The sequence below is a fragment of the Klebsiella sp. genome (genome assembly GCF_027492335.1).
Lineage (GTDB): Bacteria > Pseudomonadota > Gammaproteobacteria > Enterobacterales > Enterobacteriaceae > Klebsiella > Klebsiella huaxiensis.
Genome location: NZ_JAPUEW010000064.1, coordinates 1 through 53505, shown reverse-complemented (window position 1 = coordinate 53505; position 53505 = coordinate 1). Strand labels below are relative to the sequence as shown.

The 53505-nt window shown below is 53.9% G+C and carries 44 protein-coding genes, 2 pseudogenes and 1 other annotated feature; of the genes and pseudogenes, 37 read left to right on the top strand and 9 right to left on the bottom strand.

What is annotated here, in order from left to right; translation table 11 throughout:
* Positions 1-321: 321 nt before the first annotated feature.
* The 4 genes from dnaA to gyrB all read left to right on the top strand — a co-directional run bounded on the left by dnaA (position 322) and on the right by gyrB (position 6490).
* The gene (dnaA, locus tag QVF11_RS19180) at positions 322-1722 is read left to right on the top strand and encodes a chromosomal replication initiator protein DnaA (RefSeq protein WP_110276012.1); all 1401 of its coding nucleotides are present in this window, start codon (positions 322-324) and stop codon (positions 1720-1722) included.
* A gap of 4 nt (positions 1723-1726) precedes the next feature.
* The gene (dnaN, locus tag QVF11_RS19175) at positions 1727-2827 is read left to right on the top strand and encodes a DNA polymerase III subunit beta (RefSeq protein WP_112215620.1); all 1101 of its coding nucleotides are present in this window, start codon (positions 1727-1729) and stop codon (positions 2825-2827) included.
* A gap of 146 nt (positions 2828-2973) precedes the next feature.
* Positions 2974-4047, top strand: coding sequence for a DNA replication/repair protein RecF (gene recF, locus QVF11_RS19170; RefSeq protein WP_112215621.1), 1074 nt, complete (start codon positions 2974-2976; stop codon positions 4045-4047).
* Between the two features lie 28 nt (positions 4048-4075).
* Positions 4076-6490, top strand: a complete 2415-nt coding sequence (gyrB, locus tag QVF11_RS19165) for a DNA topoisomerase (ATP-hydrolyzing) subunit B (RefSeq protein ID WP_287858733.1) — start codon at positions 4076-4078, stop codon at positions 6488-6490.
* Positions 6491-6523: 33 nt separating this feature from the next.
* Here gyrB and QVF11_RS19160 read toward each other — a convergent pair whose 3' ends face one another.
* Positions 6524-7459 (bottom strand): LysR family transcriptional regulator, encoded by a 936-nt coding sequence (locus QVF11_RS19160; protein ID WP_287858732.1) that lies wholly within the window; start codon positions 7457-7459, stop codon positions 6524-6526.
* A gap of 109 nt (positions 7460-7568) precedes the next feature.
* Between QVF11_RS19160 and QVF11_RS19155 the strand changes: the two genes are divergently transcribed.
* From QVF11_RS19155 to QVF11_RS19115, 9 genes are all read left to right on the top strand, one after another.
* Entirely contained in the window at positions 7569-8594 is a 1026-nt protein-coding gene (locus tag QVF11_RS19155) for a zinc-dependent alcohol dehydrogenase family protein (protein WP_287858731.1), read from the top strand.
* A gap of 115 nt (positions 8595-8709) precedes the next feature.
* Positions 8710-9522 carry a sugar-phosphatase gene (gene yidA, locus QVF11_RS19150; RefSeq protein WP_287858730.1) on the top strand — a complete coding sequence of 271 codons (813 nt, stop codon included), beginning with the start codon at positions 8710-8712 and terminating at the stop codon, positions 9520-9522.
* Between the two features lie 245 nt (positions 9523-9767).
* Positions 9768-10457: a D-galactonate utilization transcriptional regulator DgoR gene (dgoR, locus tag QVF11_RS19145; RefSeq protein ID WP_112215626.1), complete on the top strand. Its 690-nt coding sequence runs from the start codon at positions 9768-9770 to the stop codon at positions 10455-10457.
* Positions 10454-11329: a 2-dehydro-3-deoxygalactonokinase gene (locus QVF11_RS19140; RefSeq protein ID WP_287858729.1), complete on the top strand. Its 876-nt coding sequence runs from the start codon at positions 10454-10456 to the stop codon at positions 11327-11329. The genes dgoR and QVF11_RS19140 overlap by 4 nt, the downstream gene beginning before the upstream one ends.
* Positions 11313-11930 carry a 2-dehydro-3-deoxy-6-phosphogalactonate aldolase gene (locus QVF11_RS19135; RefSeq protein WP_287858727.1) on the top strand — a complete coding sequence of 206 codons (618 nt, stop codon included), beginning with the start codon at positions 11313-11315 and terminating at the stop codon, positions 11928-11930. The genes QVF11_RS19140 and QVF11_RS19135 overlap by 17 nt, the downstream gene beginning before the upstream one ends.
* A complete protein-coding gene (gene dgoD, locus QVF11_RS19130) occupies positions 11927-13075 on the top strand; it encodes a galactonate dehydratase (protein ID WP_287858726.1) in 1149 nt (382 codons plus the stop codon). The genes QVF11_RS19135 and dgoD overlap by 4 nt, the downstream gene beginning before the upstream one ends.
* A 66-nt stretch (positions 13076-13141) precedes the next feature.
* Positions 13142-16249, top strand: a complete 3108-nt coding sequence (locus tag QVF11_RS19125) for a beta-galactosidase (protein WP_185930207.1) — start codon at positions 13142-13144, stop codon at positions 16247-16249.
* 23 nt (positions 16250-16272) lie between these two features.
* Complete coding sequence (locus QVF11_RS19120) at positions 16273-17544, top strand: MFS transporter (RefSeq protein ID WP_287858723.1); 1272 nt, start codon at positions 16273-16275, stop codon at positions 17542-17544.
* Between the two features lie 92 nt (positions 17545-17636).
* Positions 17637-18863, top strand: coding sequence for a DUF3748 domain-containing protein (locus tag QVF11_RS19115; protein ID WP_287858721.1), 1227 nt, complete (start codon positions 17637-17639; stop codon positions 18861-18863).
* A gap of 1 nt (position 18864) precedes the next feature.
* On the opposite strand, the gene QVF11_RS19110 is transcribed toward QVF11_RS19115, so the two are convergent.
* Positions 18865-19194: a YceK/YidQ family lipoprotein gene (locus QVF11_RS19110; protein ID WP_167492843.1), complete on the bottom strand. Its 330-nt coding sequence runs from the start codon at positions 19192-19194 to the stop codon at positions 18865-18867.
* 251 nt (positions 19195-19445) lie between these two features.
* Positions 19446-19521 (top strand) — a sequence feature (ROSE (Repression Of Heat Shock gene Expression) occurs in the 5'-region of heat shock genes and acts as an RNA thermometer to modulate expression.).
* Here QVF11_RS19110 and ibpA point away from each other — a divergent pair.
* From ibpA to QVF11_RS19090, 4 genes and pseudogenes are all read left to right on the top strand, one after another.
* The gene (gene ibpA, locus QVF11_RS19105) at positions 19515-19928 is read left to right on the top strand and encodes a small heat shock chaperone IbpA (RefSeq protein WP_004126917.1); all 414 of its coding nucleotides are present in this window, start codon (positions 19515-19517) and stop codon (positions 19926-19928) included. Its footprint overlaps the feature before it by 7 nt.
* Positions 19929-20046: 118 nt before the next feature.
* Positions 20047-20475, top strand: a complete 429-nt coding sequence (gene ibpB / locus QVF11_RS19100) for a small heat shock chaperone IbpB (RefSeq protein WP_112215634.1) — start codon at positions 20047-20049, stop codon at positions 20473-20475.
* Positions 20476-20727: 252 nt separating this feature from the next.
* A pseudogene (locus QVF11_RS19095) lies at positions 20728-20886 on the top strand (DNA damage-inducible protein D); the annotation flags it as partial.
* Positions 20887-20984: 98 nt separating this feature from the next.
* Entirely contained in the window at positions 20985-22646 is a 1662-nt protein-coding gene (locus QVF11_RS19090) for a putative transporter (protein ID WP_287858719.1), read from the top strand.
* On the opposite strand, the gene QVF11_RS19085 is transcribed toward QVF11_RS19090, so the two are convergent.
* A complete protein-coding gene (locus QVF11_RS19085) occupies positions 22614-23360 on the bottom strand; it encodes a GntR family transcriptional regulator (protein WP_112215636.1) in 747 nt (248 codons plus the stop codon). The two genes, QVF11_RS19090 and QVF11_RS19085, sit on opposite strands and share 33 nt — an antisense overlap.
* A gap of 341 nt (positions 23361-23701) precedes the next feature.
* On the opposite strand from QVF11_RS19085, the gene QVF11_RS19080 reads away from it, so the two are divergent.
* Positions 23702-25324 (top strand): alpha-glucoside-specific PTS transporter subunit IIBC, encoded by a 1623-nt coding sequence (locus tag QVF11_RS19080; protein WP_112215637.1) that lies wholly within the window; start codon positions 23702-23704, stop codon positions 25322-25324.
* Complete coding sequence (locus QVF11_RS19075) at positions 25321-26643, top strand: 6-phospho-alpha-glucosidase (RefSeq protein ID WP_112215638.1); 1323 nt, start codon at positions 25321-25323, stop codon at positions 26641-26643. The genes QVF11_RS19080 and QVF11_RS19075 overlap by 4 nt, the downstream gene beginning before the upstream one ends.
* On the opposite strand, the gene QVF11_RS19070 is transcribed toward QVF11_RS19075, so the two are convergent.
* Positions 26640-27533, bottom strand: coding sequence for a helix-turn-helix transcriptional regulator (locus tag QVF11_RS19070; protein WP_287858717.1), 894 nt, complete (start codon positions 27531-27533; stop codon positions 26640-26642). The genes QVF11_RS19075 and QVF11_RS19070 overlap by 4 nt on opposite strands.
* Positions 27534-27709: 176 nt before the next feature.
* Here QVF11_RS19070 and QVF11_RS19065 point away from each other — a divergent pair, with 176 nt between their 5' ends.
* The 5 genes from QVF11_RS19065 (at position 27710) to QVF11_RS19045 (ending at position 32303) form a co-directional block, all read left to right on the top strand.
* Entirely contained in the window at positions 27710-29425 is a 1716-nt protein-coding gene (locus QVF11_RS19065; protein ID WP_112215640.1) for a solute:sodium symporter family transporter, read from the top strand.
* Positions 29422-30915, top strand: coding sequence for a sulfatase-like hydrolase/transferase (locus QVF11_RS19060; protein ID WP_112215641.1), 1494 nt, complete (start codon positions 29422-29424; stop codon positions 30913-30915). Before QVF11_RS19065 ends, QVF11_RS19060 begins: the two co-directional genes overlap by 4 nt.
* 161 nt (positions 30916-31076) lie before the next feature.
* On the top strand, positions 31077-31424 hold the full coding sequence (locus QVF11_RS19055; protein WP_110275989.1) for a YidH family protein: 348 nt from the start codon (positions 31077-31079) through the stop codon (positions 31422-31424).
* A complete protein-coding gene (locus QVF11_RS19050; RefSeq protein WP_110275988.1) occupies positions 31414-31776 on the top strand; it encodes a DUF202 domain-containing protein in 363 nt (120 codons plus the stop codon). Before QVF11_RS19055 ends, QVF11_RS19050 begins: the two co-directional genes overlap by 11 nt.
* Positions 31773-32303 carry a radical SAM protein gene (locus QVF11_RS19045; RefSeq protein ID WP_287858715.1) on the top strand — a complete coding sequence of 177 codons (531 nt, stop codon included), beginning with the start codon at positions 31773-31775 and terminating at the stop codon, positions 32301-32303. Before QVF11_RS19050 ends, QVF11_RS19045 begins: the two co-directional genes overlap by 4 nt.
* 40 nt (positions 32304-32343) lie before the next feature.
* Here QVF11_RS19045 and dsdA read toward each other — a convergent pair whose 3' ends face one another.
* Both dsdA and dsdX read right to left on the bottom strand, forming a co-directional pair.
* On the bottom strand, positions 32344-33672 hold the full coding sequence (dsdA, locus tag QVF11_RS19040; protein WP_287858713.1) for a D-serine ammonia-lyase: 1329 nt from the start codon (positions 33670-33672) through the stop codon (positions 32344-32346).
* A 16-nt stretch (positions 33673-33688) separates the two neighbouring features.
* Positions 33689-35026, bottom strand: coding sequence for a D-serine transporter DsdX (dsdX, locus tag QVF11_RS19035; protein WP_287858711.1), 1338 nt, complete (start codon positions 35024-35026; stop codon positions 33689-33691).
* A 223-nt stretch (positions 35027-35249) separates the two neighbouring features.
* Here dsdX and dsdC point away from each other — a divergent pair, with 223 nt between their 5' ends.
* Positions 35250-36179, top strand: a complete 930-nt coding sequence (gene dsdC / locus QVF11_RS19030; protein ID WP_112215645.1) for a DNA-binding transcriptional regulator DsdC — start codon at positions 35250-35252, stop codon at positions 36177-36179.
* A gap of 113 nt (positions 36180-36292) precedes the next feature.
* On the opposite strand, the gene QVF11_RS19025 is transcribed toward dsdC, so the two are convergent.
* Positions 36293-36709, bottom strand: a complete 417-nt coding sequence (locus QVF11_RS19025; protein ID WP_112215646.1) for a GNAT family N-acetyltransferase — start codon at positions 36707-36709, stop codon at positions 36293-36295.
* Positions 36710-37163: 454 nt separating this feature from the next.
* On the opposite strand from QVF11_RS19025, the gene QVF11_RS19020 reads away from it, so the two are divergent.
* The 7 genes from QVF11_RS19020 to QVF11_RS18990 all read left to right on the top strand — a co-directional run bounded on the left by QVF11_RS19020 (position 37164) and on the right by QVF11_RS18990 (position 47663).
* Positions 37164-38288: an efflux RND transporter periplasmic adaptor subunit gene (locus QVF11_RS19020; RefSeq protein WP_112215647.1), complete on the top strand. Its 1125-nt coding sequence runs from the start codon at positions 37164-37166 to the stop codon at positions 38286-38288.
* The gene (eefB, locus tag QVF11_RS19015; protein WP_287858708.1) at positions 38288-41395 is read left to right on the top strand and encodes a multidrug efflux RND transporter permease subunit EefB; all 3108 of its coding nucleotides are present in this window, start codon (positions 38288-38290) and stop codon (positions 41393-41395) included. The genes QVF11_RS19020 and eefB overlap by 1 nt, the downstream gene beginning before the upstream one ends.
* 3 nt (positions 41396-41398) lie before the next feature.
* Positions 41399-42763 carry an efflux transporter outer membrane subunit gene (locus QVF11_RS19010; protein WP_287858706.1) on the top strand — a complete coding sequence of 455 codons (1365 nt, stop codon included), beginning with the start codon at positions 41399-41401 and terminating at the stop codon, positions 42761-42763.
* A gap of 50 nt (positions 42764-42813) precedes the next feature.
* A complete protein-coding gene (locus QVF11_RS19005) occupies positions 42814-43980 on the top strand; it encodes a multidrug effflux MFS transporter (protein ID WP_287858705.1) in 1167 nt (388 codons plus the stop codon).
* A 161-nt stretch (positions 43981-44141) separates the two neighbouring features.
* On the top strand, positions 44142-45044 hold the full coding sequence (murQ, locus tag QVF11_RS19000; RefSeq protein WP_287858703.1) for an N-acetylmuramic acid 6-phosphate etherase: 903 nt from the start codon (positions 44142-44144) through the stop codon (positions 45042-45044).
* A gap of 25 nt (positions 45045-45069) precedes the next feature.
* The gene (gene murP, locus QVF11_RS18995) at positions 45070-46503 is read left to right on the top strand and encodes a PTS N-acetylmuramic acid transporter subunit IIBC (RefSeq protein ID WP_142513477.1); all 1434 of its coding nucleotides are present in this window, start codon (positions 45070-45072) and stop codon (positions 46501-46503) included.
* A 257-nt stretch (positions 46504-46760) separates the two neighbouring features.
* Positions 46761-47663 carry a carboxylate/amino acid/amine transporter gene (locus QVF11_RS18990; RefSeq protein ID WP_180349548.1) on the top strand — a complete coding sequence of 301 codons (903 nt, stop codon included), beginning with the start codon at positions 46761-46763 and terminating at the stop codon, positions 47661-47663.
* 3 nt (positions 47664-47666) lie between these two features.
* Here the strand turns inward: QVF11_RS18990 and QVF11_RS18985 are convergent.
* Positions 47667-48154 (bottom strand): annotated as a pseudogene (locus tag QVF11_RS18985) (Rpn family recombination-promoting nuclease/putative transposase); the annotation flags it as partial.
* 150 nt (positions 48155-48304) lie between these two features.
* Between QVF11_RS18985 and QVF11_RS18980 the strand changes: the two are divergent.
* Positions 48305-48601: a YicS family protein gene (locus tag QVF11_RS18980; protein WP_227015972.1), complete on the top strand. Its 297-nt coding sequence runs from the start codon at positions 48305-48307 to the stop codon at positions 48599-48601.
* A 26-nt stretch (positions 48602-48627) separates the two neighbouring features.
* Here the strand turns inward: QVF11_RS18980 and QVF11_RS18975 are convergent, their stop codons facing one another.
* Positions 48628-49569: a LacI family DNA-binding transcriptional regulator gene (locus QVF11_RS18975; RefSeq protein WP_112215654.1), complete on the bottom strand. Its 942-nt coding sequence runs from the start codon at positions 49567-49569 to the stop codon at positions 48628-48630.
* Positions 49570-49863: 294 nt separating this feature from the next.
* Here QVF11_RS18975 and QVF11_RS18970 point away from each other — a divergent pair, with 294 nt between their 5' ends.
* The 4 genes from QVF11_RS18970 (at position 49864) to QVF11_RS18955 (ending at position 53399) form a co-directional block, all read left to right on the top strand.
* Positions 49864-50178: a PTS sugar transporter subunit IIB gene (locus QVF11_RS18970; RefSeq protein ID WP_287858700.1), complete on the top strand. Its 315-nt coding sequence runs from the start codon at positions 49864-49866 to the stop codon at positions 50176-50178.
* 11 nt (positions 50179-50189) lie between these two features.
* On the top strand, positions 50190-51512 hold the full coding sequence (locus tag QVF11_RS18965) for a PTS sugar transporter subunit IIC (RefSeq protein ID WP_112215655.1): 1323 nt from the start codon (positions 50190-50192) through the stop codon (positions 51510-51512).
* 102 nt (positions 51513-51614) lie between these two features.
* Positions 51615-51917, top strand: coding sequence for a PTS lactose/cellobiose transporter subunit IIA (locus tag QVF11_RS18960; RefSeq protein ID WP_112215656.1), 303 nt, complete (start codon positions 51615-51617; stop codon positions 51915-51917).
* A 96-nt stretch (positions 51918-52013) separates the two neighbouring features.
* Positions 52014-53399, top strand: coding sequence for a carbohydrate porin (locus QVF11_RS18955; protein WP_287858699.1), 1386 nt, complete (start codon positions 52014-52016; stop codon positions 53397-53399).
* Positions 53400-53505 lie beyond the last annotated feature (106 nt).

Sequence of the window (53505 nt, the reverse complement as noted above, 5' to 3'; positions counted from 1 at the left end):
AATTTTTCCAATATGCGGCTGAAATCGTGCTTCACTCTCCCCGGGATCGTTTACACTTACCCGGCTTCGATCCTTCCTGTGGATAAATCGGGAAGAATCTGTTGAGAAACACAAGATCTCTTTCTCACTTTAGGCTATGATCCGCGGTCCCGATCGTGATCCAATGATCCACATCGGGTAATAACCGCAGATAGCGGTTCGCACGTCACCCCTTTTGTGCAGGGGCTTTTCGGCTAATGCAGGGTCTTGTCGACGTGTGCCAACAATCACGATTGTTTCAGTTTCTCTTTTATATCGATTTTTGTTCGAGTGGAGTCCGCCGTGTCACTTTCGCTTTGGCAGCAGTGTCTTGCCCGATTGCAGGATGAGTTACCAGCCACAGAATTCAGTATGTGGATACGCCCTTTGCAGGCGGAATTGAGCGATAACACGCTGGCACTGTATGCGCCAAACCGTTTTGTGCTCGATTGGGTAAGGGATAAATACCTCAATAATATCAATGGCCTCCTCAATGAATTTTGCGGTGTTGATGCCCCACAGCTGCGTTTTGAAGTTGGCACTAAGCCTGCGGTTCAGCCGCACAGAAGCACAGTAAGCGTTGCGGCCACCGCGCCTGCGGCTCAGGTTCAGACGGCGCGCGTTGCGCCGACAATTGTGCGTCCGGGCTGGGACAACGTTCCCGCACCCGCAGAGCCGACTTATCGCTCCAACGTTAACATTAAGCATACGTTTGATAACTTCGTTGAAGGTAAATCTAACCAGCTGGCTCGCGCGGCGGCGCGCCAGGTTGCTGATAACCCTGGTGGAGCCTACAACCCGCTGTTCCTTTATGGCGGCACCGGTCTGGGTAAAACCCACCTTTTACATGCGGTCGGTAACGGCATCGTGGCGCGTAAACCCAATGCAAAAGTGGTTTACATGCACTCCGAGCGTTTTGTGCAGGACATGGTAAAAGCTCTGCAAAACAACGCCATTGAAGAGTTTAAACGCTACTACCGTTCCGTTGATGCCCTGCTGATCGATGATATTCAGTTCTTTGCGAATAAAGAGCGCTCGCAGGAGGAGTTTTTCCACACCTTCAATGCCCTGCTGGAAGGCAATCAGCAGATCATTCTGACGTCGGATCGCTATCCGAAAGAGATCAACGGGGTTGAGGATCGTCTGAAATCACGCTTCGGTTGGGGCCTGACGGTAGCGATCGAACCGCCAGAGCTGGAAACTCGCGTGGCGATCCTGATGAAAAAAGCCGATGAAAACGATATTCGCCTGCCGGGTGAAGTGGCGTTCTTTATCGCTAAGCGCCTGCGTTCCAACGTACGTGAGCTGGAAGGCGCACTGAACCGCGTTATCGCCAATGCCAACTTTACTGGCCGAGCGATCACTATCGATTTCGTGCGCGAAGCGCTGCGCGATCTGTTGGCGCTACAGGAAAAACTGGTCACCATCGACAACATTCAGAAGACGGTGGCGGAGTATTACAAGATTAAGGTAGCGGACCTGCTGTCTAAACGCCGCTCCCGTTCGGTGGCGCGCCCTCGTCAAATGGCGATGGCGTTGGCAAAAGAGCTGACCAACCACAGTCTGCCGGAAATCGGCGATGCGTTTGGCGGTCGTGACCATACCACCGTCCTGCACGCCTGCCGTAAAATTGAGCAGCTGCGTGAAGAAAGCCACGACATCAAAGAAGATTTTTCCAATTTAATCAGAACATTATCCTCGTGACGCTATGAAATTTACCGTAGAACGTGAACATTTATTAAAACCGCTGCAACAGGTGAGCGGTCCGTTAGGTGGTCGTCCGACGCTGCCGATTCTCGGCAACCTGCTCCTTCAGGTTTCCGATGGCGCGCTGTCGCTGACCGGTACCGATCTGGAAATGGAAATGGTCGCGCGCGTGGCGCTGATTCAACCGCACGAAGCGGGAGCAACGACCGTTCCAGCGCGTAAATTTTTTGATATCTGCCGCGGCCTACCTGAAGGTGCGGAGATCGTGGTACAGCTGGAAGGCGACCGCATGCTGGTACGCTCCGGGCGCAGCCGCTTCTCGCTGTCGACCCTGCCCGCCGCTGATTTCCCGAACCTCGATGACTGGCAGAGTGAAGTCGAATTCACCCTGCCGCAGGCGACGATGAAGCGCCTGATCGAAGCCACTCAGTTTTCGATGGCTCACCAGGATGTTCGCTACTACTTAAACGGTATGCTGTTTGAAACCGAAGGTTGCGAACTGCGTACAGTAGCGACCGACGGCCACCGCCTGGCGGTTTGCTCTATGCCGCTGGAAGAATCGTTGCCGAACCATTCGGTGATCGTGCCGCGTAAAGGGGTGATTGAGCTGATGCGTATGCTCGACGGCGGCGAGACGCCGCTGCGCGTGCAGATCGGCAGCAACAACATCCGAGCCCACGTTGGTGACTTTATCTTCACATCGAAGCTTGTTGATGGACGTTTCCCTGATTATCGTCGCGTATTGCCGAAAAATCCGGATAAACACCTGGATGCCGGCTGCGATATTCTCAAGCAGGCATTTGCCCGCGCAGCGATTCTCTCGAACGAGAAATTCCGCGGCGTGCGCCTGTACGTCAGTGAAAATCAGCTGAAAATCACCGCTAATAACCCGGAGCAGGAAGAAGCAGAAGAAATTCTGGATGTCACCTATGCCGGGACCGAGATGGAAATCGGCTTTAACGTTAGCTACGTGCTGGATGTGCTTAATGCGCTGAAGTGCGAGAACGTGCGTATTTTGCTGACCGATTCCGTATCGAGCGTGCAGATTGAGGATGCGGCCTCGCAAAGCGCAGCTTACGTTGTTATGCCAATGAGACTGTAGTGGAAAATATCGGGCTATCTTACTTGCCATTTTCAACCTGGGCTGTGCTCGCCCCTGTCACGTACTTCGTGTACGCTCCAGGGTCTGCGCGCAGTCCGCGTTGAAACTGGCTGCGCCGATAACGCCCTGGCCCAAAGAACGCTGATATGTCACTGACGCGCTTGCTCATCAAAGACTTCCGCAATATTGAAAATGCGGATCTCGCTTTATCCCCCGGCTTTAACTTCCTGGTTGGCGCAAACGGCAGCGGTAAAACCAGCGTGCTGGAAGCTATCTATACGCTCGGCCACGGTCGGGCGTTTCGCAGTTTGCAGATTGGCCGTGTGATTCGTCACGAGCAAGAGTCGTTTGTTCTGCACGGCCGCTTGCAGGGTGAAGAACGTGAAGTTTCCATCGGCCTGACCAAAGATAAACAGGGCGACAGTAAGGTCCGTATCGACGGTACCGACGGCCATAAAGTGGCAGAACTGGCGCACCTGATGCCGATGCAGCTGATTACGCCCGAGGGCTTTACTTTACTCAACGGCGGCCCCAAATACAGAAGAGCATTCCTTGACTGGGGATGCTTCCACAACGAAGCTGGATTCTTTACCGCCTGGAGCAACCTGAAGCGTCTGGTGAAGCAGCGTAACGCCGCGCTGCGTCAGGTCAGCCGCTATGCCCAACTGCGGCCCTGGGACCTGGAATTGATTCCGCTGGCGGAACAAATCAGCCGTTGGCGCGCCGAATATAGCGCCGCTATTGTCGAAGACATGGCGGATACCTGTCGGCAGTTTTTACCGGAGTTTGCCCTCACCTTTTCTTTCCAGCGCGGCTGGGAGAAAGAAACGGATTATGCCGAGGTGCTGGAGAGAAATTTCGAGCGCGATCGCATGTTAACCTACACCGCCCATGGCCCGCACAAAGCGGATTTCCGCATTCGTGCCGACGGTGCGCCGGTGGAAGATACATTGTCACGCGGGCAGCTTAAGCTGCTGATGTGCGCCCTAAGACTGGCGCAAGGCGAGTTCCTGACCCGTGAGAGCGGGCGGCGCTGCCTGTACCTGATAGATGATTTTGCCTCGGAACTCGACGACGCGCGGCGTGGGCTGCTTGCCAGCCGTTTAAAAGCCACGCAGTCGCAGGTTTTCGTCAGCGCCATTAGCGCTGAACACGTTATAGACATGTCGGACGAAAATTCGAAGATGTTTACCGTGGAAAAGGGTAAAATAGCGGATTAACCTAAGATTAAATGAGCGAGAAACGTTGATGTCGAATTCTTATGACTCCTCCAGTATCAAAGTCCTGAAAGGGCTGGATGCGGTGCGTAAGCGCCCGGGTATGTATATCGGCGACACGGATGACGGCACCGGTCTGCACCACATGGTATTCGAGGTTGTGGATAACGCTATCGACGAAGCGCTCGCAGGTTACTGTAAAGATATCGTTGTCACCATCCACAGCGACAACTCCGTCTCCGTACAGGATGACGGCCGCGGTATTCCGACCGGTATTCACCCGGAAGAGGGCGTGTCGGCGGCGGAAGTGATCATGACCGTGCTGCATGCGGGCGGTAAATTCGATGATAACTCCTATAAAGTCTCTGGCGGTCTGCACGGTGTTGGCGTTTCTGTCGTAAACGCCCTGTCGCAGAAGCTGGAGCTGGTTATTCAGCGCGACAATAAAATTCACCGTCAGATTTATGCCCACGGCGTGCCGCAGGCCCCGCTGGCTGTGACCGGCGAGACCGAAAAAACCGGTACTATGGTACGTTTCTGGCCGAGTTATGAAACCTTCACTAACGTTGTTGAATTTGAATATGAAATTCTGGCAAAACGTCTGCGTGAGCTGTCGTTCCTGAACTCCGGGGTGTCTATTCGCCTGCGCGATAAGCGCGACGGTAAAGAAGATCATTTCCACTACGAAGGCGGTATCAAAGCGTTCGTGGAATATCTGAACAAAAATAAAACGCCGATCCATCCGAATATTTTCTATTTCTCCACCGAAAAAGACGGTATCGGCGTTGAAGTGGCGCTGCAGTGGAACGATGGTTTCCAGGAAAATATCTACTGCTTTACCAACAACATTCCGCAGCGCGATGGCGGTACCCACCTTGCGGGCTTCCGTGCGGCGATGACTCGTACCCTGAACGCCTACATGGATAAAGAAGGCTACAGCAAAAAAGCGAAAGTCAGCGCCACCGGTGACGATGCGCGTGAAGGTCTGATTGCCGTGGTTTCCGTGAAGGTGCCGGATCCGAAATTCTCCTCACAGACTAAAGACAAGCTGGTCTCCTCTGAGGTGAAATCGGCGGTAGAACAGCAAATGAACGAACTGCTGAACGAATACCTGCTGGAAAACCCGTCTGATGCCAAAATCGTGGTTGGCAAAATTATCGACGCGGCGCGCGCGCGCGAAGCAGCTCGTCGCGCACGTGAAATGACCCGCCGTAAAGGCGCGCTGGATCTGGCTGGTCTGCCGGGCAAACTGGCGGATTGCCAGGAACGCGATCCTGCTCACTCTGAACTGTACTTAGTGGAAGGGGACTCTGCGGGCGGCTCTGCAAAACAGGGGCGTAACCGTAAGAACCAGGCGATCCTGCCGCTGAAAGGTAAAATCCTCAACGTTGAAAAAGCGCGCTTTGACAAAATGCTCGCCTCTCAGGAAGTGGCTACGCTGATTACCGCTCTGGGCTGCGGCATTGGTCGCGACGAATACAACCCGGACAAACTGCGTTATCACAGCATTATTATCATGACCGATGCGGACGTCGACGGCTCGCACATTCGTACGCTGCTGTTGACCTTCTTCTATCGTCAGATGCCGGAAATCGTTGAGCGCGGCCACGTCTACATTGCACAGCCGCCGCTGTACAAAGTGAAGAAAGGCAAGCAGGAACAGTACATTAAAGACGATGAAGCGATGGATCAGTATCAAATCTCTATCGCTCTGGATGGCGCAACCCTGCACACCAACGCCAACGCTCCGGCCTTAGCCGGTGAGCCGCTGGAAAGGCTGGTTGCTGAGTATAACGCTACGCAGAAAATGATCGGCCGCATGGAGCGCCGCTTCCCGAAAGCGCTGCTGAAAGAGCTTATCTATCAGCCGACGCTGGCAGAGGCCGACTTGAGCAACGAACAGACGGTGACCCGCTGGATTAACACTCTGGTGAGCGAGCTGAATGAGAAAGAGCAGCACGGTAGCCAGTGGAAATTTGATATCCGCGAGAACGCCGAGTTGCAGCAGTTTGAGCCGATCGTTCGCGTTCGTACCCACGGTGTGGATACCGACTATCCGCTGGATCACGAGTTTGTCACTGGGCCTGAATACCACCGTATCTGCGCGCTGGGTGAGAAACTGCGCGGCCTGATTGAAGACGATGCCTTCATCGAACGCGGCGAGCGCCGCCAGCCGGTTGCCAGCTTCGAACAGGCGCTGGACTGGTTGGTGAAAGAGTCCCGCCGTGGTCTCTCTATCCAGCGTTATAAAGGTCTTGGCGAGATGAACCCGGATCAGCTGTGGGAAACCACGATGGACCCGGATAGCCGCCGTATGCTGCGCGTGACCGTGAAGGATGCGATTGCCGCTGACCAGCTGTTCACCACCCTGATGGGCGATGCCGTTGAACCGCGCCGCGCCTTTATCGAAGAGAACGCCCTGAAAGCGGCGAACATCGATATTTAATTGTAGTAACACCTCCAAACTCAGGCCGCGCGTTTAGCGCGGCTTTTTTATGGGCGCAGGCAAATCCAGCGACATCATTTCTGGTAAACGGCTCACCAACATGTCTATGGCAATTCTCACCCTCAGCGGTAGATGCGGCGTCTGTTGCCAGACCGCGTGAACGTCGAAGCGCACATCCTGTGCCTGCTTTAAAAGCGGGACGAGTTTTCCTTGATGAATTTCTTTGCTGACCATCCAGCAGGGCAACCATGCAATGCCGTGTCCGGCCAGAGCAGCGTCGCAGATTGCCTGCAAATCATCCATATTGAGCGATGAACGGGGAGTAAAGGTGTGCGAGGCACCTTCGTTATCCATGAGTTGCCAGGGTAAAACTCTACCTGCGCGCAGATAGTTAATGGCAGTATGCTGACGTAAATCAGCAACTGTTTCTGGCCGGTCTTTATTCATCAGGTAATCCGGCGCGGCGCACAGCACCATTCGGTGTTCTCCCAGCTTTCTCGCGACCAGAACGCTGCTGTCCTGAAGCGTGCCGTTGCGCACCGCCATATCAAACCCTTCCTCGACGAGATCCACCACGCGGTCGCTGAATGACATCTCCAGCTCAAGGTCAGGATGTTGCTGTGTGAGCTCAATCAGCAACGGAGAGACGCACTGGCGACCAAACAGCATCGGCATGGCAACGCGCAGGCGGCCACTGACCTGCTGTTTTCCTGTTTCCAGCAGCGATTCTGCCCCACGAATTTCCTCCAGTGCGCGCTGGCAACGTTCATAAAAAAGGGCGCCGTTGTCGGTCAGGCTTTGACTACGGGTCGTACGTTGAAACAGACGTACCCCCAACCGTCCCTCAAGGCGAGCGATGCTCTTTCCCACCGCCGAGCGTGACAAATGCAAACGAATTGCGGCCTGAGCAAAGCTCCCCGCCTCAACGGCGGCCACAAAAACCGGAATATCCTTCAGCGTATCGGTCATAAATTGTATCTTTTTTGTCACCAATAGGTGGAAAAATTATCGCCACTGGTTACCCTGAGTCAACGGTAAACTGTCACTTCTAAATCTTATTAGATGGCAGGAGAGAAAAATGACTGAGACAATGCAATGCTGGTCTATGGACGCGCTTGGGCGTGAGAATCTCAACCTCATTCAGGCGCCTGTTCCACAGCCAGGCCCGGGTGAAGTCCGCGTGCGGGTGAATGCCGTTGCACTCAACTATCGCGATAAAATGGTCATTGAAGGCACCATGCCGATTGCGCTTTCGTTCCCGTTTACCCCGGCATCTGATATGGCGGGAGTGGTGGAGAGTACGGGTGAGGGCGTTACGCGTTTCAAACCCGGTGCTCGCGTGATCTCCACCTTCTTCCCGGAGTGGATTAACGGTAGACCCACATCGGACGCCCGCACTTTGCCTTATAAAACCACCGGTGGGTACTTCCAGGGCATGCTGGCTGAGTACGTGGTTGTGAATGAAAACTGGCTGGTGGCTGCTCCGGAAACTCTTGATGACGCAGAGGCCAGCACGCTGCCTTGTGCAGGGCTTACCGCATGGTTCGCGCTGGTGGAACGCGGTCATTTACGCGCCGGACAATCGGTGCTGGTGCAGGGGACTGGCGGTGTGGCGATATTCGCTTTGCAAATTGCAAAAGCACAGGGGGCAGAGGTTTTTGTCACGTCAGGAAGTGATGAAAAACTGGCTCGGGCTAAACAACTCGGCGCCGATCATGGGATTAACCGCCTCAAAGGTGATTGGGCGGAAGGAATTTACGAACTGACCGCCGATCGCGGCATCGACCATATTATTGAAACCGTTGGCGGGGAAAACCTGAAGCATTCCCTGCGCGCCGTCTCGGTTCATGGTCGCATATCGGTCATTGGCGTGCTGGCCGGGAATGAAATCTCTCTGCAGGCTGGCGAACTGTTGCTGAAATCCCCGGTGATTCAGGGTATTGGGGTGGGGCACCGTCGTGCGCTGGAAGATTTCGTCCGCGCCGTTGACGTGACCGGGTTGAAACCGGTGATTGAGCACCGCTACCGCTTTAACCAGCTTGAACAGGCGCTTGAACACCTCGATCGCGGGGCGTTTGGCAAAATAGTCCTCACCCGCGGGTGAGGACTTTATCCCCGGGAGAGGCCTAAAAGGGGTGATTCTGTTGTGCAACGTAGCTCTATTTTTGTGGGCTTAATCGCGTTAGCATGAGTAAGGACTCATCTTACCCGGGGATTTCATGGCTATTAAACTGATTGCAATTGATATGGACGGCACGCTGCTGCTGCCAGACCATACCATTTCACCTGCGGTGAAAACCGCGATTGCCGCAGCACGTGAACGCGGCGTCAATGTGGTGCTGACCACTGGTCGCCCTTACGCTGGCGTGCACAGTTATCTGAAAGAACTGCATATGGAGCAGCCGGGAGATTATTGCATCACCTATAATGGTGCTCTGGTGCAGAAGGCGAGTGATGGTAGTACCGTTGCGCAAACCGCGCTGGGCTATGACGACTATCGCTATCTGGAACAGCTTTCCCGTGAAGTTGGCTCCCACTTCCATGCGCTCGATCGTAATACCCTGTACACCGCCAACCGCGACGTGAGTTATTACACGGTGCATGAATCCTACGTGGCGACGATCCCGCTGGTCTTCTGCGAAGCGGAAAAGATGGATCCGAACATCCAGTTGCTGAAAGTGATGATGATCGATGAACCGGCGATTCTGGACCAGGCCATTGCCCGCATCCCGGCGGAAGTGAAAGAAAAATACACCGTGCTGAAAAGCGCACCGTACTTCCTTGAAATTCTTGATAAACGCGTGACTAAAGGCACCGGCGTGAAATCGCTGGCCGATACGCTGGGTATCAAACCAGAAGAAGTGATGGCGATTGGCGATCAGGAAAATGACATTGCGATGATTGAATACGCTGGTGTAGGCGTCGCGATGGATAACGCCATTCCGGCAGTGAAGGAAGCGGCAAACTTTATCACCAAATCTAACCTGGAAGATGGTGTCGCGTATGCCATTGAAAAATATGTACTAAATTAAATCATCTCGCTCATGAACAACCCGCGTCGATCGCGGGTTTTTTTATGCCCTGAGTTTACCACTCAAGAAAATCCTTACACTCAGTTGTCGTTTTTGTGATCTAAATTGTAGTACAACATAATAAAATCGTACTACATTATGTTCGTGGCGATAATGAGTGCTATCACGTTAGTACTACAAAGTTGCGGTCAAATCCGCCTGTCGCGGTAAAGTAGAGAGGTACATCCAGAGCACAAGGACTCTCCATGACTCTCAATAAAACCGATCGCATCGTCATCACGCTGGGCCAGCAGATTGTCAGCGGTAAATACGTTCCCGGCTCCGCGCTGCCAGCGGAAGCGGACCTGTGTGAGGAGTTTGAAACCTCGCGCAATATCATTCGCGAAGTGTTCCGCTCATTGATGGCTAAGCGACTGATTGAAATGAAACGCTATCGCGGCGCGTTCGTCGCTCCGCGCAACCAGTGGAATTATCTCGATACCGACGTTTTGCAGTGGGTGCTGGAAAGTGATTACGACCCGCGACTGATTAGCGCGATGAGCGAGGTACGTAACCTGGTCGAGCCGGCGATAGCCCGCTGGGCGGCAGAGCGTGCGACCTCAAGCGACCTGGCGCAAATCGAAGAGGCGCTCAACGACATGATCGCCAATAACCAGGATCGGGAAGCTTTTAACGAAGCGGATATTCGCTATCACGAGGCGGTTTTGCAGTCGGTACATAACCCGGTGCTGCAACAGCTAAACGTGGCGATCAGCTCGCTACAGCGAGCGGTATTTGAAAGGACCTGGATGGGCGATGCGGCCAACATGCCGAAAACGCTCCAGGAACATAAGGCGCTGTTTGATGCCATCCGGCATCAGGACAGCGAAGCGGCAGAGCAGGCAGCGCTCACCATGATTGCCAGCTCGACACGAAGGTTAAAGGAAATCACATGACATCTCGCTACATCGCAATTGACTGGGGATCGACCAATCTGCGCGCCTGGCTTTATCAGGGCGACCAGTGCCTGGAGAGCAGGCAATCGGAAGCAGGTGTGACGCGTTTGAATGGACAATCCCCCGCGGCGGTGTTTAGCGAAATAACCGAGGGCTGGAGCGATAGCTCTACCCCGGTAGTGATGGCGGGAATGGTCGGTAGTAACGTGGGCTGGAAGGTTGCTCCCTATCTACCGGTTCCCGTTCATTTTTCCGCCATTGGCGAGCGATTAACGTCCGTCAGCGACAACGTCTGGATTATTCCCGGACTCTGCGTCACTCGTGACGATAACCACAATGTGATGCGCGGTGAAGAGACTCAACTCCTTGGCGCGCAGTCGATAGCGCCTTCTTCCGTCTATGTAATGCCCGGTACCCACTGCAAATGGGTGCAGGCTGACCGCCAACAAATCAACGATTTTCGCACGGTGATGACCGGTGAGCTGCATCATCTGCTGCTGCGCCACTCGCTGGTAGGCACGGGTCTGCCAGAGCAGATCTCCGCCCCGAATGCCTTTACCGCCGGGCTGGAGCGCGGCCTCCATTCGCCAGATATTCTGCCTCAGCTTTTTGAAGTACGTGCTTCGCACGTGCTGGGCTCATTGCCGCGCGAGCACGTCAGCGAATTTCTCTCCGGTCTGCTGATTGGCGCGGAAGTCGCCACCATGAGTAGCCGCTTCGGTGACCTCCAGGTCACCATTGTCGCCGGAGATGCGCTGGCAAACCGCTATCAGCAGGCGCTGACCGCAATCGGCCGTCAGACAACAGTGGTGTCAGGTGATACCGCATTTCAGACAGGAATAAGGAGCATCGCTCATGCAGTGGCAAACTAAACTACCGCTTATCGCCATTTTGCGCGGTATTACGCCGGAAGAGGCGCTGGAACACGTTGGGGCCGTGATTGACGCCGGATTTGACGCCGTTGAAATCCCACTCAATTCACCGCAGTGGGAAAAAAGCATTCCCGCCGTTGTTGATGCTTATGGTGATAAAGCGTTGATAGGTGCGGGCACCGTGCTAAATCCAGAGTGGGTAGACCAGCTCGCGCAAATGGGTTGCAAGCTTATCGTTACTCCCAACATTCAGCCCGAGGTTATTCGCTGTGCAGTGAGCTACGGCATGACGGTTTGCCCTGGATGCGCGACGGCGACAGAGGCCTTTACTGCGCTAGACGCCGGTGCTCAGGCGCTGAAAGTGTTCCCTTCCTCGGCTTTTGGCCCTGACTATATCAAAGCGCTAAAAGCTGTTTTGCCACCAGAGATTCCCGTTTTCGCCGTGGGCGGCGTAACGCCGGAAAATCTGGTCCAGTGGATAAAAGCAGGCTGTATTGGTGCCGGATTAGGCAGCGATCTCTATCGCGCCGGGCAGTCCGTAGAGCGAACCGCACAGCAGGCAGCAGCATTTGTTAAAGCGTATCGAGAGGCAGTGCAATGAAAATAACTAAACTCACCACGTATCGTTTACCCCCACGCTGGATGTTTTTAAAGATTGAAACCGATGAAGGCGTGGTTGGCTGGGGTGAACCCGTGATTGAAGGGCGCGCACGCACCGTAGAGGCGGCGGTGCATGAGCTCGGCGATTATCTGATTGGCCAGGATCCGGCGCGGATTAACGACCTGTGGCAGGTGATGTACCGTGCGGGCTTTTATCGCGGCGGGCCGATCCTAATGAGCGCCATCGCCGGTATTGACCAGGCGCTATGGGATATCAAAGGTAAAGTGCTGAATGCGCCGGTCTGGCAGCTGATGGGCGGGCTGGTGCGCGATAAAATCAAAGCCTACAGCTGGGTTGGCGGCGATCGCCCGGCAGAAGTGATTGATGGCATCAAGAAGCTGCGTGGAATTGGTTTTGATACCTTTAAATTAAATGGCTGCGAAGAGCTGGGGCTTATCGATAATTCCCGCGCGGTTGATGCGGCGGTAAATACTGTGGCGCAAATTCGCGAGGCCTTTGGCAATGAAATTGAATTTGGTCTTGATTTCCACGGCCGCGTTAGCGCGCCAATGGCAAAAGTATTAATTAAAGAACTGGAACAGTATCGCCCATTATTTATTGAAGAGCCGGTTCTGGCGGAACAGGCTGAATACTATCCGCGTTTAGCGGCGCAAACCTCGATTCCTATCGCTGCAGGCGAACGAATGTTCTCACGCTTCGAGTTTAAACGCGTGCTGGAAGCCGGAGGCCTGGCTATTTTGCAGCCGGACCTATCGCACGCTGGCGGTATTACCGAGTGCTATAAAATCGCCGGAATGGCGGAGGCTTATGATGTGGCATTGGCACCGCACTGCCCGCTGGGGCCTATCGCGCTGGCCGCCTGCCTGCACGTTGACTTTGTTTCCTATAACGCCATATTCCAGGAGCAAAGCATGGGCATTCACTATAACAAAGGCGCGGAATTACTCGACTTTGTGAAGAATAAAGAAGATTTCAATATGGAAGGCGGCTTCTTTAAACCATTAATGAAGCCCGGGCTTGGCGTAGAAATCGATGAAGCAAGGGTTATAGAGTTAAGTAAAAATGCGCCAGACTGGCGTAATCCGTTGTGGCGGCATGAGGATGGTTCTGTCGCTGAATGGTAATTCTATAAAAACAATCCTTTTTTAATTCAAATAATATGACCATATATAATCTGAACAGGAATAATGATGAGCGAATATGAACATGCTTTCTCTGACATCATTCAGCGTAAAGACTGGCAAAATCTTGTTATAACCCATCATCATCGTTTACCGGCCCATGCCAGAATGAATAGTTGGCGCGATACGTGCGCCGCGCGCGAAAATAAACGTTCACCATATCGACAATGTCTTGATGGTAAATGGAATTTTAAATTTTATGATAACCCCGAGCAGGTTCCTGAGAGATGGCTGGAATATGATGCAGATAATGTTTCTCAGATTCCCGTTCCGGCTAACTGGCAAATGCATGGCTTTGATATTCCTATTTATACCAATGTGACATACCCTATTTCTACAACGCCACCAGCTGTTCCTGAAAATAATCCAACAGGCTGCTACTCAACTGAAATTGAAATTAATTTTGAGTGGTTGCAGGATGGAAATGTTAATATTATTTTTGATGGCGTTAACTCTGCATTTCACCTCTGGTGTAATGGCCATTGGGTTGGCTATTCGCAGGACAGTCGTTTACCTGCAGAATTCTCAATTACTCCGTGGGCAAAGCCCGGTAAAAACCGAATTTGCGTCATGGTGATGCGCTGGAGCGTTGGCACCTGGCTTGAAGATCAGGATATGTGGCGCATGAGTGGAATATTCCGCTCCGTATGGTTGCAGCATAAACCCGAAGTGCACCTGGCGGATGTCATAATTAGCCCTGATGTTAACGCGGATTACGATATGGGCTATCTCCATATTCAGGCAATCCTCGGAGGGGATGTTGATGTGCCGGAGGATTGGGCGGTTAAATTGACGCTTTGGGCTGGGGAGCGAGAATGTGCCGAGAAAACGCTGCCGTTTGGTACGCAAAAAGTTGATGCCCGTGGTTCATGGCGTGAACGCCTGGAGACTCAGCTCGTCATAGATAACCCACTGCTCTGGAGTTCGGAGCTACCGCATCTCTATCGCTTGACGGCAACGCTTCTGGACCCTGATGGTCGGATCGTTGAAAGCGAAGCGTGGAATACCGGTTTCCGTCGCGTTGCGATTGAAAATGGGTTGCTGAAGGTTAACGGTAAGCCTCTGCTCATCCGGGGAGTTAACCGTCATGAGCATCATCCTGAACTTGGGCAGGCAGTGGATGAATCCTCTATGTTGCAGGATATTTTACTGCTTAAACAGAATAATTTTAATGCCGTACGTTGTTCACATTACCCTAACCAATCTCGCTGGTATGAGCTTTGTGATGAATATGGAATATACGTTGTTGACGAGGCAAATATTGAAACTCAGGGAATGATTCCGATGCGGCGTTTAGCTGAGGATTCCGAGTGGCTACACGCTTTTTCTTCTCGGGTAACGCGGATGGTGCATAGTAATCGTAACCATGTCTCTATTATTATCTGGTCGCTTGGTAATGAGTCAGGTATTGGCGCGTCCCATGAGGCACTTTATCACTGGGTAAAGAAAAACGATCCAATGCGTCCGGTGCAATATGAAGGCGGCGGCGCGGATACTTCCTCTACAGATATTATTTGTCCTATGTACGCAAGAGTTGATGAAGATCAGCCATTCCCAGCCGTGCCTAAATGGGCTATTAAAAAATGGATTGGCTTACCCGGTGAACAGCGGCCATTAATACTTTGTGAATATACTCACGGGATGGGGAACAGCCTGGGGGGGATTTATAAATACTGGCAGGCATTTCGCCAGTATCCTCGGTTGCAGGGTGGGTTTCTTTGGGATTGGGTGGATCAGGCTTTAATAAAAGATGATGAAAATGGACTTCCTTTCTATGCCTATGGCGGTGATTTTGGCGATACTCCCAATGATAAACAATTCTGCCTTAATGGGCTTTTATTTCCCGACCGGACGCCGCATCCATCTCTATATGAAGTGAAATATTTGCAGCAATATTTTCATTGTCGCTTAATTGGAACACAGCCGCTGGAGATTGAAATCACCAGTGAATATCAGTTCCGTAAAACGGACAATGAAGTCTTATTCTGGTCGGTGCAAAGCCGGGGAGTCAACGTTGAGCAGGGAGAATTAGCGCTGAATATTCCTCCTGAAGGTAACGTCACGCTAAATCTTTCTTGTGATTTTGCGACTCTTCGTCAGCTTCCTGAACTCTGGTTAATGCTGGAGATCCGTCAACGTGACGCAACAGCGTGGAGCAAGCCGGGACATTTAGTCGCCTGGCAGCAGATGGTTCTGCCATCAGATTGGCTGGAACTGCCGCCGATAGTGACGGGAAAGGTTGTATTAAGTGAGGATGATGAGCGGTATTACGTGGCCGCAGGCGATAAGCGCTGGGAGGTTAACCGGGCGTTTGGGCAGCTTACGCAATGTTGGCTGAATAATAAGCCGCAGATTCTAACCCCATTCAGCGATCGGTTTGTTCGAGCGCCGCTGGACAACGATATTGGTACCAGTGAACTCGGCCAGGAACAACCGGATGCCTGGGCTGTACGCTGGCGTAGTGCTGGTTTATATGAAATGGAAAGCGAATGCCTAAGCTGCCGTGCTCAGCAGCTTGCTGATAGCGTTATTATTGTGGCGGATTTACGCTGGCGGGCAAACGGCAAGGTCGCCATCGCGAGCCGCTGGACGATGTTGTTTGATGGCGAAGGCCAACTGCATTTGACGATTGAAGGAAGTCGGGCTCGTTCGTTGCCTCCCCTTGCCCGTATTGGGATCGCAGCGCAGCTGTTGATGCGGCAAGCACCAGTAACATGGTTGGGTAAAGGTCCGTGGGAAAATTATCCTGACAGGCAATCTGCCGCACTGTTTTCTCACTGGAGTTTGCCTTTGGAGGAAATGTCGACCCCCTATATTTTCCCTTCAGAAAATGGATTACGAACCAATACGAAACATCTTCGTTGGGGAGAGCTTAATGTTGTTGGTGATTTTAACTTCTCTTTGCAACGTTATAGTACCCGTCAGCTGAAAGAAACGTCTCATCGACATTTGCTGAAAGAAGAAACTGGGACATGGTTGAATATTGATGCTCGCCATATGGGAATTGGTGGTGATGATTCCTGGACAACAAATATTGTTCCTGTAGAGGACCAGTTACTGGAGTGTAATTGGTGCTATAGCATCATTCTCACATTCGCTCATGAACATAATTATTAATATTCGGCCGTAAAGGTGAACTTATGAATATCAGTACTCTGAACCCTGCAGAGAAAAAGAATTTTATCTCATTCTTTATTTTCTTTTTCTTTTATTACTTTATTATGTCAGCTTATTTTCCATTTTTCCCTGTATGGCTGGCTGACGTTAACCATCTGAGTAAAACCGAAACAGGGATTGTTTTTTCGTGTGTGGCATTTTTTGGGATTATATTTCAGTTTCTTTTTGGTTATATCACCGATAAGTTAGGGCTGCGTAAGCATTTGCTCTGGGTTATTGTTGCGGGACTGGTCTGTTTCGCACCATTCTTCTTACTGGTTTTTAAACCATTGTTAGCTAAAGATATCTATCTCGGATCTGTTGTTGGCGGTGTCTATCTGGGATTTGTTTTTTCCGGCGGATCCGGAGCCGTTGATGCTTATATTGAAAAAGTAAGCCGCGCAAATAACTTTGAATACGGTAAGGTGAGGATGTCCGGCTGTATCGGGTGGGCGGTTTGTGCCTCTCTAACGGGTATGCTGATGGGGATTAATCCGGATATTATATTCTGGATCTCCTCTGGCCTTGCTCTGATTCTTTCAGTACTTCTGGTGATTACTCGTCCAGAACCGCAGTCAATGCAAAAAAGCATTGAGGTCACGGGTAAAAAAGGCGATATATCCATTCCTGTTGCATTAGGTTTATTTAAATTACCGAGCTTTTGGGCCTTTTTAATCTATGTTCTCGGTGTCGCTAGTATTTATGATGTGTTTGATCAGCAGTTTGCTAATTTTTTTAAAAGCTTTTTCGAAAACCCGCAAAGAGGTAACCAAGTATTCGGGTTTGTCACGACCGGCGGTGAGTTACTTAATGCCTGTATTATGTTCATTGCCCCGTTTGTAGTATTAAAGGTTGGGGCCAAGAAAGTGTTGTTACTTGCCGGGACGATAATGACGATTCGCATCCTGGGTTCATCAATAGCAACAACGCCTGTTGAAGTCGTGTTACTGAAGATGCTGCATATGTTTGAAATGCCATTTTTATATATTGGTACTTTCAAATATATCAATAAGGTATTCGACCCGCGACTTTCAGCAACGATTTATCTGGTCGGGTTTAATGTGGCGAAACATGTATCAGCAATTTTCCTGTCATCTTATGTAGGGCGCATGTATGACACAATGGGATTCCATCAGGCTTATTTATTCTTGGGATGCATTACCCTAACCTTTACGGTTATCTCATTTTTCTTATTAAGAGGTACCCCACCAGAAGAAAAAGCGTTGATAGCAAAACCGGCATCTGATAACTCTTAATTGCAGCCGTGACCAATACGGGGGCATCGTGCCCCCGTATTTTATCTGTGCTACGCTATTTCCCTTTTTTCTTCTGCCTGGGTTTCTCTGCTATGAAACAAGTCACCTTTGCCCCCCGCCATCATCAGCTTACCAATACCCGCACCTGGACGGCGGATAGCCAGTGGCTGGTTTTCGATGTCCGCCCGTCCGGGGCGTCATTTACCGGCGAAACTATTGAACGCGTCAATGTTGAAAGCAGCGACGTTGAAGTGATCTATCGTGCGACAAACGGTGCGCACGTTGGCGTGGTGACCGTTCATCCATCGGTAGATAAATATGTCTTTATCCACGGCCCGGAAAACCCGGATGAACACTGGCATTACGATTTCCACCATCGTCGCGGCGTAGTGACTTATCAGGGAGAAACGCACAATCTTGATGCGATGGATATCACCGCGCCGTATACGCCAGGGGCACTGCGCGGCGGCAGCCATGTGCATGTCTTCAGCCCAAACGGCGAGCTGGTCAGCTTTACCTATAACGACCATGTGCTGCGTGAGCGCGATCCATTACTCGACCTGCGTAACGTTGGCGTGGCGGTGCCCTATGGCCCGGTAATTCCAGGTGGACAGCATCCACGTGAGTATAGCGGCAGCCACTGGTGCGTACTGGTCAGCCGGACAACACCGACGCCTACCCCGGGTAGCGACGACATCAACCGGGCCTACGAAGAGGGCTGGGTCGGCAACCAGGCGCTGGCGTTTATCGGCGATACGCTATCGGTAAATGGCGATAAAGTACCGGAGCTTTTTATTGTTGATCTGCCTAAGACCGAACAGGGCTGGAAGCAGTCGGGTGATGCGCCGCTGGCAGGGACTGAAACGACGATGCCCGCGCCTCCGGCTGGCGTTGTTCAGCATCGCTTAACGTTTACTCATGAGCGTCGTTACCCTGGGCTTGCGAATACGCCGCGCCACTGGGTGCGGGCCAACCCGCAGGCCACGGAGATTGCTTTTCTGATGCGTGATGATACCGGCGTCGTTCAGCTATGGCTTATTTCGCCACAAGGCGGCGAACCGCGGCAGCTAACCCACAATAGCGCAGATATTCAATCGGCGTTTAACTGGCATCCATCAGGAAAATGGCTGGGCTTTGTTCTGGAAAATCGCATTGCGCTTTGCAATGCGCAGAGCGGGGAAATCACCTTCTTGACCGACGCGCATGAAAATCCGCCATCGGGCGATGCGATCGTCTTTTCGCCAGACGGCAAACAGCTTGCCTGGATGGAGGAAGTGGACGGTTACCGCCAGCTATGGGTAACCGCAACAGCGCGTTGAATTACGGGTTAGGCATCCGCGCTGGCGGGATCACCGAATTGGTCGCCAGCGTCTCTTTTTCGCTCTTTTCTACGCGCGATTTGACCGAGCTATCGGTACGGAACATATCCCACGGCAGCAGCAGCGTGTCCATCACGGCAGTCAGCGGCATATCCAGGGCCACGAGGGATTTAGTTCCCCAGTTAGCGTCGCTGTCCCCAAGCATTTGCGCGCTGGCGCGCGTTCCCGGATAGGTTCCTTCTTTACCGCCGGTATGTGACATCACGCTGGAGCAACCGCCCAAACTTATCATCCCGCTGAACAGGACCAGCTTTAACAGACCGTTTTTCATTATTCTTCCGTCATCGTTACGGGCGTTGATAGAACCTTCTACGTACATATCGGTTATATCGGGCCATTCCATGGATGCATAGTGCCATTGCGCTGCACTGTGGCAGGCGTCGCACTTTGCCTTTTGTGCTGTGACTCCAGTCTAAGCAATAGACCACAAACTGCAAAAAAAATTGCCCTGTTGGCCTTGAAAACACCATGGATATACCCATTTTAGGAATGTGACCCGTAGAGAATACGCCGAATGGGTATTCTGGGTAATAACGACCTGTCCATGATGGAAGGTCAGATAATTCTCGCTGATTTCAGGAGCTATGTATTATGCGTAATTTCGATCTCTCCCCGTTGTATCGTTCTGCTATTGGTTTCGACCGCCTTTTCAATCTGTTAGAAAATAATCAAAGCCAGAGTAATGGCGGCTACCCTCCGTACAACGTTGAATTAGTCGACGAGAACAACTACCGCATCGCGATTGCCGTTGCCGGTTTTGCAGAGAGCGAACTGGAAATTACCGCTCAGGATAATCTGCTGATCGTAAAAGGCGCCCACGCCGCTGAGCAGAAAGAACGTACTTACCTGTATCAGGGTATCGCTGAACGCAATTTTGAGCGTAAATTCCAGCTCGCGGAAAATATCCATATTCGCGGCGCCAACCTGGTAAACGGTCTGCTGTATATCGACCTGGAGCGAGTTATTCCTGAAGCGAATAAACCGCGCCGTATCGAAATCAACTAATTTCGTCGGGCCGCTAACGTGGCCCGGTATTAATGTAAAAATCTGCCCGCCGTCAGGGGGCAAATGCGAATCCACAGGATTTGCAGATATCTACTCGCTTCTTAGAAGGAGAAACACAATGCGTAACTACGATTTATCCCCACTGCTGCGTCAATGGATCGGTTTTGACAAACTGGCCAACGCCCTGCAAACCGCCGGTGAAAGCCAGAGCTTCCCACCCTATAACATTGAGAAAAGCGACGATAACCACTATCGCATTACCCTTGCGCTGGCTGGTTTCCGTCAGGAAGATTTGGATATTCAGCTGGAAGGTACGCGTCTGACGGTAAAAGGCGCGCCACAGCAGCCGGAAAAAGAGACCAAATGGCTGCATCAGGGGTTGGTGAGCCAGGCATTTAGCCTGAGCTTTACGCTCGCCGAAAATATGGAAGTCTCAGGGGCAACCTTTACCAATGGCCTGCTGCATATCGATTTGACCCGTAACGAGCCGGAACAGATAGCTCCGCAGCGTATCGCCATCAGCGATCGTCCCGTCTTGAATAGCTAATTAAGTGAACATGTATAAAGCCCCGATTTTCGGGGCTTTTTTGTGCGCGTATGCTCATAAAATGCCCTTGCTGCAACAGATGTTTCAGTTTAAAAAATAATCAGATTTTATAGGTTCACTGAAACAGTGATATGTAATGAACGAACAGCAGCCATTCGAGGTGATTAAAAATAGAGATGAGGCGGTAAGGGAGTGAGTCCCCTGGAGCATAGATAACTATGTGACTGGGGTGAGCGAGCGTAGCCAACACGTAAGCAACTGGCTAATCAAACCCATTATGAAGTTGGGCAAAAAGTGCGTCAGACGATTAAAGATCTTGGCGGCACGATGCCGGAAGCGCTTCCTTCTCCGGAGAAAAGCATTCAGCAGCTAAAAATCGCCGCGAAAAAGAAAGATGCTCCTGAGTCGTAAGCCTGATCCCGTGATTATTGTGCGCCAGGCGGCATACAGTCTATTGAGAGCCAGTCATAATCCTCTTTGTTCATAATGTTATTCACAGGGAAGAGACGATGAGTGATATAGCATTGACCGTTAGCGTCCTGGCGCTGGTTGCGGTAGTTGGATTGTGGATCGGCAATGTAAAAGTGCGCGGTGTCGGCTTTGGTATCGGAGGCGTGCTGTTTGGCGGAATCATCGTCGGCCACTTCGTGGACCAGGCGGGCATCACGCTCAGTAGCCCAATGCTGCACTTTATTCAGGAATTTGGCCTGATTCTCTTCGTGTATACCATCGGTATTCAGGTGGGGCCGGGCTTCTTCGCCTCGCTGCGCGTTTCCGGCCTGCGGCTTAATCTCTTCGCCATTCTTATCGTGATCCTTGGCGGTTTGGTCACCGCAGTCCTGCATAAACTGTTCGATATCCCTCTTCCGGTGGTGCTCGGCATCTTCTCCGGGGCCGTCACCAACACGCCAGCACTGGGTGCCGGGCAGCAGATCCTGCGCGACCTTGGCGTGCCGTTTGATACCGTCGACCAGATGGGGATGAGCTATGCCATGGCCTATCCGTTCGGCATTTGCGGCATTCTGCTGACCATGTGGCTGGTCCGGCTGTTTTTCCGCATTAACGTCGAAAAAGAGGCCCAGCAGTTTGATGAGAACAGCGGCAATGGTCACGCTCATCTCCAGACTCTCAACGTGCGGGTCGAAAACCCGAACCTGAATAATATGGCGATTCAGGATGTCCCGATGCTTAACAGCGATAAACTGATTTGCTCGCGCCTCAAGCGTGAGGAGATGCTGATGGTGCCTGCGCCGAATACCCTGATTCAGCTTGGCGACCTGCTGCATCTGGTTGGGCGGCCAGAGGATTTACATAATGCCCAACTGGTGATTGGTAAGGAGGTTGCCACCTCGCTCTCCACTCGCGGTACTGACTTGAAAGTTGAGCGTGTGGTGGTCACCAACGAGAAGGTATTGGGTAAAAGAATCCGCGATCTGCACTTTAAACAACGCTATGACGTGGTTATCTCGCGCCTCAATCGTGCTGGGGTTGAGCTGGTCGCCAGCAGCCATGCCAGCCTGCAGTTCGGTGATATCCTGAATCTTGTGGGCCGTCCGGAAGCGATTGACGCGGTTGCCGCCGAGCTTGGCAACGCGCAGCAAAAACTTCAGCAGGTGCAGATGCTGCCGGTGTTTATCGGCATTGGTCTGGGCGTTCTACTGGGCTCTATTCCGTTGTTTATTCCTGGGTTCCCGGCGGCGCTGAAGTTGGGTCTGGCCGGCGGGCCGCTAATTATGGCGCTGATTCTCGGGCGTATCGGCAGCATCGGTAAGCTGTACTGGTTTATGCCGCCCAGCGCTAACCTCGCGCTACGCGAACTGGGCATTGTGCTGTTCCTGGCGGTGGTTGGGCTGAAATCCGGCGGTGACTTTGTGGCGACGCTGATTGAAGGTGACGGCATGAGCTGGATTGCCTACGGCATCTTTATCACCGGCATACCGCTGTTAGCTGTAGGGATTTTGGCACGTATGTTCGCGAAGATGAACTACCTGACCCTGTGTGGCATGCTGGCCGGTTCAATGACCGACCCTCCAGCACTGGCTTTTGCCAACAACTTGCACGCCACCAGCGGTGCGGCGGCGCTCTCCTACGCCACCGTTTATCCGCTGGTCATGTTCTTACGCATTATTACCCCGCAGCTACTGGCGGTGCTGTTCTGGGGAGTGGGTTAACGGATTTTCCGCGTGGACGCGCCGCAGATGGTAGTCCACCTGATACACACTGGCGTTACGAAACATCACCGAGTAGTTTAGAAACTCGCCGCTGTCGCTGTAGGAAAGGGAGGTAATGCGCAGCAGCGGCGTCTGTTCTGGTACGTTCATCGACTGCGCCAGCTGCTTGTCTGCAAGCACTGGCGACAGCGTTTCATAGTTACCGCTGATGGTTATCCCACACTCCTTCTCGATATAATCGAACTTCGACCCCTCCAGATGCACCAACGACAGATTACGAAACAGCTTCACCGGCATATAGCTGTCTTCCAGCATTAGCGGCTTGCCATCGACATAGCGCACCCGGCGCGAGAAGTAGATCCGTTCATCAATTTGTATTCGCAGCAGGCTGGCGATAGCCGGAGGCGCGGGCATCACCTCGAAAACCAATACCCGGCTCACTACCTCCTTACCATGCTTGCGTAACACCTCGGCCAGTCCGGTCAGATTGGTGGTTTCGTGATGTAAATCTTTACGGGCAACATAGGTGCCGGAACCGTGCCGACGCACAACCAGCCCCCAGGTGACCAGCAGATCGATGGCTTTACGGATGGTCATGCGTGCGACGCCGAACTCTTCAGCCAGCTTTTTTTCGCCCGGAAGCGGGCTGCCGATATCGAAATCGGAGGAATTCAGCCGCAGACGCAATCTGTCGGCGATGGATTTGTAGATCACCAGTAGACCTCTATTCACTATGTTGAAAGCGATGCCGAATGGACGATTTCCTATAAAAATTAAATTAATACATAAAGATAAAAACTATTCGTCATGATGATTTCATAAGCTGAATTCATCATGTCTATTTTTTTATAAAAAAGTAGACAACATTGACGCAATTAAAACCATGAAAGCGATCACGAATCGCAACGGCGCTGCATGTTGCCGCTCGGGCAAATTTCTATCCTCGTTTCAGGCCAGTACAAATAGTTACCCAGAATAATTCACCGCTGTACGTGGAGTATGACGGGTATGAATAAGGCCACTCACCCTACGAGTTGTTACATGAGGATTTTCAAATGCTCAGTCAAATACAACGCTTTGGCGGCGCCATGTTTACCCCGGTTTTGCTCTTTCCTTTCGCCGGGATCGTGGTGGGTATCGCCATTATGCTGCGTAACCCGATGTTCGTCGGCGAAGCGCTCACCGCACCCGATAGTTTATTTGCTCAGATCGTTCACATCATTGAAGAGGGCGGCTGGACTGTCTTTCGTAATATGCCGCTGATTTTTGCCGTCGGTCTGCCGATCGGCCTGGCGAAACAGGCTCAGGGCCGGGCCTGTCTGGCGGTTCTGGTGAGTTTTCTCACCTGGAACTATTTCATCAACGCCATGGGGATGACCTGGGGCCACTTCTTCGGCGTCGACTTTTCCGTTGAACCGACCGCAGGCAGCGGCCTGACGATGATGGCCGGGATTAAAACGCTCGATACCAGCATTATCGGCGCGATCGTTATTTCCGGGCTGGTGACCGCCCTGCATAACCGCTATTTCGATAAACCGCTGCCGGTTTTTCTCGGCATCTTTCAGGGCTCCTCGTTTGTGGTGATTGTCGCTTTCCTGGCGATGATCCCTTGCGCCTGGCTCACCCTGCTAGGCTGGCCAAAAGTGCAGATGGGCATTGAATCGCTGCAGGCCTTCTTACGCTCTGCCGGGGCGCTGGGCGTCTGGGTATATATCTTCCTCGAACGCATCCTGATCCCGACCGGTCTACACCACTTCGTCTACGGCCCATTTATCTTCGGTCCGGCGGTAGTGGAGGGTGGCATTCAGGTCTACTGGGCGCAGCATTTACAGGAATTCAGCCAGAGCACTGAGGCACTGAAAACCCTGTTCCCGGAAGGCGGATTTGCGCTGCACGGTAACTCGAAGGTCTTTGGTTCGGTGGGCATTGCGCTGGCGCTTTACTTTACCGCCGCGCCGGAAAACCGCGTCAAAGTCGCCGGGCTGCTAATTCCTGCCACTTTGACCGCCATGCTGGTGGGGATAACCGAACCCCTGGAATTCACCTTCCTGTTCATCTCGCCGCTGCTGTTTGCCGTCCACGCTGTACTGGCGGCCACCATGGCGACGGTGATGTATATCTGCGGCGTGGTGGGCAACTTTGGCGGCGGCCTGCTTGACCAGTTCCTGCCGCAAAACTGGATCCCGATGTTCCACAACCACGCGTCGATGATGTTTATCCAGATAGGCGTTGGCGTGTGCTTCACCGCGCTCTATTTCGTCATTTTCCGTGCGCTGATTCTGCGCCTGAACCTGAAAACGCCGGGCCGTGAAGACAGTGAAATCAAGCTCTACAGCAAAGCCGATTACCAGGCCGCTCGCGGTAAAACCAGCGCCGCAGGGGCGACGGATACCAAACTGGGCCAGGCCGCAGGCTTCCTGCAGGCGCTGGGCGGGGCGGGCAATATCGAGAGTATTAATAACTGCGCCACCCGGCTGCGCATTGCGCTGGTTGATATGGCGAAAACACAAAGTGATGACGTGTTTAAAGCGCTGGGCGCCCACGGCGTTGTGCGCCGCGGCAACGGGATTCAGGTCATTGTCGGCCTGCACGTTCCCCAGGTCCGCGACCAGCTTGAAACCCTGATGAAAGATTCTCTACAGACCGAACAAACCACCATGACGGAGGCAGTATCATGAAAAAATTCTCAGTTGTTATCGCAGGCGGCGGCAGTACCTTTACCCCGGGCATCGTACTGATGCTGTTAGCAAACCAGGATCGCTTCCCGCTGCGGGCGCTGAAATTTTACGACAACGACGGCGCGCGTCAGGAGACCATCGCCGAGGCATGCAAAGTGATCCTCAAAGAGCAGGCACCGGAGATTGAATTCAGCTACACCACCGATCCGCAGGCAGCCTTTACCGACGTTGATTTCGTGATGGCGCACATCCGTGTGGGCAAATATCCGATGCGTGAAAAAGACGAAAAAATCCCGCTGCGCCACGGCGTGTTGGGCCAGGAAACCTGCGGCCCTGGCGGTATTGCCTACGGTATGCGCTCCATTGGCGGGGTACTGGAGTTGGTGGATTATATGGAAAAATATTCACCGAATGCCTGGATGCTCAACTACTCCAACCCGGCGGCAATTGTGGCGGAAGCAACCCGTCGCCTGCGTCCGAACGCTAAAATTCTCAACATTTGCGATATGCCGATCGGCATTGAAGGGCGGATGGCGCAAATCGTCGGTCTCAAGGATCGCAAGCAGATGCGCGTGCGCTACTACGGCCTTAACCACTTCGGCTGGTGGACCTCGATTGAAGATCTGCAAGGTAACGATCTGATGCCGAAGCTGCGCGAACATGTGGCGAAATACGGCTATGTTCCGCCATCTAACGATCCGCACACCGAAGCGAGCTGGAACGATACCTTTGCTAAGGCGAAAGACGTGCAGGCGCTGGATCCGGATACGATGCCGAATACTTATCTCAAGTATTACCTGTTCCCGGACTACGTGGTGGCGCACTCCAATCCAGAACGTACCCGCGCGAACGAAGTGATGGATCATCGTGAGAAAAACGTCTTCAGTGCCTGTCGCGCGATTATTGAAGCAGGTAACTCTTCCGCAGGCGATCTGGAAATCGACGAACATGCTTCCTATATCGTCGATCTGGCGGCGGCTATTGCTTTTAATACCCAGGAACGCATGCTGCTGATTGTGCCGAACAACGGCGCGATTCATAACTTTGATGCCGATGCGATGGTGGAAATTCCTTGCCTGGTCGGCCACAACGGACCGGAGCCGTTAACGGTTGGCGATATTCCTCATTTCCAGAAAGGGATGATGAGCCAGCAGGTGGCGGTGGAAAAACTGGTGGTGGATGCCTGGGAACACCGCTCTTACCACAAGTTGTGGCAGGCTATTGCGCTGTCGAAAACCGTACCGAGCGCCTCCGTTGCTAAAGCGATTCTTGACGACCTGATTGCGGCCAATAAAGAGTACTGGCCGGAACTGCATTAATCCTGCTGACCGGCATCCGTTGGGTGTCGGTCATTCATTTTTAGCACCTCTGAGGGTGCATAGCCGAAGCGGCGTTTAAACGCTTTGCTGAAATGAAAAGAGTCAAAGAAGTTCAGCATTCCCGCAACCTTACTTACGGTATTTCCCTCCTGCTTCAATAAAGACTGTGCCAGTTCCAGTTGCGCATTGAGGTAATACTCTTTTGGTGTTTTACCGGTATAGCGCAGAAACAGACGCCGCAGCCAGGGCTCACTGCACTGCATGGCGTCCGCCATATCGGCCACGCTCCAGCGCTTTTGCGGGTTAGCGTGGAGAGTGGCAATCAGGTTTTCCAGCTTTTGCATCTGCCGGTCTTTGTTGCCACTTTCGGCAATCAGGCAAATCCATTGATAGATGATTTTCGTTAAATAGGCCACAGCCAGATTATTTTTTAGCGGATCGCGATCTGCAATCAATAATGCTACTTCATTTAACTCTTTATTAAATACATCACCATGATAAATCGTTCCAATTTGCAATATTGGAATAGGCATCAGTGTGGTAGGAATAAACTCCATCCAGTACTGCTCCCAGACCAGGCCAGCACAGTGATAGGATTTTATCTCAATAGGTTTTAAAAATATGACACAGTTCCCATTCAGCGTAATTTTAGAGTTGTCTTTCAGATATATTTTTCCGCATCCCTGAAGGGTATATATCGCCACCCAGGAGTTAGCGATAAGCGGTTTCTTTTTATCGCGAGGCCAACTGACCCGGTAGCTTTCATCAGCAAGGGTATGCCATAGCGAGAGCAGAGAAATCCCGCTTGAGATCACATTTTCTTCCAGAACTAACGGAATATTATACGTAGTTTCGTTTTTTACATGCGAAATTTGTATTTTTCCATTCATTTTAATTTCCCATCAGCGAATGATGCCTGCAACCTGCTAGAGGGAATTTAGCAAAAAAATAACTCTTCAGGGATACGTTACCCATTATTTTATGAATCTCATCGCCTTACCTGGATAAAACGCTATACCTTTGTACCTGATAGCGCCAGGATATAATGACAAACAAGGGCTACAAGATGAATGCTATACAAATTTTGAGCTTTGTCGGTTTTACGCTACTGGTGGCTATCATTACCTGGTTGAAGGTAAGAAAAGCGGACACCGGTTCGCAGCAGGGTTATTTTCTTGCCGGACGTTCGCTGAAAGCGCCGGTTATTGCCGCCTCGCTGATGTTAACCAACTTATCGACCGAACAACTGGTGGGGTTATCCGGGCAGGCCTACAGAAGCGGCATGTCGGTGATGGGCTGGGAGGTAACCTCGGCGGTGACGCTGATCTTCCTGGCGCTGATCTTTCTGCCTCGCTACTTGCAGCGCGGCATCGCTACCATCCCGGACTTTCTCGAAGAGCGGTACGATAAAACCACTCGCATTATTATCGACTTCTGTTTCCTGATAGCTACCGGCGTCTGCTTTCTGCCAATCGTTCTCTACTCCGGGGCGCTGGCACTTAACAGCCTGTTTCATATCGGGGACTCGCTGGGCTTAACCCAGGGCGCGGCTATCTGGCTGTTGGTGATTTTACTGGGGCTGGCGGGGATTTTATATGCCGTTATCGGCGGTATGCGCGCGATGGCGATTGCCGACTCCATCAACGGTATCGGTCTGGTGATCGGTGGCCTGATGGTGCCGGTATTCGGACTTATCGCCATGGGTAAGGGGAGCTTTTTACAGGGCATTGAGCAGCTAACGACGGTGCATGCGGAGAAACTCAACTCCATCGGCAGCAGCTCCGATCCCTTACCCATAGGGGCGGCGTTCACCGGCCTGATTTTGGTGAACACGTTCTACTGGTGTACTAACCAGGGGATTGTGCAGCGCACGCTGGCGTCGAAAAGTCTGGCGGAAGGGCAGAAAGGAGCGCTGCTGACGGCGGTCCTGAAGATGCTGGACCCGCTGATTCTGGTGCTCCCCGGTTTAATCGCGTTCCATCTCTATCAGGACCTGCCGAGTGCGGATATGGCCTATCCGACGCTGGTCAATAAGGTGATGCCGCTTCCGCTGGTCGGCTTTTTTGGCGCAGTGCTGTTTGGCGCGGTTATCAGCACCTTCAACGGCTTTTTAAACAGCGCCAGCACCTTGTTCAGCATGGGGATTTATCGGCGCATCATCAATGAAAATGCCCAGCCGGATCAACTGGTGCGCGTTGGGCGTAAATTTGGCCTGTTTATCGCGGTGATCTCGGTGATTGTCGCGCCGTGGATCGCCAATGCGCCGCAGGGCCTGTATAGCTGGATGAAACAGCTCAACGGTATTTATAACGTGCCGCTGGTGACGATCATCATTATGGGCTTCTTCTTCCCGCGCATTCCGGCGTTGGCGGCTAAAGTCGCGATGGGACTGGGTATCGTCAGCTATATCACCATCAACTATCTGGTGAAGTTCGATTTCCATTTCCTCTACGTGCTGGCCTGCACCTTCTGCATCAACGTAGTGGTGATGTTGATTATCGGCTTCATTAAGCCGCGAGCGACGCCGTTTAAATTTCATGATGCTTTCGCCGTGGATATGGTGCCGTGGCGGCATGTGAAGATTGCCTCAGTGGGCATCCTGTTCGCCATGATCGGCGTTTACGCCGGTCTCGCTGAATTCGGCGGTTACGGCACCCGCTGGCTAGCAATGGTCTGCTACTCCATCACTGCGGCGGTGGTTATTTATCTGATCTACAGCAGTTGGCGGGAACGCCGCTCTGCTCCGGTTAACTATGCTACCGACGTTAAGGAAAAATCATGAGTCGCCCTAATTTCCTGTTCATTATGACCGATACCCAGGCCACTAATATGGTGGGCTGCTACAGCGGTAAGCCGCTGAATACCAATAACATTGATAATCTGGCTGCTGAAGGTATCCGCTTCAATTCTGCCTATACCTGCTCGCCGGTATGCACCCCGGCGCGTGCCGGGCTGTTTACCGGGATTTACGCCAATCAGTCCGGCCCGTGGACCAATAACGTCGCACCCGGGAAAAATATCTCCACCATGGGGCGCTACTTTAAAGATGCGGGCTACCACACTTGCTATATCGGTAAGTGGCACCTTGATGGCCACGACTATTTTGGTACCGGCGAGTGCCCTTCTGAGTGGGATGCTGACTACTGGTTTGATGGCGCGAATTACCTCGCGGAAATGACCGAGGAAGAGATCAGCCTGTGGCGTAACGGCCTGAACAGCGTAGAAGATTTACAGCGGCACGGGATCAATGAAACCTTCACCTGGGCGCACCGTATCAGCAACCGGGCGGTAGACTTCCTGCATCAACCCACGCGCGCCGACGAGCCGTTCCTGATGGTGGTGTCCTATGACGAGCCGCACCATCCGTTTACCTGCCCGGTGGAGTATCTGGAGAAGTATCAGGACTTTTATTACGACCTCGGGCCGAAGGCTCATGATTCGTTGAGCAATAAACCGGAACACCATCGGCTATGGTCGCAGGCGATGCCATCCCCGGTAGGTGACGATGGGCGCTATCACCATCCGCTCTATTTTGCCTGTAACGACTTCGTCGATGACCAGATTGGCCGGGTGATCAACGCCTTAACCCCGGAGCAGCGGGACAACACTTGGGTGATTTACACCTCCGATCACGGCGAGATGATGGGGGCGCATAAGCTCATCAGCAAAGGTGCGGCGATGTATGACGACATTACCCGTATCCCGCTGATTATGCGCCCGCCGCAGGGGGAACCCATGCAGGTCGATACGCCGGTCAGCCATATCGACCTGCTGCCGACGATGATGGCGCTGGCGGGCATCGATAAGCCGGATATCCTGCCGGGAGAAAATATTCTCGATGCTGAAACGCCGCGCGGCGTGATGGTGGAATTCAATCGTTATGAAATTGAGCATGACAGCTTTGGCGGTTTTATCCCGGTGCGCTGCTGGGTAACGGATGAGTACAAACTGGTGCTTAATCTGTTTACCACTGATGAACTGTATAATCGTAAAAATGACCCTGATGAACTGCATAACCTGATTGATAACCCTGATTTCGCCGACGTTCGCTGCCAAATGCATGATGCGCTGCTGGACTACATGGATAAAATCCGCGACCCGTTCCGCACCTATCAGTGGAGCCTGCGCCCGTGGCGGCCGGAAGCTCAGCCGCGCTGGATGGGCGCTTTCCGCCCGCGCCCGCAGGATGGCTACTCGCCGGTAGTCCGCGACTACGATACCGGCCTGCCGACCCAGGGGGTGAAGGTGGAGGAGAAAAAACAGAAGTTCTGACGAATTACGCCGCTGCTGAAAACTGGTCTGGTAGCCCAACAATAAGGGGTTATCAGGCCTGAACTTTCTCTGAAATGGGGCGATTATTAATGCCTTCCGCTTTGCCTCTCAGGTAGAATCGCCGGTATTTTACGCACCCGGGTACCCATCAAGGAGCCATGATGAAAATATCCCGCCTCGGCGAAGCGCCGGACTATCGTTTCTCGCTGGCCAACGAACGTACCTTTCTGGCATGGATCCGTACTTCACTCGGATTTTTGGCCGGTGGGGTCGGCCTGGACCAGCTGGCGCCGGATTTCGCCACGCCGCTGATTCGTGAAATCCTCGCCCTGCTGCTGTGCCTGTTTGCCGGTGGTCTGGCGATTTACGGCTATTTGCGCTGGCTGAGCAACGAAAAGGCAATGCGGCTTAAGCAGGACCTTCCCTACACCCGCACGCTGCTGCTGATCAGTATTCTGCTGACGATTGTTATCGCGGTGGTGATGGCGCTGGTGCTCTATGCCGGATAATCGCCGGGCGCGTCGCGAGAGCGATCCGGGCCTGCAGCCGGAGCGTACGTCGCTGGCCTGGTTTCGCACCCTCTTGGGCTATGGCGCGCTGCTGGCGCTGGCGATTAAGCACCACTGGCATCAAGCGGGGCTTCCGTTTTGGATCTCGCTGTGCATACTGCCGTTCGTCGCCATCATCCTCTGGCGCTATACCCGCAGCCGCAATTTGATGGACGTTGAGCAAAGTGATTTTGTTCAGCGGCAGGCGGTTCGTGACAAATTTTTGATCGCATTCGCAGTACTTTCCCTGTCATTGTTGTTTGCTGTAACGCACATAAGACAGGTGATTTTGTTTATTAAGGATGTGATATGACAGGATGTCAGGCCGATTACGGTGACGATCAGCACTGCGGCAACTGCCAGTCTCTGGTGGGCGATATCCCGGTGCAGGAAGTGGTTATCCATCGTCAGGATTGTGAAAACCCCGAGCGTGTCTACCTTCAACTGAGCGCGAAGGGGGTCGTGGCTATCAAGTTTATTCCTCATTTGCAGCCTACCGATGCCCGCCTTTGGGGGGAGTTTCTCTGCACGGTATTTGCTATTTGGGTCAAAGAAGACGCGAATCGCGTTGTGGTGCCGCTGTTTGAAGCGACGCTGCGCGCCTGGCGCGGTGAGACGGTGCGTTATGCTAACAATCCGCCGGGGCCAGCCTGCGCGGGCTGTGCCTGGCTAAGATTATGCGGCGGCGGCTGCCCGCAGCTGCGTCTGGAAGATGGCTCCAATGCGCTATGCGAGGGATACCGGCAGTTTTACAGCTGGAGCGCCCCCTATATGCGCGTCCTGCGCGATTTACTCAACCAGCATCGCTCGCCGGCTGAACTGATGCATCTGCTGCGCTAAAAAATGGCGACGAGAGAGTCTTCGTCGCCGCTCCGTTTGCTTAGCGTCCCTTCGCCAGATACTGTGCCATCTCCTCTTCCGGCACCATACCGCCGCCGGTCGCCCACACCAGATGGGTGGCATTCTGCATCTGCTCAGCGGTGAAACCGTGCATCTGCTGATACGCCTGGCTGGCGCACACCCGCTGCGGCCCGGCCATTCCCGCCAGCGCGGAAGGCTCCAGGCGAATGCCCTCTTCCTGGGCTAACCAACCCAGCATGTCGTACATGGTCTGATCATCGAGAGAATAGAACCCATCCAGCAGGCGCTCCATCGCCCGGCCAACAAAACCGGAAGCGCGGCCTACCGCCAGACCGTCTGCGGCGGTCAGATTATCAATCCCCAGATCCTGAACCGAAATCTCATCATGCAGGCCGGTATAGACCCCCAGCAGCATACAAGGCGAGTGGGTCGGCTCGGCGAAGAAGCAGTGCACGTGGTCGCCGAAGGCCAGCTTCAGGCCAAATGCCACCCCGCCGGGGCCGCCGCCAACGCCGCAGGGTAGATACACAAATAATGGATGTTCAGCATCGACAACCCGCCCTTCGCGGGCAAACTGTGCTTTTAGCCGCTCACCGGCCACGGCGTAGCCGAGGAACAGGGTGCGCGAGTTCTCATCATCAATAAAGAAGCAGTTCGGGTCAGACTCTGCGGCTTTACGCCCCTGCTCGACCGCTACGCCGTAATCTTCCTCGTACTCCACAACCGTTACGCCGTGGCTGCGCAGTTTGGCCTTTTTCCACGCCCGGGCGTCGGCGGACATATGTACCGTCACCTTAAAGCCGATGCGTGCGCTCATAATGCCAATCGACATCCCCAGGTTGCCGGTGGAGCCGACGGCAATGCTGTACTGGCTAAAGAACTGCCTGAATTCTGGGGTCAGCAGCTTGCGGTAGTCATCGGAAGTTTTTAACAAGCCTGCGTTGATCGCCAACTTCTCCGCATGGGTTAGCACCTCGTAAATGCCGCCGCGGGCTTTAATGGAGCCAGAAATTGGCAGATGGCTGTCTTTTTTCAGCAGCAGATCGCCGCTAATCGGCTGGCTGAATGCTTTTTCCAGCCGGGCTTTCATTACCGGGATAGCGACCAGCTCCGACTCGATAATACCGCCGGTCGCGGCGGTTTCCGGGAAGGCTTGCGCCAGATACGGCGCAAAGCGATCGAGCCTGGCGTGGGCGTCCTGAACGTCTTCAGTCGTTAAACCAACATAGGGTAAACCTTCCGCCAGCGACGTTGTTGACGGGTTAAACCAGGTGGTTTCTTTCAGGGCAATCAGCTCCTCCAGCAGAGGAAACTGTGCGATTAAAGTAGTCATGTCAGCGTTTTTCATATTACGTCCTTCGCGCTCAGATGATGAAAGAAAGCAGGAATGTACCGGCCAGTGCAAGCAGCGAAGCAATAAAGGTCGCCGTTGTATAGTATTTGAACGTCTCGTTGAGGCTTGCGCCGCAATACTGTTTAACCAGCCAGAACAGGGAATCCGTTACGATAGTGCAGCCAATCGCGCCTGAGCCGATGGCGATAGCGATGATTTCCGGGCTCACGCCGGGATAGAGCGGCAGCATTGGTGCGACGATAGCGGTTGCACCCATCATCGCTACGGTGGCGGAACCGACGGCGGCATGTAGAATCAGCGCCACCAGCCAGGCCAGTAAAATCGGGTGCATGTCCAGATTAGACAGAATTACCGCCAGCGTATCGGCCAGGCCGCTGGTTTTCAGAATAGCGTTGAAGGCCCCGCCAGCGCCGATAATCAGCAGAATATTGGCAATCGAACCGAAGCAGTTTTCCGTATGCGTCAGCAGGGTGCTCATCCCCATATCCTGGCGGATGCCCAGCACGTAGTAGGCGACAAAGACGGCGATAAACATGGCGGTGATTGGGTTACCGATAAACTCCAGCAGCATGTACAGCGTGCCGCCTTTAGTCATGTTCAGTTCGGCGACAGTTTTTACCAGCATCAGGCCAATCGGCAGCAGAACGGTAAACAGCGTTGCGCCGAGCGATGGTAGCGTCTCTTCTTTACGCACTTCGAGGTTAGAAAACTCAGCCGGAACCGCTTTAAACGGCAGGCGGTTGCCGATCAGCCGCAGGAACAGCGGGCCGCCGACCAGAGACGCCAGCAGGCCCACCAGCAGACCGTAAACGATAACGGTGCCGATATCCGCGCCCAGCTTGTTGGCAACGAACAGCGCCGCCGGATGCGGAGGCACCACGCAGTGGACTGCCATCAGCGCCGTACACAGCGGGATGGCCAGCTTGAGTAGCGATGTGTTGGTCTTTTTGGCAATGGAAAACGCCAGTGGGATAAGCAGCACGACGCCCACTTCAACGAATAGTGTAATCCCGCAAATCAGGCCCACCAGCACCATAATCACATCCGCCGACAGCCAGCGGCAGCGCTGGAGCGTCAGGCCGATGCGTTCCGCCGCGCCGGAAACCTCCATCATTTTGCCGAGAATGGTCCCCAGCCCAATGACCGCTGCCAGAAAGCCCAGCGTGCCGCCGATCCCGCTCTCAATGGCGTTAACCATATCCAGCGGGCTCATCCCCATCATTGCGCCAACGAAAAAACTCGCCAGCAGCAGCGCCAGGAATGGGTGAAACTTCAGTTTGACGATAGTTACTACAATCAACACGATGCTGATAAGCAAAGTGCTCACAACCCAGATCTGAGATTCCATACCCCACCTCGCCTGTGAATAATCTGTGGTTATTGAACAGAAAAACAGCATGCGCTGACAAACGATATAAACGACGCTTCAGGTGAATCAGATTGAATCAAAAAGGTGATTTGGCTCTAAAATAGTCTGTTTATTGTGTTATGAATCACTTTTATTCATCTTTAAAGCGCGGTCAGGGCGAAAATTTTCTTACAATCGACGCTGAAAAGCGAAGGAGCAAGAAATGGACACGCTAAAAGATTTGGGCAACCGGCTGCTTAACGGCTGGCAGCTGTCGAAACTGTACACCTTTGAGGTTGCCGCGCGGCATGAGTCGTTTGCCCTGGCGGCGGAAGAGCTATCGCTGACGCCGAGCGCGGTTAGCCACCGCATAAACCAGTTGGAAGAGGAACTGGGAATTCAGCTTTTCGTACGCTCGCATCGCAAGGTGGAACTGACGCATGAAGGCAAGCGGGTGTTTTGGGCGCTGAAATCCTCGCTGGACAGCCTCAACCAGGAGATTCTGGATATTAAAAACCAGGAGCTGTCGGGGACGTTAACGGTTTATTCGCGCCCGTCCATCGCCCAGTGCTGGCTGGTTCCGGCGCTGGGCGATTTTACCCGTCGCTACCCGTCGATCTCGCTCACCGTGCTGACCGGCAACGATAACGTCAATATGCAGCGTGCGGGGATCGACCTGGCGATTTACTTTGATGATGCGCCCTCATCGCAGCTCAGCCATCATTTTCTGATGGATGAGTCCATCGTGCCGGTTTGTACGGCGGATTACGCACGCCAGCATCAGCTTCAGCAGAATCCCGATAATCTTCGTCACTGTACGCTATTGCATGACCGTCAGGCCTGGAGCAACGATTCCGGTACCGATGAGTGGTTTAGCTGGGCTCAGCAGTTTGGTATTGATTTGCCGCAATCGTCGGGGATTGGCTTCGATCGTTCCGATTTAGCGGTGATTGCGGCGATGAACCACGTTGGTGTGGCAATGGGGCGTAAACGGCTAGTGCAAAAGCGCCTCGATAACGGGGAGCTGATCGCGCCGTTCGGCGACATGATGCTGAAATGTCACCAGCACTATTACGTGACGACCCTGCCGGGCCGTCAGTGGCCGAAAATCGAAGCGTTTATCAACTGGTTGCAGAGCCAGGTGCAATTATGATGACCGGATTGTTTTGAGCCCAGACAGGCGCTGACCGGGCTACGGATTCACAGCCGTCTGCGATCGGGTAGACCGGACAGATGCGCAGCACCGTCCCCGGGAAAAGAGCTGGCTTATAATACCTTCGATAAATAATGGCGCTCCATACCCACATGCGGAAAATCCGGCAGCGACATCTGCAGCTGATAACCCAACTTCTGATAAAACGGCAGCGCCTGAAAGCTGAACGTATCTACCAGCATATGGCTGCATCCGCGCTCCCGCGCCTGGTTTTCCGCTTCCTGCATCAGCTCGCTGCCCAACCCGCTGCCGCGCGAGGCTTCGCTGACCCACAGATATTCAATACACAACCAGCTGCCCTTGCGTTTGGCTATAAGCCCCCCGCGCATCGCGCCAGCATCATTGCGTGAATATACCCCCAGCTCACCAAACTGCGCCGGGTCCAGAAAACGTAAATTGTATTCCCGCAGCCCCTTCAGTAGCTCCTCCTGGTCGGCGGGATTAATGCTATCTGTTATTATTAATGCCATTAATTATCTCCATTTTTTATTTTTCACAGACCATTCACCACTCTACTTTCACAAAATATTCTTATTTTCTCCATTATTTCCTGACTAAATTTCACTCACTAAATTTTGTGTAAAAAACCTTCCCATCATTCGGCACAGACGTATAATGGGAAAAAATGAGAACGATCATTCTCATCATCGTAAACCATGGAGAACCCCATGAGTCATGCCCCTGTGACAGGTATAATCGCTCGGGTCGGAGTCTGTAACCGCCGTCTGACACCGTCATCGCCGTCCGGGGAACTCTCGAAAAAACCGCTTAATCAATAGCGGTACTCGCAGAGTTATTTACTGCAAACAGGAATATTGATTTCCCATTTTGTTATTTGTGCTTGCCCGGAGATGCATCATCGCCCGGCCCATCACCCCGCCAGTAAATTTGCGGGGCGGACGTCGTTCATCCTGAGAAAATATAATGAAATACACCATAGCCCCCATCGCAGCAGCATTATTTCTCCTTAGCGGGTGCGATAATGCGCAAAATGCCTCCCCGCAGCAGATGACCCCGGAAGTCGGCGTCGTCACCCTGCAAGGCCAGCCCGTTCCGGTGGTGAGCAGCCTGACGGGCCGCACCACCGCCTCACTAAGCGCCGAAGTGCGCCCGCAGGTCGGCGGTATCGTACAAAAACGCCTGTTTACCGAAGGCGATATGGTCAAAGCCGGACAGGCGCTGTACCAAATCGATCCGTCCAGCTATCGGGCAACATTCAACGAAGCCGCCGCGTCGCTGAAACAGGCTCAGGCGCTGGTTACCGCCGATTGCCAAAAAGCCCAGCGCTACGCGGTACTGGTCAAAGATAACGGTGTCTCCCGCCAGGACGCAGATGACGCGCTGTCGACCTGTAATCAGGATAAAGCCAGCGTCGAGTCGAAAAAAGCGGCACTGGAGAGCGCACGTATCAACCTGAACTGGACTACCGTTACTGCGCCAATTGCCGGGCGCATCGGTATCTCCTCCGTGACGCCGGGCGCGCTGGTTTCCGCCGATCAGGATACCGCGCTGGCGACGATCCGCGGCCTGGACACTATGTACGTCGATCTCACCCGATCCAGCGTCGATCTGCTGCGCTTGCGTAAGCAAAGCCTGACGAGCAGCAGCGATACCCTTAACGTCACACTGACCCTTGAAGATGGCAGTACCTACAGCGAAAAAGGTCGTCTGGCGCTGACCGAAGTGGCGGTGGATGAATCAACCGGCTCGGTCACGCTGCGCGCGGTCTTCCCTAATCCGCAGCACGTGCTGCTGCCGGGAATGTTCGTTCGCGCCCGCGTCGACGAAGGCATTATGGATGATGCAATCCTTGCCCCGCAGCAGGGTATCACCCGCGATGCTAAAGGCGATGCGACCGCGCTGGTGGTCGACGCCAGCAGTAAAGTTGAGCAGCGTAGCGTGGAAACGGGCGACACCTACGGTGACAAATGGCTGATCGTTAACGGACTGAAGAGCGGCGATAAGCTGATTGTTGAAGGCACCAGCAAAGTCGCGCCGGGCCAGCAGGTGAAAGCCGTCGAAGTCAAAAATGACGGAGGCAACGCCTGATGTTCTCCCGCTTCTTCGTGCGACGCCCGGTCTTTGCCTGGGTTATCGCCATTCTGATTATGCTCGCCGGGATTCTGGCAATTCGCACTCTACCGGTCGCCCAGTATCCTGACGTCGCGCCGCCGGCGGTAAAAATCTCCGCCACCTATACCGGGGCCTCTGCGGAAACCCTGGAAAACAGCGTCACCCAGGTTATCGAACAGCAGCTTACCGGGCTGGATAACCTGCTCTATTTTACCTCCACCAGCAGCTCCGATGGCTCGGTCAGCATCACCGTGACGTTTGAGCAGGGTACCGACCCGGATACCGCGCAGGTTCAGGTGCAGAACAAAGTGCAACAGGCGGAATCACGCCTGCCGAGCGAAGTTCAGCAGTCCGGCGTGACGGTAGAAAAATCGCAGAGCAGCTTCCTGCTGATCCTCGCGGTGTACGATAAAAACAATAAAGCCACCAGCTCCGATATCTCCGACTGGCTGGTGAGCAACATGCAGGATCCGCTGGCGCGTATTGAAGGCGTCGGCAGCCTGCAGGTATTTGGCGCGGAATACGCCATGCGTATCTGGATGGACCCGACAAAACTGGCTTCCTATTCGCTGATGCCTTCCGATGTGCAATCGGCGATTGAAGCGCAGAACGTGCAGGTTTCCGCCGGTAAAATCGGTGCGCTGCCCGCTTCTAACGCTCAGCAGTTGACCGCCACCGTGCGCGCCCAGTCGCGCCTGCAAACCGCTGCCCAGTTCAAAGAGATTATCGTCAAGAGTAAGAGCGATGGTTCGGTGGTACGCCTGAGCGATGTCGCCCGCGTCGAAATGGGCAGCGAAGATTACACCGCCTCCGCCAACCTCAACGGCCACCCGGCCGCCGGGATCGCGGTGATGATGGCCCCCGGAGCCAACGCCCTGAACACCGCGACGCTGGTGAAAAGTAAGATTGCCGAATTCCAGCGTCAGATGCCGCAGGGCTACGATATCGCCTACCCGAAAGACAGCACCGAGTTCATCAAAATTTCGGTTGAGGACGTGATTCAGACGCTTTTCGAGGCCATCATCCTCGTGGTCTGCGTCATGTATCTGTTCCTGCAAAACTTCCGCGCCACGCTGATCCCGGCGGTGGCGGTTCCGGTCGTGCTGCTGGGTACTTTCGGCGTGTTGGCGCTGTTCGGCTATTCCATTAACACCCTGACGCTGTTTGCGATGGTGCTGGCGATAGGCTTGCTGGTGGATGATGCCATCGTGGTGGTGGAAAACGTCGAGCGTATTATGCGCGACGAAGGGCTGCCCGCCCGCGAAGCCACTGAAAAATCGATGGGCGAAATCTCCGGCGCGCTGATCGCTATCGCGCTGGTGCTCTCGGCGGTGTTCCTGCCGATGGCCTTCTTCGGCGGCTCTACCGGAGTTATCTATCGCCAGTTCTCGGTGACCATTATCTCGGCGATGATGCTCTCCGTCGTGGTCGCGCTAACCTTAACCCCGGCGCTGTGCGGCGCGCTGCTTAGCCATTCTAAACCGCACACCAAGGGTTTCTTCGGCGGCTTTAACCGCCTGTGGGGACGCACCGAGCAGGGCTATCAGCATCGAGTTGTCGGCGGCCTGCGCCGCTCAGCAGTCATGATGGGCGCTTTTATCCTGATTTGCGGCGGCATGGCGCTGGCGATGTGGAAACTACCGGGCAGCTTCCTGCCGACCGAGGATCAGGGCGAAATCATGGTCCAGTACACGCTGCCTGCCGGGGCAACGGCGGTGCGCACCGCCGAAGTCCGCCGTCAGGTCACCGACTGGTTCCTCACCAAAGAGAAAGCCAATACCGACGTTATCTTTACCGTTGACGGCTTTAGCTTTAGCGGTAGCGGGCAGAACGCCGGGATGGCCTTCGTGTCGCTGAAAAACTGGTCCGAACGTAAAGGCGAAGCCAATACCGCTCAGGCTATCGCTCTGCGCGCCACCAAAGAGCTGGGCAGCATTCGCGATGCCACCCTGTTTGCCATGACCCCGCCCTCGGTAGATGGTCTGGGGCAGAGCAACGGTTTCACCTTCGAGCTGATGGCCAGCGGCGGCACCGATCGCGATAGCCTGATGAAAATGCGTAGCCAGCTGCTGGCGGTGGCGAATCAAAGTTCTGAACTGCAATCGGTGCGCGCCAACGATCTGCCGCAGATGCCGCAGCTCCAGGTGGATATCGATAACAATAAAGCCGTGTCGCTTGGGCTGTCCTTAAGCGATGTCACTGATACCCTCTCCAGCGCCTGGGGCGGTACCTACGTTAACGACTTTATCGATCGCGGTCGCGTGAAGAAGGTTTATATCCAGGGTGAAAGCGATGCCCGTGCCGTACCGTCCGACCTCGGTAAATGGTTCGTACGCGGCAGCGACGATAGCATGACGCCATTCTCTGCCTTTGCCACCACCCGTTGGGAATACGGCCCGGAAAGCCTGGTGCGCTACAACGGCTCCGCCGCCTTTGAAATTCAGGGCGAGAACGCCAGTGGTTTCAGCTCCGGCGCGGCAATGGACAAGATGGAAGCCTTAGCCAATAACCTGCCCGCCGGTACCACCTGGGCATGGAGCGGCATGTCGCTGCAGGAAAAGCTCGCCAGCGGTCAGGCGATGAGCCTCTACGCCATCTCAATTCTGGTGGTCTTCCTGTGCCTGGCGGCGCTGTATGAGAGCTGGTCGGTACCGTTCTCGGTCATCATGGTTATCCCGCTCGGGCTGCTCGGTGCGGCGCTGGCGGCATGGATGCGCGGTCTGAACAACGACGTCTACTTCCAGGTGGCGCTGCTGACCACCATCGGCCTGTCGTCGAAGAACGCCATTCTGATCGTCGAATTCGCCGAATCGGCGGTGGAAGAGGGGTATTCGCTATCGCGAGCCGCGATGCGCGCCGCGCAGACCCGACTGCGACCCATTGTGATGACTTCGCTGGCGTTTATCGCCGGGGTTCTACCGCTGGCCATCGCCACCGGAGCAGGGGCTAACAGCCGTGTTGCGATCGGTACCGGGATTATCGGCGGGACCCTGACGGCAACGCTGCTGGCGGTGTTCTTCGTGCCGCTGTTCTTTGTGCTGGTGAAACGCTTCTTCACCCGTCATCGTTCTTCTCAGGAGTAAGTTATGTTTCGTTTTACCTTGGTTTTTGTCGCGCTCCTGACGGCGGGCTGTGTGTCTCTCGACCCGAACTATGAACGCCCGGCCGCGCCTGTTCCAGCCACTTTGCCTGGCAGCCACGGCGAGGCCACCGCGGTGGTCAGCGACTGGCAGCAGGTAGTGAATGACGCCCGCCTTAAAAAAGTGGTGAGCATCGCGCTGACCAGTAACCGCGACGTACAGAAAGCGCTGGCCGATATCGAAGCCGCGCGCGCCCAGCTTGGCGAAACGCGTGCCGCGCTGTTTCCGACTCTCGACGCCGAGCTAAGCCACACCCGTAGCAAAACGGTCGCCAGCGGCCTCACGTCGTCATCGGAAGCCGATGGCGCGGTCTCCAGCTTCGAGCTGGATCTGTTTGGTAAGAATCAAAGCCTGACACGCGCGGCGAGAGAAACCTGGCTTGCCAGCGAATTCACCGCCCAGAATACGCGCCTGACGATGATTGCCGACCTGACCACCGCCTGGGTAACGCTTGCGGCGGATAACAGCAATTTGGCGCTGGCTCAGGAAACCATGGCCAGTGCGGAGAACTCGCGCAAAATTGTCACTCGCCAGATGGAGGTCGGTACCGCCTCGGCAAGCGACCTGAGCGATGCCGAAAGCGTTTACCAGCAGGCGCGCGCCAGCGTCGCCAGCTACCGTACGCTGGTGGCACAGGATAAAAATGCGCTCAACCTGCTGGCCGGGGAAACCGTACCGGATAGCCTGCTGCCCGGCACCCTGGAAAGCCTCGGCGATCGCAGTATCACCCTGGTTCCGGCGGGCGTTTCTTCATCGGTCCTGCTGCGTCGCCCGGATATCCAGGAAGCAGAGCATAATCTGAAAAGCGCTAACGCTGATATCGGCGCGGCACGGGCCAACTTCTTCCCATCCATCTCGCTGACCGCCAGCGCCGGAGTCGGCAGCGATTCGCTCTCTTCGCTGTTCAGCCACGGCATGCAAGTATGGTCATTCGCGCCGTCCATCAGCCTGCCGCTGTTTACCGGCGGCAGCAACCTGGCGCAGTTGCGTTATGCTGAAGCGGAGAAAAAGGGGCTCATTGCCACCTATGAGAAGACGATTCAAAGCGCCTTCAAGGATGTCGCCGACGCGCTGGCGCGACGGGAAACGCTTAGTGAGCAGCTGGATGCGCAGAATAAATATGTCGCGGCGGAGCAGAAATCGTTGAATATTGCGATGAAGAGCTATCAGGCCGGGGTAGGGGATTATCTGTCGGTGCTGACCGCCCAGCGCACGCTGTGGTCGGCGCAGGCTACGCTTATTTCCCTCCAGCAAACGGACCTGGAAAACCGTATCACCCTCTGGCAGTCGCTGGGAGGTGGCGCCAGCTAATGCTTTTACCGGGCGGCAACGCCCGGCATTCTGACAAGGAGCCTGTTTGTATGTCCCGAATTTCTCTTTCCTGGGTAGTGGTTCTCGGTTTGCTCAGCGCCATTGGGCCGCTGTGTACCGACTTCTATCTGCCCGCGCTGCCGGAAATCACCCAGCAGCTAAACGCCACCGGCACGCAGACCCAGCTATCGCTGACCGCAGCGCTGATAGGCCTCGGCCTTGGACAGCTGTTTTTTGGCCCGCTAAGCGACCGGATTGGCCGAAAAAAGCCGCTGGCGCTCTCCCTGTTGCTGTTTATCTTCTCCTCGGTGATGTGTGCGATAACCTACGACATTCACATGCTGATCGCCTGGCGCTTTCTGCAGGGCTTCGCCGGAGCAGGCGGCTCGGTGCTGTCGCGCTCCATCGCCCGCGACCGCTATCAGGGCACCCTGCTGACCCAGTTTTTCGCCCTGCTGATGACCGTTAACGGTATCGCGCCGGTACTTTCGCCGGTGCTCGGCGGCTGGATCATTACCGCTTTTGACTGGCGCATCTTGTTCTGGGCGATGGCGGCGATCGGCGTGGTATTACTGTTGCTCAGCCTGACGGTACTACACGAAACACTACCAGCAAAAAGCGCAAACTCGGTTACGCAGCAGCAGGACGATATCCCGGTGCTGAAAAACCGCCGCTTTATGCGCTACTGCCTGATTCAGGCCTTTATGATGGCTGGGCTGTTCTCTTATATCGGCTCCTCCTCATTCGTTATTCAGAGCGAGTACGCCATGAGCGCAATGCAGTTCAGCCTGCTGTTTGGCCTTAACGGCATCGGACTGATTATTGCGGCGTTGATCTTTTCCCGCCTGGCGCGCCGCTTCAGCGCGGAAGGTCTGCTGCGCGGCGGCCAGCTGCTGGCGGTGGCGTTCGCCGTCATCACCCTGCTGTTCGCCTGGCTACAGCTGCCGACGCTGGCGCTGGTCGGTCTGTTCTTTACCGTCTCGATGATGAGCGGCATCAGCACTGTCGCCGGTGCGGAAGCGATGAATGCGATTAGCGCCCGCCAGTCCGGCACTGCATCGGCGCTGATGGGCACGCTGATGTTTGTGTTCGGCGGTATCGCCGCACCGCTGGCCGGCCTCGGCGGCGAAACGATGTTGAAAATGAGCCTCGCGATGACCCTTTGCTATCTGGCGGCCCTGCTGATTGGCCTGAAAAAACCACGCTCCATCGAGTAAAATTTTCTGGTGGTAATAAAAAATTCCAATTTTATTACCGCCATATTTCCCGCTACGACTGAAATCTCTTATTATTCATTCAACATCAATCGTGATAGTCTTCACATGAAAGGAATAATTAATTCCTTATACTGCCTGCCACTGTGAATAATGAGGTTCCTATGACTATCGACCTGAGCAAACTGCTGACCGAGCGTCGCAACGCCAATAGCGCCAATATTGATACCCTCTCCACCGAAGAGATGCTGACGGTGATTAACCAGGAAGACCAGCAGGTGGCTCACGCTATCACCCCTTATCTGGCACAGATTGCCCAGGTGGTGGATAAAGTCGCGGCGGCGCTGCAGGCGGGAGGACGGCTGATTTACATTGGCGCTGGCACATCTGGTCGTCTGGGGATCCTTGATGCCAGCGAATGTCCGCCGACCTTCGGCACTCGCCCGGAGCAGGTGGTGGGCATTATCGCTGGCGGCCATAAAGCGATTCTGAGCGCCGTGGAGAACGTCGAAGATAACAAAGCGCAAGGCGCGATGGACCTGCAGAACCTTAACTTTAGCAGCCGCGATGTACTGGTCGGCCTGGCCGCCAGCGGGCGCACCCCGTACGTGATTGGCGCGATGGAATATGCCCGCAGCCAGAGCGCTTTTGTCGCTATCGTTAGCTGCAACCCACATGGCGAAATGGCTCAACTGGCTGATGTTGCCATTACGCCGGTGGTCGGCCCGGAAGTCGTCACCGGTTCAAGCCGTCTGAAGGCCGGTACCGCGCAGAAGCTGGTACTGAATATGATTTCCACCGGGGCAATGATCCGCATCGGCAAGGTCTACAGCAACTTGATGGTGGACGTTGAAGCGACCAACGCCAAGCTTATTGAGCGCCAGGTTTCTATCGTCATGGAGGCCACCGAATGTGACCGCGCGACGGCGCAAAGCGCGCTGGATGCCTGCGGTCGCCACTGCAAAACGGCGATTGTGATGGTGCTGGCTGATTTAAGCGCCGCAGAAGCCCAGGCGCTGCTGGCAAAAAATAATGGCTATATCCGCAAGGCGTTGAGCCACTCCTGACCGCTGACTAACAAGGTAATCTGCAATGGCAAAAATAAATAAAGAGATGATAGCGCGGATCCTTCACCATGTTGGCGGGGCTGGAAATGTCGCGCAGGCGGGCAACTGTATGACCCGGCTGCGCCTGACCCTGCGCGATGAGTCGCGGGCCGATAGCGCCGCTATCCGCCAGATTGAAGGCGTGATGGGGGTTATTGTCAGCGATGAGCAGTTCCAGGTCGTCCTTGGGCCCGGCAAGGCGCAAACCGCGGCGGAAATGATGAACGCGTTACTGGAAGACGCCCCAGCGGATGCGCCATCGCTGGCCGATGTCGCCGCCGAGAAGAAACAGGCGCTGAAGAGTAAGCAAACCAGTGGTGTACAGAAGTTTCTCGCCAAATTCGCCACCATTTTTACTCCGCTAATCCCCGGCTTTATTGCCGTCGGCCTGCTGCTGGGGTTTGCGACCCTGGCGGAGCAGATATTTGTACTGGAAAACGCCCATCCGAACGCCACGGTGGTGGCGCTGATCGGCTATATGAAGGTGTTCAGCAAGGGAATGTTTACTTTTCTGAGCATCCTGATTGGCTATAACGCCCAGAAGGCGTTCGGCGGTTCCGGAGTCAACGGAGCCATCATCGCTGCGCTGTTTGTTCTCGGCTATAACCCCGAGGCGACCAGCGGATTCTATTCCGGGATCACCACCTTCTTCGGCCACGGTATCGATCCGCGTGGCAATATTATCGGCGTGCTGATCGCCTCGATTATTGGCGCATGGGTGGAAAGACAAGTGCGCCGGGTGATGCCCGCAAACCTCGATATGATCCTCACTTCAGCCGTAACGCTGCTGATTATGGGCGCGGTAACCTTTATCGTGATTATGCCGATCGGCGGCTGGCTGTTTACCGGAATGTCGTGGTTGTTTCTGCACCTTAACGGCAACCCGTTCGGCTCTGCGGTGCTGGCCGGTCTGTTCCTGCTGGCGGTGATGTTCGGCGTGCATCAGGGCTTTGTGCCGGTCTATTTCGCCCTGGTGGATGCGCAAGGATTTAACTCGCTGTTCCCGATTCTGGCGATGGCCGGAGCCGGGCAGGTGGGTGCAGCGCTGGCGCTGTTCTGGCGGGCGAAGCACGGCTCTCTGCTGCGTACTCAGATTAAAGGGGCGATTATTCCTGGCTTCCTCGGTATCGGCGAACCGCTGATTTACGGTGTGACGCTACCGCGTATGAAGCCGTTTATCACTGCCTGCCTCGGCGGTGCCTGCGGCGGTTTCTTCCTCGGCCTGATTGCATGGCTGGGCCTGCCGGTTGGCCTCAATACGGTGTTTGGCCCCTCCGGGCTGGTGGCGCTGCCGCTAATGACCTCCGGCAGCGGAATTTACGCCGGAATGGCGGTATATGCTGCCGGGTTGGCGGTCTCTTATCTTTGTGGATTCGCCCTGACCTGGCTGTTTGGCAGTAAAAACGTCGATTTGAGCTAAGATGAAGGTCTGATGTGCAAGTATCGAACGACATTTAACCCGTCTGATGGCGGGTTAAATTTGCTGGCAGAGTGTATCCCGTAACCATTGCACGGTGGCGCTGCGCTTACCGGGCCTACACGTTCCCTGTGGTTTATTAACGCTGCAAACCCGGCTTTTAACCAGCAAACCAAATGGCCTACTACCATTTCCTGCCCCGCCGCGCGGACGCGCTCATGTTATGATGCCGCTTTTGCGATATTTCACTTGAGGGAAAGATGGGCTCCAGCAAAAAAGGGATGCTGAACGTACTAATAGCCGCCGTGCTGTGGGGCAGTTCCGGCGTCTGTGCGCAATATATTATGCAGCAAAGTCAGATGTCATCGCCGTTTCTGACCATGACGCGCCTGCTGTTCGCGGGTCTGATTCTTCTGATGCTCTCGTTCGTTCATGGCGACAAAATATTTCGCGTTCTGCAAAACCGAAAAGATGCGATTAGCCTGCTGATCTTCTCGCTGTTCGGCGCGCTCACCGTGCAGTACACCTTCCTGATGACTATCGAGAAATCCAACGCCGCTACCGCGACGGTGCTGCAGTTCCTGTCGCCGACGATTATTGTCGCCTGGTTTGCCATCGCCCGTAAAACGCGCCCCAGTCCGCTGGTGCTGGCGGCTATCGGCACCTCGCTGGCGGGCACTTTCCTGCTGGTCACCCACGGCAACCCGACGACGCTGTCGATTTCCCCCGCAGCGCTGTTCTGGGGGATTGCTTCAGCGTTTGCCGCCGCCTTCTACACCACTTATCCTTCAACGCTGATTGCCCGCTACGGCACGCTGCCGATCGTCGGCTGGAGCATGCTGCTCGGCGGTGCCATGCTGCTGCCGTTCTACGCCGGACAGGGCAACCATTTTGTGGTTAACGGTAGTCTGCTGCTGGCCTTTTTCTACCTGGTGGTTATCGGCACATCGCTGACCTTTAGCCTCTACCTGAACGGCGCGCAGAAGATTGGCGGCGCAAAGGCGGGAATTCTCAGCTGCGCGGAACCGCTGAGCAGCGCCCTGCTTTCTCTACTGCTGCTCGGCATCACCTTTACCCTGCCGGACTGGCTGGGCACGCTGCTGATTCTCTCGTCGGTCGTGCTGATCGCCATGGATTCGCGGCGTAGGGTTAAAACGGCCTGATGATTATCTGGCTGAAGATGCTGCGACCTGAGTTTGCAGCATCTTCATATCATCATCTGATAGCTGACAAACAACCCTTACCAGCTCGTGCTCGAACCCCTGCTCCAGAAATAATCAGGCAATACGTAATGCTTCTTCTTGTCTCCCTTCCTGCCGCAATCTTTCTGCAATCGTCATCAGTTTCGCCTTATGTTGAGGAACGCGTTGTGCAGCCTCGTGAAGAAATTCAGTAAAACGAGGCGCTCGCCGCACTGCAGCATGTAATTAAACAGCGCTTTCATCTGGCTGTTATTAGCGCAACCTTTAACCAACAGCTCGGCTAATCGTTCCACCAGCCCAAGTAACTCGCGATGGCGGATATGCTTTTGGATCAGTTCCAGCAGCGCTACGTGCCGGTGCTGCATGATTTCGTCATCCGGCACTACGGTAGTTGCATCGGCAAACTCATCCAGCCAGTACGTCGGAATAGCTGGCGCGTAAATACGCCGCGCACCTGCGCATAAACGACTTTGCTTGCCGGTTCGAGATATAACGCTCGGGAGCTGAAACCGATGCATTTTTGCGGAAACCTGGGCGCAAAATTGATACCCAGGGAATGCGTCTATAGTTAGAGGAACGCTTTAATAAAAATAAGGATATCCATGATGAAAAGAATAAGTATTGCGCTGTCGTTGGCTACCTGGCTGGCGCTACCTGCCGTAGCAACAGCCGCACCGCTCTCCGGACTGAAGTTTGAGCAACAAAAGCAGCAGATAGTGAAGGATGTGAGGAAAAACTGCCCTGCCAGCAGCGGCATGGCGGATACGATATTTGCCAATCGCGTGCTGGAGTCACCAGAAAATAAAGTCGCTGTGCAAAGCGCAGCGCGAGCGTTGGATAAAAACAACGATGCCGCCTATCAGAAAGCGATTAGCGGCATTCAGTGCCCGACGCAGTAGCGCCCGCGGCAAAGCGTTTCGTGTAATTAGCGGTTCGGAATAATCAAATCTCCGCGTAGCGGGCTGCTGCCGAGCATTTGCGTCTTTTCGGTCAGCCAGTTGACTATCCGGCTGGCCATGGCGTCCATTGAATATTCAATCGCCGGAATCGTCGGAATACCGGGCAGCTGTAACGAGCCCGCAAGGCTGAACACCATGACTTTTTCCGGCACCGCACGATTGAATGCCTGGAGCTGCGGGACCACCAGCTGCGCCTGCTGCTCGTTTGCCACCAGCAAGGCGTTGAAATTCAGCGTGGTTGCGTTGTTTACCAACTCCTGCACCGCCACGGAAGGCGAATGGCTGTCGAGAAAGATCAGGTTGCGATTAAACGGCAGGAAACTCTTTTCCAGAGCGTGCTTGTAGCCAAGCAGCACCTGATCGGCAAAACCGCTGCCCTGCGGATGGATCAGCGCAATCTGTCGCCGCCCCTGGCTTATCAAATAGTTACAGGCTGTTTCCGCCGCAAAGGCATGGTCAAAATGAATGCTGTTCACACCTTCGCTTTCCAGGCAGTCAATCAGCACCACGTCAGGCCGGTCGATATTTAGCGGAAACCGTGCGCCAATAATCAATACATCATCGCAAAGGCCGCAGGTCAGCTCTTCCAGTGAATGCATCACCCTGCCACGGGAATTTGCGAAACGCAGCAGCAGATGTTTCTGGTGCTGGCTGAGCTGTTTTTCCAGGGCATAGAGGTAGCTAGTGGTTTGATTAATATTGTCCTGAGCGCAAATCACGCCAATGCAGCCGGTGGTTTGACTAAGCAAAGATTGCGCAATCATATTTGGCCGATAGTTAAGTTCTTCCGCCGCTTGTAACACCGCCTGTCGGCTGGCTTCCTTCACCCCGCGCGAACCGCTCAATACCCGAGAGACAGTGGCTTTCGATACCCCAGCTAAGCGTGATACATCATTGATTGTAGACATCATTTTCCCCTGACAGGGCCAGTCCGATCCCTGCAAATCCCTGGACCTGAATCGCTTCAATAATAACCATGTGCAGTATATCTGTTTCCGTTTTTATTTGGAAACCGATTCTCCGTTTCATGGAAGAACGTAGCAAAAACCACAGGAATATGTGAGCCAAATCTAATTAATCAGCCCTATGGCTGACAGATCTTGACGGTTATCACAGTTCTGTTTTTTATAAATGGAAACCGGTTTCCGTCTGATATCAAATCATCCACGCAATAACTTTTTACATTTTGAGGATGGTCGTCGATGTACAAGATTATGCTGTGCTGCTCTGCCGGGATGTCCACCAGTATGCTGGTCAGAAAGATGGTCGATGTCGCAAAGGAACGTAACCTGCCGGTGCAGATTGATGCTTATGGTGTTTCCGAATTTGACATACAGTTTCCACAGTACCAGGTGGTGCTTCTTGGCCCCCAGGTGAAATACATGCTGAAAACTTTATCTGAGAAAGCCGCTTCCCTGAATATTCCAGTCCAGCCAATTAACACCATGGATTACGGAATGCAGCGGGGAGATAACGTCCTGGATTATGCTCTGTCGCTGATAGAAGCGGCGCATTAAGAGGTGTGCAAATGAGTTCTCTGTATCAGTCCATGATTGCCGTGATCGAGCAATCAATTACACCGCTGGCAGGACGCCTTGGGCAGCAGAAATACGTTATCGCTATTCGCGATGGCTTCACTGCCGCATTGCCGTTTATGATCATCGGCTCATTCATGCTGGTATTTATCTTTCCTCCTTTTTCACCGGATACCACTAACGGTTTCGCCCGCGGCTGGCTGGATTTCTCTCAGCAATATCGCGAGCAGCTGATGTTACCGTTTAACCTTAGCATGGGGGTGATGACGTTCTTTATCTCTGTAGGTATTGGCGCCAGCCTGGGACGCCAGTTCCAGCTCGACCCGGTGATGTCCGGTCTGCTGGCGTTTATGGCCTTTTTACTGGTTGCCGCGCCGTATGCTGATGGCAAAATCTCCACCCAGTACCTCTCCGGCCAGGGCATTTTTACCGCCTTGATCACTGCTATCTACTCCACCCGCGTTTACGCCTGGCTGAAGCAGAACAACATTACGATTCGCCTGCCGAAAGAGGTGCCAACCGGCGTTGCGCGCTCGTTTGAAATCCTTATCCCGGTGCTGGTGGTGATCGCAACCCTGCATCCGCTGAACCTGTTTATCGAAGCGCAGACCGGTATGATCCTACCGCAGGCAATTATGCACCTGCTGGAGCCGCTGGTTTCCGCCTCTGACTCACTGCCGGCGATTCTGCTTTCCGTCCTGATGTGCCAGATTTTCTGGTTCGCCGGGATCCACGGTTCGCTGATTGTCACCGGCATTATGAACCCGTTCTGGATGGCCAATCTGTCGGCAAACCAGGCAGCGCTGGCGGCTGGTGCGGCTCTGCCTCACGTCTATCTGCAAGGTTTCTGGGACCACTACCTGCTAATCGGCGGCGTCGGTTCCACGCTCCCGCTGGCGTTCCTGCTGCTGCGTAGCCGTGTGGCCCACCTGCGCACCATCGGCAAAATGGGCGTCGTACCCAGCTTCTTTAATATCAACGAGCCGATTCTGTTCGGCGCGCCGATTATTATGAACCCGATGATGTTTATCCCGTTTGTCTTTGTGCCGATGATCAACGCCGTGCTGGCTTACGGCGCGACGCGTCTCGGCTGGCTGAGCCAGGTCGTTTCCCTGACCCCATGGACAACGCCAGCTCCCATTGGCGCATCGTGGGCTGCCAACTGGACCTTAAGCCCGGTGGTCATGTGCGTGATTTGTATGGTGATGTCGGCGGTTATCTATCTGCCGTTCCTGCGCGCTTATGAACGCTCCTTAATGAAAACTGAAGTTGAAAAAGCAAAAAACGCAACACCGGTTGCTGAAACCGTCAGCTAATAATTAAACGAATATATTTTTAAAATGACAGCGTAAATAATACAGGAAAAGGACTTTCACCACATTATTTAAATAATAAAGTTAATGATCTCAGGACATAACATGATTGAATTAGAGGATGCGGTAATGGAAATTATCGTCAACGCGGGACAGTCACGCTCATTATGTTTTGAAGCGCTTCATTGTGCCCGTACCGGTAATATAGATGAAGCGCGGTTGCTCCTTAATGAGGCTGATGGTTATGCCCGCAGGGCGCATCAGATGCAGACCCAGCTTATCGAGCAGGATGCGGGCGAAGCGCGCCAGCCGATGACGCTGATTATGGTGCATGCCCAGGATCATCTGATGAATTCTCTGCTGGCTCGTGAATTTTCAGAAGAGATTATTCATCTGTATCAACGTTAATATATAACTCAGTCGTACCCTATATTAAGTAAAACCAGCTTATCCTGGCGGGATAGCTATTATCTGAATATATGAATTATTAAAAGCGAGATAATTATGAAAACTGTGAAAATGCTGCCATTAGCCATGGCGGTCGTCGCCGCGCTGTGCCCAATTTCCGTATTAGCACAAGATTTTACTCAGGAACAAATTGACGCCATTGTGGCTAAAGCCGTCGATAAAGCGCTGGCTGACCGTCAGGCTAAAATGGACGCTGCCGCCGCGAAAAAGGTGGATCTGGAGACCAACCCACAAACCGCCGCGCAATCGCCGGACATGGCGGTGCCGTTCGGCCTGAAGTTCAGCGGCTACGCGCGCTACGGTGCACACTTCCAGACCGGCGATCAGAAATACGTCGGCGTGGACGGCTCCTATAACGGCGCCTCAGCGATTGGTCGTCTTGGCAACGAAGGCAACGGCGGCGAGTTCCAGTTGACCAAGGCCTTTAAGAGCAGCAAGGGCGCTATCTGGGATATCAACGTCATGTTCGATCACTGGAGTGATGAAGTTAACCTGAAAAAAGCCTACGTTGGCGTCACCAACGTGCTGGAGTCCAACCCTAACGCCTATATCTGGGCGGGTCGTGATTTCCACCAGCGTCCGCAACAGGGGATCAACGACTACTTCTGGATGAACCATGACGGTCAGGGCGCCGGGGTGAAAAACTTCGATATCGGCGGCGTACAGTTCGACGTAGCGGCGGTATCGCAGGTGAAATCCTGTAGCCCGGAAGTGATGGCCGATGAGTCCAACCCATCACGCATCACCTGTACCGGTAACTCCGACACTGGCGATAACGGTCATTATGCGCTGACCACCAAAACCCATAACATCAAAGCCGGTCCGATTGACGTTGAGGTTTATGCCAACTACGGTTTTGATTCCAAAGCGGTGGATAACGACGAGCAGCTCGATGCGTGGCAGGGCGGCCTGCTATTAAGCCATACCAATAGCGACGACAGCGGCGTGAACAAGGTTATCCTGCGCTACTCCGATAACTCGGATAACAGCGTTTACAACAAAACGGACGGGTTGACCGCTATCTACGCCAGCTTCGAAGGCAACTATAAGTTTACCCAGCAGGCGCAGATCGAATATCTGCTGGCCTTCCACGACTATGACAACAGTAAAGACAATACCGACAACCGTAAAAACTACGGCGCGATTGTCCGTCCAATGTACTTCTGGAACGATGTGCATTCGACCTGGCTGGAAGCAGGCTACCAGCGTGTTGATTACGATCAGGGCGGAGACAACCATGGATGGAAGCTGACGCTGTCGCAGAACATTGCGATCGGTATGGGGCCAGAGTTCCGCCCAATGCTGCGCTTCTACGTAACCGGAGGCCAGGTAGATAACAAGCGTACCGCGAAAGTTAACGGTACCAAAGACGAACAGTTGGATTCACTTAACCTCGGCGGCATGTTTGAAGCGTGGTTCTAAGCGATTGAAGCAGTCCCGGGTCATGGCATGAATGCCTGACCCGGCGACTTATTCCCGGAGGCGATGCTACGCATCTGTCCGGGCTACCAAACCGCTGACGGCTGTG

Coding starts and splice junctions, on each gene's coding strand:
- dnaN (WP_112215620.1), top strand. CDS start 1,727: ATGAAATTTACCGTAGAACGTGAACATTTATTAAAACCGCTGCAACAG.
- recF (WP_112215621.1), top strand. CDS start 2,974: ATGTCACTGACGCGCTTGCTCATCAAAGACTTCCGCAATATTGAAAAT.
- gyrB (WP_287858733.1), top strand. CDS start 4,076: ATGTCGAATTCTTATGACTCCTCCAGTATCAAAGTCCTGAAAGGGCTG.
- QVF11_RS19160 (WP_287858732.1), bottom strand. CDS start 7,459: ATGACCGATACGCTGAAGGATATTCCGGTTTTTGTGGCCGCCGTTGAG.
- QVF11_RS19155 (WP_287858731.1), top strand. CDS start 7,569: ATGACTGAGACAATGCAATGCTGGTCTATGGACGCGCTTGGGCGTGAG.
- yidA (WP_287858730.1), top strand. CDS start 8,710: ATGGCTATTAAACTGATTGCAATTGATATGGACGGCACGCTGCTGCTG.
- dgoR (WP_112215626.1), top strand. CDS start 9,768: ATGACTCTCAATAAAACCGATCGCATCGTCATCACGCTGGGCCAGCAG.
- QVF11_RS19140 (WP_287858729.1), top strand. CDS start 10,454: ATGACATCTCGCTACATCGCAATTGACTGGGGATCGACCAATCTGCGC.
- QVF11_RS19135 (WP_287858727.1), top strand. CDS start 11,313: ATGCAGTGGCAAACTAAACTACCGCTTATCGCCATTTTGCGCGGTATT.
- dgoD (WP_287858726.1), top strand. CDS start 11,927: ATGAAAATAACTAAACTCACCACGTATCGTTTACCCCCACGCTGGATG.
- QVF11_RS19125 (WP_185930207.1), top strand. CDS start 13,142: ATGAGCGAATATGAACATGCTTTCTCTGACATCATTCAGCGTAAAGAC.
- QVF11_RS19120 (WP_287858723.1), top strand. CDS start 16,273: ATGAATATCAGTACTCTGAACCCTGCAGAGAAAAAGAATTTTATCTCA.
- QVF11_RS19115 (WP_287858721.1), top strand. CDS start 17,637: ATGAAACAAGTCACCTTTGCCCCCCGCCATCATCAGCTTACCAATACC.
- QVF11_RS19110 (WP_167492843.1), bottom strand. CDS start 19,194: ATGAAAAACGGTCTGTTAAAGCTGGTCCTGTTCAGCGGGATGATAAGT.
- ibpA (WP_004126917.1), top strand. CDS start 19,515: ATGCGTAATTTCGATCTCTCCCCGTTGTATCGTTCTGCTATTGGTTTC.
- ibpB (WP_112215634.1), top strand. CDS start 20,047: ATGCGTAACTACGATTTATCCCCACTGCTGCGTCAATGGATCGGTTTT.
- QVF11_RS19090 (WP_287858719.1), top strand. CDS start 20,985: ATGAGTGATATAGCATTGACCGTTAGCGTCCTGGCGCTGGTTGCGGTA.
- QVF11_RS19080 (WP_112215637.1), top strand. CDS start 23,702: ATGCTCAGTCAAATACAACGCTTTGGCGGCGCCATGTTTACCCCGGTT.
- QVF11_RS19075 (WP_112215638.1), top strand. CDS start 25,321: ATGAAAAAATTCTCAGTTGTTATCGCAGGCGGCGGCAGTACCTTTACC.
- QVF11_RS19070 (WP_287858717.1), bottom strand. CDS start 27,533: ATGAATGGAAAAATACAAATTTCGCATGTAAAAAACGAAACTACGTAT.
- QVF11_RS19065 (WP_112215640.1), top strand. CDS start 27,710: ATGAATGCTATACAAATTTTGAGCTTTGTCGGTTTTACGCTACTGGTG.
- QVF11_RS19060 (WP_112215641.1), top strand. CDS start 29,422: ATGAGTCGCCCTAATTTCCTGTTCATTATGACCGATACCCAGGCCACT.
- QVF11_RS19055 (WP_110275989.1), top strand. CDS start 31,077: ATGAAAATATCCCGCCTCGGCGAAGCGCCGGACTATCGTTTCTCGCTG.
- QVF11_RS19050 (WP_110275988.1), top strand. CDS start 31,414: ATGCCGGATAATCGCCGGGCGCGTCGCGAGAGCGATCCGGGCCTGCAG.
- QVF11_RS19045 (WP_287858715.1), top strand. CDS start 31,773: ATGACAGGATGTCAGGCCGATTACGGTGACGATCAGCACTGCGGCAAC.
- dsdA (WP_287858713.1), bottom strand. CDS start 33,672: ATGAAAAACGCTGACATGACTACTTTAATCGCACAGTTTCCTCTGCTG.
- dsdX (WP_287858711.1), bottom strand. CDS start 35,026: ATGGAATCTCAGATCTGGGTTGTGAGCACTTTGCTTATCAGCATCGTG.
- dsdC (WP_112215645.1), top strand. CDS start 35,250: ATGGACACGCTAAAAGATTTGGGCAACCGGCTGCTTAACGGCTGGCAG.
- QVF11_RS19025 (WP_112215646.1), bottom strand. CDS start 36,709: ATGGCATTAATAATAACAGATAGCATTAATCCCGCCGACCAGGAGGAG.
- QVF11_RS19020 (WP_112215647.1), top strand. CDS start 37,164: ATGAAATACACCATAGCCCCCATCGCAGCAGCATTATTTCTCCTTAGC.
- eefB (WP_287858708.1), top strand. CDS start 38,288: ATGTTCTCCCGCTTCTTCGTGCGACGCCCGGTCTTTGCCTGGGTTATC.
- QVF11_RS19010 (WP_287858706.1), top strand. CDS start 41,399: ATGTTTCGTTTTACCTTGGTTTTTGTCGCGCTCCTGACGGCGGGCTGT.
- QVF11_RS19005 (WP_287858705.1), top strand. CDS start 42,814: ATGTCCCGAATTTCTCTTTCCTGGGTAGTGGTTCTCGGTTTGCTCAGC.
- murQ (WP_287858703.1), top strand. CDS start 44,142: ATGACTATCGACCTGAGCAAACTGCTGACCGAGCGTCGCAACGCCAAT.
- murP (WP_142513477.1), top strand. CDS start 45,070: ATGGCAAAAATAAATAAAGAGATGATAGCGCGGATCCTTCACCATGTT.
- QVF11_RS18990 (WP_180349548.1), top strand. CDS start 46,761: ATGGGCTCCAGCAAAAAAGGGATGCTGAACGTACTAATAGCCGCCGTG.
- QVF11_RS18980 (WP_227015972.1), top strand. CDS start 48,305: ATGATGAAAAGAATAAGTATTGCGCTGTCGTTGGCTACCTGGCTGGCG.
- QVF11_RS18975 (WP_112215654.1), bottom strand. CDS start 49,569: ATGTCTACAATCAATGATGTATCACGCTTAGCTGGGGTATCGAAAGCC.
- QVF11_RS18970 (WP_287858700.1), top strand. CDS start 49,864: ATGTACAAGATTATGCTGTGCTGCTCTGCCGGGATGTCCACCAGTATG.
- QVF11_RS18965 (WP_112215655.1), top strand. CDS start 50,190: ATGAGTTCTCTGTATCAGTCCATGATTGCCGTGATCGAGCAATCAATT.
- QVF11_RS18960 (WP_112215656.1), top strand. CDS start 51,615: ATGATTGAATTAGAGGATGCGGTAATGGAAATTATCGTCAACGCGGGA.
- QVF11_RS18955 (WP_287858699.1), top strand. CDS start 52,014: ATGAAAACTGTGAAAATGCTGCCATTAGCCATGGCGGTCGTCGCCGCG.